The following is a 57377-nucleotide window of genomic DNA, read 5'->3' on the forward strand; positions in this document are numbered from 1 at the left end:
AGATTAAGGGACAAGTTCTTATGAAATGTCCTACATGATCTCCAGACCCCATGAACTGTGCCCGGAATAGTCTCGATGCTAGTTTGCCTGACGTTCCTCGGAGGGCAGGTCTTGACTATAAAAACGGTTGTCCTATTCATCGCATGCTCATTGGCACTCTCCGGCTGCGGCACCGCTGTCACAGTCCTGCAAAATGACGAAGACGCGGCGCGCAGCCTGCGCAAGCAAAAAACCTACTGCCAGTCCATCCCGCGTATCTACAGCGGCCTGGCCTACGATTTCTGCGTCTTGAATGCCCCGCCTGACCCTACGGGCTTTCTCGTCCCGCTGGTCCTGCTGGATCTGGCGTTGTCGGGTGCGCTGGATACCGTTTCCCTGCCCTACACGATTTACCGACAAGGGGTGGATGGCAATATCAGGATCTACTGGCGGGCGAGCCGCGGTTAGCCCAGGGTTTCGGCGTCGTGCAGGCCATCATTGCGCCGCTGATAACCGTAGGGTCATTCCTACTATGTTTACGCTATAATCCCGCCCTTTAGCTGTCTCTCGCCCTCTTGCGAGGGCACATTCATTTTGAGGCGCCTTGCGCCTGCATGCAGACTAAAGAGGCTAGACCCCTGTGGCATTGACGATTCTTGGCCTGTCCGGCGCCCTTAGCCATGATCCTTCCGCAGCGTTGTACATCGACGGCAAGCTGGTCGCGGCGGCTGAAGAAGAGCGCTTTGTGCGCGATAAACATGCAAAGAACCGCATGCCTTACGAATCGGCGAAGTTCTGCCTCGAGCAGGCCGGCATCAAGCCGTCCGACGTTGACGTGGTCGCCATTCCGTTCGCGCCGATCAGCCTGTTCGGCAAGGCACGCTGGCACTACGCCAAGCGTTACTGGTACGCCCCGGACCGCGCACTTGACGCGATCCTGATGGGCAATCGCCGCTACAAGCGCTACCGCAACAAAATCGTCTGGTGCCTGGAGCAACTGGGCTTCGATCCGAAGAAGATCAAGATCGAGCCGGTCGAACACCACCTGGCTCACGCCTCCAGCGCTTACCACTGCTCGGGTTTCAAAGAGAAAACCGCGATCCTCGGGATCGACGGCAAGGGCGAGTACGCCACGACCTTCTTCGGTTACGGCGAAAACGGCAAGATCCACAAGATCAAGGAATTCTTCGATCCGGACTCCCTCGGCGGCCTGTACGGCGCGATCACCGAGTTCCTCGGTTTCGAGATGCTCGACGGCGAGTTCAAGGTCATGGGCATGGCGCCGTATGGCGATGCCAGCAAGTACGATTTCTCGCGCCTGGCCTCGTTCGAAAACGGCGAGCTGGTGATCAACACCGACTACGCCAACGTCATCGGCCTGCGTCGCTATAAAGAGAAGGGCAAGGGGTTCTACTTCTCGCCGAAGCTGATCGAGTGGCTGGGTCCGAAGCGCGAAGGCGACATCGCCGACGAGCCGTACATCCACTACGCCGCGAGCATGCAAGCGCTGTTCGAAAAGATCTCGCTGCAGATGATCGACCACTATCTGGGCGACGTGCTCAAGGAAACCGGCAAACTGGCCTTCGCCGGTGGCTGTGCATTGAACGTGAAGCTGAACCAGAAAATCATCGCCCGCGACGACGTCAAGGAGCTGTTCGTGCAGCCTGCGTCCGGTGACGCCGGCACCGCGGTCGGCGCGGCGGCTTATGTGTCTCACGCCCGTGGCGTGCCGGTCGAGAAGATGGAACACGTCTACCTCGGCCCGTCGTACAGCAACGAAGACGTGCTCGCCGCATGTGCCCGACACCCGAGCAAGCCGGTATGGCGAAAGCTTGAGAACATGCCGGAAAACATCGCCAAAATCATGGTCGATGGCAACCCGGTGGCCTGGTTCCAGGGGCGTATGGAGTTCGGTCCGCGTGCCTTGGGCGGTCGTTCGATCATCGGTTGCCCGAGCGCGACCGGCGTGGCTGACCGCATCAACCACCAGATCAAGTTCCGCGAGCGCTGGAGGCCTTTCTGCCCTTCGATGCTCGACACCGTCGCACCACAGATGATCAAGATCGATCATCCCGCGCCATTCATGACGTTCACTTTCGAAGTGGCGGAAGAGTGGAAGACCCGCGTGCCGGAAGTCGTCCATGAAGACGGGACGTCCCGGGCCCAGGTGCTCAAGCGCGAATACAACCCGCGCTACTACGACATGATGAAGGCGCTGGAAGTACTGACCGGCAACGGTGTGTCGCTGAACACCTCGCTCAACCGTCGTGGCGAACCGATGATCTGCTCGCCGACGGATGCCCTGAACATGTTCTTCGGTTCCGACCTACAGTATCTGATCATGGAAGACATTCTGGTGGTCAAAGAGGGCGCGGACGCATATGACACGCTCGGCTGAACGCCATGTGCTGCAGTTCTGCCACGGTTATGACGGTCCGTTTCTGGACTGCGCCCGGCAGTACGCCAGCCTGTTCGCGGGGACCGGTTATCGAGTGACCACGGTGTTTCTGACCGGGGTTGCCGATGCCCGAGTCGCCGAGGCCTGCGCCTCCGATGAAGTGCTGTTCATGGAATACAGCTCCAAGGCTATTCGTGGCCTGAAGCTGGGTGCCATCGGCGATCTGCGCAAGATCGCCGCTTCGCGCAATTTCAGTTTCTGCATTGCTCACCGTTTCAAACCGATCTACATCGCCTTGCTTGGCACGTCGTTGCCGGTGATCGGCGTGCATCACGCGTTTGACGACTACAAGCGCGGCACCCGCAAACTCTTTGTGAATTTTTTCCGCAAGCGTTTGAGTCTGCTCGGGGTTTCCGATGCGGTACGCGACGACATACGCAGTTGCCTGCCGAATTGGCCGGCTGCACGGATTCAGACGCTCTACAACCGCATCAACGTGCAAGCCTTGCAAGGCAGTCACGTGTCGGTTCGCGAAGCTCGGGAAACCCTGGGTCTGTCCATGGATGCGTGGATTATCGGTAATGTCGGCAGACTGCACCCGGACAAGGACCAGGCCACGTTGCTGCACGGTTTTGCCGCGGCGTTACCGGGTTTGCCGGCTAACAGCCAGTTGGTGATTCTCGGTATCGGTCGGCTGGAACAGGATCTCAAGGCCATGGCCCGTGAACTGGGGATCGGCGACCGCGTGCTGTTCCTCGGTCAGGTGCCCGAAGCCCGTCGTTATTTTCGTGCATTCGATGTGTTTGCCTTGAGCTCCGATCACGAACCGTTCGGCATGGTGCTGCTGGAAGCCATGGCCGCTGGTGTGCCGTTGCTCGCGACGGCATGCGGCGGTGCGAAGGAAGTGGTCGAGGGCGTCGGGATTCTATTCCCGCTGGGCGACGCCGAGCACTTGGCTCAAGGGCTGCAACACCTGGCTGCGATGGATGATCAGCAGCGTCGCCAGTGTGCCGAGTTGATGCTCGACCGTTTACGCGAGCGCTTCTCCGACCGCGCGGTACGCGATGCTTTCTGGCATTTGCCCGCCGTCACCGAACTGGCGGCGAGGGGTTGATGCTCAACCGATTTCAAGGATGGCGCGAACGTGGCTGGGCGGTGGTCGATGCCTCGACATACGCCGAGGCCTGGCACCGTTATGGCGGCAGCGTCGCCACTCATCCGCTGGTGGTCGAGCGCCTGGCGCAGTTGGCCGATATTCCGGTGCGTTACCTGGCCTGGGCGCCCAATGGCGAAGTCCAGGCGGCGATTCCAACCTGGGGTCGCGACCTTGCCTTGTCCAAGGACGTGCTCAAGCGCAACGGTAAAAAGGGCCTGTTCGATCTCGGCAATGCTGAGTTGATCCTGCCGGCCGCCGCTGATACGCAAGCGCCCCTGCGCCATCGCGCGCGTTACTTGTCCGCACTGAATGAAGGCCGCTTCAGCGGCATCAGGCTGCAGGCAGAACAACTGGCCATGGCCCGTACGCCCGAAGAACTGTCGAAAAAATTTCGCTATAACCAGCGCCGCGAATTGCGTCTGCTGGAAGAAGCGGGCGGCGTGGTGCGGCCGGTCAGCGATTTTTCCAGCGGCGAACTGGCGGCGATTTACTGCGACCTGTTCCAGCGTCGCTGGGGCTTTCCGGCGACCGGTGCCGAGCGCATGGCCGAGGTGATCGAGTTGTTGCGTGACTTGCTGATCGGCTCGGTGATTTTCCTGAACGATGCGCCGATCGCGATTCAACTGGTGTACCGCGTCGAAGCGCCGCAATGGATCAGCGTCGAGTACATCAACGGTGGCGTCGATCCCGAGACCCGTGAATTCAGCCCCGGCAGCGTCTTGAGCTTTCTCAATACCCAAAGCGCCTGGGAGCATGCCCGCGCGCTGGACAAGCCGCTGCGTTTTTCCTTCGGTCGCGCCGACCGTGAATACAAGGACCGCTGGTGTAATCCTGTGCCGGTGTTCACCGTATGAGCGAGCCCATGAGTCGAAAACAGCAATTGCTCAAGCGGCACCGGCGCAACAAACGCATCGGCCTGCTGATCGCCTTGATGCTGTTGATCGTCATCGGCGTGCTGGTGGCCTGGTGGCTGCCGCTGGTGCTGGCGGTGCTGGGCTGGATTGCTCATGAAGCCTGGTTTGCCGATCATTTGTTCTATTCGCCCAAGGACGATTACGCGTACAGCTTCCCGCCTTACACCCCGCAACCCAAGATTCACCTTGACGGCGAGCGTTTGCGCCTGGATGACGGCGTCATGCTGGTGGACGACGCTACGCTGGTATTGGCCCTGCGGATCAAGAGCACCTGGCTTGGACGCTTTATCGACCCGGCAGTCGAATTGTCGGGTGGCGATAATCCCGATCGACAAACCTTCGAGCGTGGCGCCAACGGGCTGCGCTACCTCAACCTCAGTGGTCAGGCGCAAGTGCTGTCGCGAGGCGAGTTGCGTCTGCGTGGACGTTTTTGCCGAGTGCTGGGCGAGCCCGTGCTCTGGGCGTTCGAACAACCGGATTACCGCCGTCAGCGGGTAATGGTCATTGCGCCACACGCCGATGACGCCGAGCTGGCGGCTTATGGTTTGTACAGTCAGGCCGACGAAGCCTGGATCGTCACCCTCACCGCCGGCGAAATCGAAGCGGAACACTATCAGCAGATCGGCCTGAACAAGGTCGAAGCAGCGCGCCTCAAGGGGCGGCTGCGGGCCTGGGACAGCATCGCCGTGCCACGCTGGGCCGGAGTGCCCGAAGCCCATTGCGTGCAGTTGGGCTATTTCTGCCTGCAGCTGGCGGCGATGCAGGCAGCACCGTCCCGGCCAGTGGGTTCACGGGAAGCGGAGATGGACGACACCCGCTTGTTTCGCCAGTTGAACCCCTTTGCACTGCCGGGCGATGTCGATGGGGCGCCGACCTGGAACAACCTGTTGGCCGACCTGCGCGAGTTGCTGTTGCGGGCACGACCTGAAGTCATCGTGTTGCCGCACCCCACGCTCGATCCGCACCCGGATCACCTGTGCGCCCAACAAGCGATCCTTGAAGCACTGCGAGGTCTGGAGTGGCAGCCGACCACGTTGCTCGGTTATGCCAACCATTTGCATGACAATGATCGCTGGCCCATGGGGGATGCCGGTCATGGCATCGCGCTGCCGCCGGCCTTTGATTCGTCGGTGCCGATGCAGCCTTATTGCCTTCCGGTTCCCCCGGAACTTCAGCGTGATAAAGCCATGGCGCTGGGAATGATGCACGACCTGCAGCCGCGCATGCCCTTCAAGCGGCGACTGCGGCGGTTGATACAGTGGCTTTTGGCCAGTAGAGTGCCGCCCCCTTATGGCGAAAATGAATTTTTTCGCAAGGCGGTCAGGCGCCAGGAATTGTTCTGGCTTCTGAAGCATGACGAAACACCTGTGAAGCAGAACTGAAGCAGAACTCTGCCTAGCATGGTGGCGTTCCCAGCATTGACAGCGAGTTATCCGTGATTAATCCATGCCCGCGTATTTTGTTTCTGATGCCTTATTTCGGCAGCTGGCCCTTCTGGATGCCGTTTTTTCTGGAGAGCTGCCGTCGCAATCCGGACATCGACTGGCTGTTCTTCACCGACTGCGGGGTTCCCGAGAATCTGCCGCCCAACGTGACCATCGAATGCATGATGTTCAGCGATTACTGTGGATTGGTGTCCCAGCGGCTGGGTATCGATTTTGCGCCGACCCAGGCTTACAAACTGTGCGACATCAGGCCTGCGTTCGGACTGATTCATGCCGACCGCCTGGAGGGCTATGATTTCTGGGCCTTCGGCGACATTGATCTGGTGTACGGCGACTTGCGCAGCTACTTCACCGCAGATCGTCTCGCTTCGTACGACCTGTACTCCACTCACGAGCGGCGAGTGGCCGGGCATCTTTGCCTGATCAGAAACACCCCCCGCAAGCGTGAGTTGTTCAGGCAGATCAAGGACTGGGAAGCGCGTTTCACCGATCAGAAACATCATGCGATCGACGAAGGTGCATTCAGTCGAATCTTTCTCTGGCGCAAGAATTTTCCCCAGCCCTTGTTCAAGTTGGTGGGCAAGTTCAACCCGTGGCGTCGACGCAGTGAATTCACCGAGGCATTCAGTACGCCCGGTGGTTGCATCAAGTGGCATGACGGGACCGATAATTTCCCGCACCAATGGTTTTGGCGCGACGGCCATCTGACCAATGATCGCGATGGCGATCGCCGGTTTCCGTATTTCCATTTCGTTTGCTGGAAACGCAACGAGTGGCCACGGTTGCCTCAACCCGATCCGGCGGAGATCAAGCGCCTCGCCGCTGAACCCGCCTGGGTCATCGACGCGACTGGTTTTCACCGGGGAGAGTTATGAGTCAACGGTCAAAGGTTCTGCAGTTGCAGCCTGACTACAATGTCAAAGCCCATGACTTTGCCGACCTGGCAGAGCAGATCGTCAAGGCTTTGCCGGGCGATCGCTATGAGGTGACCGCGGCGTTTCTGCGCGGCAAGCCCGGGCCGGGCGAGGCCGTGAGCCGTGCCGCGCGTTCCGTTTATTTCGAGTTTTCCGACAAGTCGCTCAAGGGCATGCGCTTGCGCGCCATGTGGCGGCTGTATCAGTTTTGCCGTAAAGAAAAATTCGATGTGGTGATCTGCAACCGCTTCAAGCCGGTCAACATGATGCTGACGCTCAACCGCTGGTTGAAAGTGCCATTGTGCATCGGCATCTCCCATGGCTTTGGTGAGTACGACCGATTCTACCGACGTCGCCAGACCCAGCGTCTGATCGATCGTCACTGGCGATTTGTCGGTGTGTCGCCGGCGGTCAAACAGTACCTGCTGGACTGTGACTGCGGTTTCACCGACCAGAATACCTACGCCATTACCAATGCGATCGACATCGAACAGGCCGAAGGCTTGCAACACAGCCGCGAGCGCGCCCGTGAACTGCTCGGGATTGATCCGTCGGTGCGACTGATCGGCGCATTGGGCCGGTTGGTGCCGGTCAAGGGGCACACTTACCTGTTGCAGGCGTTTGCGGCACTCAAGGACAAATACCCGAATACTCATTTGGCGATCATCGGTGCCGGCCGCGAAGAGTCGCGCCTGGCCGCCGAGATCGAGCGTCTGGGCCTGAGCGGACGTGCGCACCTGCTGGGCTTCAAGGAAAACGCCTTGCAGTACGTTCGCGCCTTTGACATCTGGACCATGCCATCGCTGGCCGAAGGTCTCGGGCTGGCATTGCTCGAAGGCATGAGCGGTCACCTTCCGGTGATCGCCTCCAAGGTACCGGCGATGCTGCCGTTGATTCAGGGCGCGGGCGGTCTGGCGATTACGCCGAAGGATGTGCCGAGTCTGGTCGCGGCACTGGATACTTACCTCGAACTACCGGATGACGCGCTCAAGGCCAAGGGCGAACAAGCCTACCGTTATCTCCAGGAACAACACGATATCGAGGTGTTCCGCCAGGAATACCTGAACCTGATCGACTCCGGCTTGAGCAAGGCCCGCAAGGAACAATCATGAGCGACGCACAACCCATCGTCACGGTCATCATCGCGTCGTATAACCACGGTCGTTATATTGAGGAGAGCATTCTCAGCGTCCTCAACCAGACCTATTCGAACATCGAGCTGCTGGTGGTCGATGATGGCTCCAGCGATGACAGTGTCGAGCGGATCAACGCTTTGCAGGCGCAACACGGTTTTGATTTCCGTGTTCAGCAGAATCAGGGGCTGACCAATACCCTCAACGGTGCGATTGCGCGCGCAAAGGGCAGTCTGATCGTGCCCTTCGGTTCCGATGACATCATGTTGCCCGAGCGCATCGCCACGCAGGTCGCGCACATGGATGGCAAGCCCGAGGTCGGCATCTGCGCCGGCAATATCGAGCTGATGGACGCTGACGGCATTGCGTACCCGGAGTCGCGCCAGCGCCGCGATGTGCCGTTCCGCCGCCTGGACTTCGATGACATGTTCCTCGAGCGCAAGCCCTATCCGCCGGCACCGACCCTGATGATCCGCCGCGAAGCGCTGGACAAGGTCGGCGGGTTCGATCCGAACATTCGCCTGGAAGATTTGCTGATCGAACTGAAGGTGACCCATGCCGGCTACTTCATTGATGGTTTGAACGTGCTTATGGCGCGCTATCGCAAGCACGCCACCAATTCCTACAAGAATCACCGTTTCATGATCGACAACATTCTGCGTACCTATGCCTTGTTCAGCGATCACCCGCTGTACGATCACGTGCGCTACAAGTTTCTCAGTTCGATGTTCCTGAAGACTGCCAATCGAGACCGAATACTGGCGCGTGAGCTGCTGGCGCAGATTCCGTTCAAGGCTTGGAACAAGAAGACCTGGCGTGGTCTGGGGCGCTTGTATTTCTCGCCTCTGGAAAAGGATTGAGCCATTGGCTGAATCCGGGCCGCAGTCCGGTGTGCCAGGACTGGCCAAACAAAAAGAGCAGCCGAGGCTGCTCTTTTTCGTTGCGCGTTGCTAATCAGTGAACCTGGGCGGGTGAGCTCGCAGCCAGCACTTGTTTGTGCAGGGTGTCCACCGCAGATTTCGATGCTGTCACGGCATACCCTTGCAGCAATGCCTGGAAATGATCCTCGAACAACCAGCGTCGATCGACGGTGTATCGCTGCATATGACGCAGGTTGCGCTGACGCAAAGACAGGCTCAGTGACGAAGGGTAGATGCGCAGGTCCGCCACGTCGATCAGACCGAACTCGCCGTCCTCCAGCACCAGCACATTACCCAGATGCAGGGAGCGGAAATACACCCCTTGCTCATGCAACTGCGCCATGAACTTGCCGAAGCGTTCCACCAGCGCCTGTCGCACGTCCGGAGCCGTGATCGCTTGCAGGACCTGGCGCAGGGTATTTCCCGGCAGGGGGGTGTAGTGCACGGCACTGCCGCCATCGTCCAAGCGGTACAGGTCGAGGATCTGCGGCGTCGGGAATCCCATGTTGCGCAGTCGCTCGCTATTGACGGCAAAGCGTTCGGAGTAGGCGTTGAAACTGCCCGAAGTGTACCAGCGACGAGGTCGGAACAACTTGAGGAAGCTGTCATCGGCCAAGCGCAGGACCTTCGGCCCCAGGCCATCTTCTTCAATCACCCGTGCGTGGGTGGTCAACGCTTGCAGGGCCGGTTGCGTCAGTCTCTTGATCGAAACGGCCAGCAGGCGACCAGCGCGCTGGTTGATGCTCAGCGCGGCGATCAGTGCCAGAGGAATCCACAACAGGAACCAGTGTTCCTTGGGGCGTGAAATGATCCCGCCGCCTTCGGTCAGACCCGCGCCGATACCGAACACCAGCCAGGTGGAGGCGATGATGAACAGCGGTTGCACGCGATGGCGCCAGCTGCTCAGCAGGCCCCAGGCCTGGAAGAACAGCCACGGGATAAAGCCGAAAATGCCGACGTAGTAAAGAACCCCCAAAGCGAAGCTGTGGGGTTCTGCCAGCGTGTAGCCCAGGCCGACATCGACATCCAAGCTGGCGTCGTAGCCGTGCCCGATCCACGGGCTTTCGGCGATTTTTTGCAGGACCATCTGCCAGATTTCGAAACGGTAGGAGTCGCCTCGTCCGAAAATCATGTTCGAAAAAAATGCAATCACCGACGCTCCGCCGACGAGCATGATGCCCAGTAGTACGATTGATCGGCGATTCCAGCAGATGAAACTCAGCCACAACGCCGCCAGTGTCAGTGCAACCAGCGGTGTCCGGGAGCCGGTGGCGATCACCGCAATGAACATGATCACCATTGCCGGGACACTCAACCAGAGTATCTGCGGGCGCTTGCAGGTCATGCTCAGGCTCAGCCAATAGGCGCAGAAGAAGCCGAACAAGTGCGAGCTCAACAATGGATTGTCGAATGCGCCGCCACCAATCAGGCGTTGGCCCGGCTCATAGATGTGGGCAAACACGTACAGGTTGTAGACCGACGCAACCAGACCGACCATGGCGGCGCTGAACAGCAGGGGCTGGACGATATCGTTGCGATAGCGCACCAGCAGGTAGCACCCGACGAACAGCATCAGCGTGTGGAGCGGTGGCTTGATCTTGCCGGAAAACCCTTCATCGCCCGGGCTCCAGCACAGACTCAACAGCGCCCACCCGGCGAACAGCAGCATCGCAATGAAAATCGGCTCGCGCAGCAACTCTTTGAGCTCGCGCGGTCGCAGGCAAAGCGCCACCAGCGCTGGAATGCTGAACAAACCATAGTAGAGCTTGTGAAGCAGGCTGCGGTCCGGCAGGAAGAACAGCGAGCACAGAAGTAAAAGATAGCCCAGTGGAAGCACCCACAGGCAAATGAAATCGAAAACTCGATTGGACGTACTGTTGAAACCACTGAGTCGCATGTTGAGAAATTCAATCCTGAAGTTGATCGGCCATTCCGATGGTGGCTATATGATACTGTTTGCGCCGACTAACAATAACAGCCTTTATGGGATTGCCAGAACCCTGGGGAAGCTGTGCTAAAGTCAGCGTCCTTTTTATCGACATTCGCGTGATATGGCCGACTCCAGTCTCTCCGCAAGCCCCTCGAGCTTGAAAATCTACTTCCGTCTGCTCGGTTATGTCCGGCCGTACATCGGCCTGTTCCTGATCAGCATCGTCGGTTTTCTGATTTTCGCTTCGACGCAGCCAATGCTCGGCTACATCCTTAAGTACTTCGTCGATGGCCTGTCCAATCCCGAAGCGGTGCTCTTTCCCAGTGTCCCCTACCTGCGCGACCTGCAACTGCTGCAAGCCGTGCCGTTGCTGATCATTTTGATCGCCGCCTGGCAGGGGTTGGGATCTTATCTGGGCAACTACTTCCTGGCCAAGGTTTCTCTCGGGCTGGTCCACGACCTGCGGGTTGAGTTGTTCAATAACCTGCTGGTCCTGCCCAACCGGTATTTCGACAAGCATAACTCCGGTCATCTGATTTCCCGCATCACCTTCAACGTGACCATGGTCACGGGGGCGGCCACAGATGCGATCAAGGTCGTAATCCGTGAAGGCATGACGGTGATCTTCCTGTTTGCCTCGCTGCTGTTCATGAACTGGCGCCTGACTCTGGTCATGGTCGCGATCCTGCCGCTGATCGCGTTGATGGTCCGTACCGCGAGCAAGAAATTCCGCAAGCAGAGCAAGAAGATCCAGGCGGCCATGGGCGACGTGACGCACGTGGCGTCGGAAACCATCCAGGGTTATCGTGTGGTGCGCAGTTTCGGCGGCGAAGTCTACGAACAGAAGCGTTTCTTCAATGCCAGCCAGGGCAACACCGACAAGCAATTGCGCATGACCCGCACCGGCGCTATCTACACGCCGCTGCTGCAGTTGGTGATCTACAGCGCCATGGCCGTGCTGATGTTCCTGGTCCTTTTCCTGCGTGGCGATGCGTCCGCCGGTGACATGGTGGCCTACATCACCCTGGCGGGCCTGCTGCCCAAGCCGATCCGTCAATTGTCCGAAGTCAGCTCGACCATTCAAAAAGGCGTGGCGGGCGCCGAAAGCATCTTCGAACAATTGGACGTTGAACCGGAAGTCGATGCCGGTACCGTCGAACGCGATGCGGTGACCGGACGCCTGGATGTGCGGCATCTGAGCTTCACCTATCCTGGCACCGAGCGTCAGGTACTCGACGACATCAGTTTCTCGGTCGAGCCCGGGCAAATGGTGGCGCTGGTCGGGCGGTCGGGCAGCGGCAAGTCGACCCTGGCCAACCTGATTCCGCGTTTCTATCACCACGACAAGGGCGAAATCCTGATCGATGGCGTCGAGGTGGAACAGTACAAACTGCTGAACCTGCGCAAGCACATCGCCCAGGTCACCCAGCACGTGACGTTGTTCAGCGATACCGTGGCCAACAACATCGCGTACGGCGATCTGGCCGGTGCGCCCCGTGAAGACATCGTAAAAGCGGCGAAAGACGCTTATGCGATGGACTTCATCGCACAACTGCCCGAAGGCCTGGACACTCAGGTCGGCGAGAACGGTGTATTGCTTTCCGGTGGCCAGCGCCAGCGTCTGGCGATTGCCCGGGCCCTGTTGAAGAACGCGCCTTTGCTGATTCTCGACGAAGCCACCTCGGCACTGGACACCGAATCGGAACGGCATATCCAGGCGGCCCTGGATCAAGTGATGAAAGGCCGCACGACCCTGGTGATTGCTCACCGTCTGTCGACCATCGAAAAGGCCGACCTGATCCTGGTGATGGATCAGGGCCGGATCGTCGAGCGCGGCACGCACGCCGAACTGTTGGCGCAAAATGGTTATTACGCCCGCCTGAATGCCATGGGGCTTGATGCCCCGGCTGAAGATATCGCCTGATTCCTGTCGACGTTCGTTCGTCGTGAACGACTGAAAAGAGTCGCAGTCTGTCGTTTTAGAACGTTTACAGGCTGCGATTTTTTTGCTTTTGGCACCCTCGTTCATGCCATGCGCAAGCCCTGCGCCAACCCTGTGCTAATATCCCGCCCTTGTTCATTTTGTATGTGGGATGCTCCATGAAGTTGTCCATGCCGCGATTCGATCAAGCCCCTGTCTTGGTGGTCGGCGATGTCATGCTCGACCGTTATTGGCATGGTGGTACCTCACGGATTTCCCCTGAGGCGCCGGTACCGGTGGTCAAGGTCGAGCAAATCGAGGACCGCCCGGGCGGTGCCGCTAACGTTGCCCTGAACATTGCCGCGCTTGGCGCACCGGCCTCGCTGGTCGGTGTGACCGGCGACGACGAAGCTGCCGACAGCCTGGCCAACAGCCTCAAGGGTGCTGGTGTGCGCGCATTGTTCCAGCGTATTGCGCACCAGCCGACCATCGTCAAGTTGCGGGTCATGAGTCGACACCAGCAGTTGCTGCGTATCGACTTCGAAGAACCCTTTGCTACCGACGCCCTGGCGCTGGGCGAGCAAGTTGACGAGTTGCTTGAAGGCATCAAGGTGCTGGTGTTGTCCGACTACGGCAAAGGCGCGCTGAAAAATCATCAGGTACTGATCCAGGCCGCCCGTGCCCGTGGCATTCCGGTGCTGGCCGATCCCAAGGGCAAGGATTTCTCGATCTACCGGGGGGCGAGCCTGATTACCCCGAACCTCAGCGAATTCGAAACGATCGTCGGCGGTTGCGCCGATGAGCACGAACTGGTGAGCAAGGGCGCGCAACTGATGCACGACCTGGACCTTGGCGCGTTGCTGGTGACTCGTGGTGAACACGGCATGACCCTGCTGCGTCCGGATCATCCCGCGTTGCACTTGCCCGCGCGCGCGCGGGAAGTGTTCGACGTGACCGGTGCCGGCGACACGGTGATTTCCACCCTGGCGGCCGCGATCGCCGCTGGCGAAGAATTGCCCCACGCAGTGGCGTTGGCCAACCTGGCGGCGGGCATCGTGGTCGGCAAGCTCGGTACGGCGGCCATCAGCGCTCCGGAGCTGCGGCGTGCCATCCAGCGTGAGGAAGGTTCCGAGCGCGGTGTATTGGGCCTGGAGCAGTTACTGCTGGCGGTAGACGATGCGCGTGCGCACAAAGAGAAAATCGTCTTCACTAACGGTTGTTTCGACATCCTGCATGCCGGTCATGTGACCTACCTAGAGCAGGCACGGGCCCAAGGGGATCGCTTGATCGTTGCGGTCAACGACGATGCATCGGTAAGCCGTCTGAAAGGGCCGGGACGTCCGATCAACAGCGTTGACCGTCGCATGGCTGTGCTGGCGGGGCTGGGCGCGGTGGATTGGGTGATCAGCTTCCCTGAAGGCACTCCTGAAAACCTGCTGCGCGAGGTCAAGCCGGACGTGCTGGTGAAGGGGGGCGATTACGGGATCGATCAAGTGGTCGGTGCCGACATCGTGACGGCCTACGGTGGTACTGTGAAGGTGCTGGGATTGGTGGAAAACAGCTCGACGACAGCGATTGTCGAGAAGATTCGAAGTCATTGATGAGTATTAGTGATTCCCGTTTCATACGGCGTATAAACAGGTTTTATTGTGAGGATATCAGCCTCCCCGAGGATTTTAGTGGGTATGGCCCCGTGCGTTTGCCTGCTTTGTCTCGTGGTAAATGATCTATGAAAGTCATGCTCCTGGTGATGGGCGAGCAACGCGTGATTCTGGATCGACTGTATGAAATCGTGCAGCAGAACTGCGACGAGTGTGTCGTTTATCGCCTGAGCAAAAAGCAACAAATGAAGCTCGGTCCGTTCCTGGCCTCTGTCAATTACCAGAATTTCGACCGGGTCGTGATCTTCTCCAGGGTCAAGCGCCTGGTTCCTCAACTACGGGTCCTGAAATGTATTCCGGGCCTGGTCTTCCTCGAGCATGATGCTTATCAGAACTATATGCCCGCGAGTAAATACCTTCGGGTTTACTCGCGTCTTTACAGTCGTCTGCCCAGCTCTCGCGCGCTGGTTTCCGGCGCTGTCGTAGCGCGTCGGTTGCAAGCGGAAAACATTGATGCAGTGTTCGTTTCGAAGGGATATGACGAACAAATGCTGCAAAACACCAACAGTGTCCGGGACATCCCGGTGGCTTTTCTGGGCAGTCTGAAAAGTACTGAATACGCGCAGCGCAGGGCGCTTCTGGAGTCCCTTTCCCGGCGTACCGGCATGTTGGTGGGCCGCACCAAATCGGGCGCTGAGTATCTGGAAATGCTCAATCGCATCAAGATTTTCGTGAGTGCCGATATCGGCATGAATGAATTCATGATCAAGAACTTTGAAGCAATGGCGTGTGGCTGTGTATTGCTGGCCTGGAGTCAGGGCGAAGAAGACCAATTGCTGGGTTTCCAGGACATGCACAACACGGTTTTCTATCGCTCTGAAGATGAGGCCGTGGAAAAACTCCAGCTGCTGCAGAGCGACCCGTTGCTGACGGCTCGTATCGCCAGTAACGGGCAGGCGTTCGCCGAGAGCCAGTATTCCTTTGCTCGGGTGGGGCGCACGCTCGCTGCCGAGATTCAGCGTGAAATGCGTCCTTGGCAGCCACCTTCATTGTTGACTCGCCTGTGGGTAAAGCTGCGTTACGGTATGCAGGTTCCAGAGTAACCATGGAAAATCCTCCGTCCCAAGCCGATGAGCCAATGGCGCTGGACGCATTGCCCGGTGGTCATCAGTCTGTTCCGGGCGGGCTGCCGCAGGAACTGAAGGAGTGTCTGCGCAGGGCGCCGCGGGTTCTGCTGGTTGCCAACAATCCAGCGATTACCCGGGACGATTTCCAGGCGCTGAACATCGGCGCCGACGATGTCGTCGTCAGCTTCAACAAGTGTGTCCTGGCGCCGCTGCTTTCCCCACAAAGCGTTAATCTCTTCGTTCATGGTTTCAATTCGCCGGACGCCTATTTTTTTGGTCTTCCTTACGGGCCTGAAGTGCAGCGGCTTTTCCGGCAGGCCGACGCGCGGTGTTTCACGATGCTAGTCGGTTGCACCGGGGCCATGTGTCCCTTGCCACAGGTGGCGCTCTATTGGGAGCGTATCCCGTTGCCGGCATTGTGGAACTACCCGGTCGATCGCCCGGGCGGTAAACGCTATGTCGGACCCACCACCGGTTTCAATGCGCTGGTGCTGTTCGACTGGCTGCGCGGGCAGGCAGGGTATGACTATCAGCTCATGACGTTAGGTTTTTCCGACGAGGCGGGTAAACGCTGGGGCGGGCATGCCTGGGATTATGAGCGTGACTGGCTGAAAAACTCAGACGTTATCGTGATACCTCTGCGGCGTCGACGTTGGTGGCAGAGGCTGTTTGATCGCGGATGATTTGTCGCCGGTTGCCCACAGGGGCCTGATTATTTTTCAAGGGGTGCTGTAGTGTTGAATATTGCGGTGGCTTTTTTTGGTATCCCGAGAAATTCGCAGATCTGCTTTCCTTCCATTCAAGAAAACGTCCTGGCGCTGCTTCCTTCCGACAGCAACGTAAAATGCTTTTATCACCTGTACAAGATCGACGAAGTGCAGAACTCCCGTTCGGGCGAGCAAGGTGAGCTGAAGGCTGACAACTACGAGCCCTTCGAAACCATGACCGGGCAACTGACCTCGACCGAGGGTGTGCTGGAGCGCTGGAACTTTGAACAAGTGAAAGCGCTGGGCGATACCTGGGCAGATGACTACGCCTCACTCAGAAACCTGATCTATCAACTCAATTCGCTGCACACCGTTACGACCATGATGGAATCTTTCAATCCTGATTTCGTCGTCTACGTGCGGCCGGACATTTTCTTTCATACACAGCTTCCCGCTTATGTGTTCAAGCACGCAGAAGCCCGGCGACGTAATACCTACATTCCCGACTGGCAGTGGTGGGGCGGGCTGAATGATCGTTTTGCCATTTGTGGTCGCGACACCTACGTCGCGTACGGCAAAAGGATCGAGCGCATGTTCGATTTCAGTAAAGTGACGGGAAGGAAGTTGCACTCCGAGCGGCTGCTCAAATTTGCACTGCAACAGGCAGGGGCGAAGATCTGCACCCTGGAGACCCAGGCGTCGCGTGTTCGTATCAACGGCGCCTTTGCCGAAGAATCGTTCTCTCCCAAGCGCGGCATGGGCAAGCGCGAGAATCGCTATTTCCATTTTTTTGCGCGGTTACGCACCTTCATGGACAAACAACGAGCCGGTTAGATCGAACCTGATTTATTTGCGCAAGCTTCCCTGTACCAACCGCACCAGGCGCAAGGCCTTGACGCTCAGTTTCTTCAGTCCCCGTCGCGGGGCTTTGGGTGCTTCCAGCCCTTGTTGTGCAACCCAGTCCTTCCAGCGAATACGCTCCTCGCGCACTGTCCAGCCTTCCTGGATGGCAAAGCTCTCCGCCAGATACAGTCCACGGGTACTGGCGGGTATAAGTTTGTCGCGCTTGAGCGTGTACAACTCGGGGCGCGGGACGCCATCTTCCAGAGGCATCAAGTACAGATCCGGACGTTTACGATCCAGGCGGGCCACCAGTTGGTCGCCTTCCAGTCGTTCGTCGACATGAAACAGGCTCAGGGACTTGGCTTCCCTGGGCACATCCAGGCGCAAGTCATAGATCAGTTGCAGCGACGCTGTCGGCAGGTGCACGTAAGCCCGCGGACGCTCGATCAGTTGCATGTTGGCGCAACGCACCGGCCGCGCCGAGCCGGAAAACGGGGTGAGGCGAAAGGGCAAGGCCTCGCGATAGTGCAACGCAGACGAGTAGGGCGCTGGCAGCCAGGTGTCGTTGAAACGTCCACCGAGCCAGCCTTCCGGAGTTTCCAGCAGGCACTCTTCGGCTATCTCCTGAATCGCCGTGTGCAGGGGCAGGTTCAGCTCGTGGGCCGGTACATAACCTGAGATCAGTTTGAGCACCACGTCGCCACGATCCTGCCGACGCTGGCGTACCAGCACCCAGTAATCGCGATTCTGCCAATGCAGGGTCAGGCGCACCGAGACCCCGAGGTTGGCCAGCTCCAGCGCGAACCGCTCGTTGTCAGCCACCGTCACCGGGCGGCGACGCTGCAGGGTCTGGGAAAAATTGAGCGGCATCCCGACGCTCTGGTAGTTCAAGCCTTCGGGAGTCGCTTCGACGAATAACGGCAGGGTCTTGAAGTTGCTCGGATTCTTTCTAATGAGCGTACGCGGCATGTCGGCTCCTGCTTTAAGGCCGCGAGGGGCGGCATCAGTTGCTACGTAGGACCTGGGCAACGGTCGCGACGTTGTGGGCGAGGTGCAGCGGATTGATGGTCCCGACAATAGCACTGGCGACACCCGGATGTTCAAACAACAACTCGAAGCTGGCGCGCACCGGGTCTACACCCGGGCTCAGGCAGACATGACCGCTGGCCAGGGCTTTCTTGACCAGGATGGCTTTGCCGTGTGCAGCAGCATAGTCAATGACCGGCTTCTCGTTCTGATCGTTCAGATTGTAGGTGACCATCGCGCAATCACCTTGCTCCAGAGCCTTCAAACCGCCTTCGACGGTTTTGCCGGAGAAACCATAGCCGCGAATCTTGCCTTCGGCCTTGAGCGCGGCGAGGGTCGTATAGACTTCGCTGTCGTTGAGGATCGCCAGGTCGTTGCCGTCGGAATGCACCAGCACCAGATCGATAAAATCCGTTTCCAGGCGTTGCAGGCTGCGTTCCACCGACAGGCGAGTATGCGCAGCGCTGAAATCATGACGGGACAGACCGTCGGCAAATTCCTCGCCGACCTTGCTGACGATCACCCAATCCTGGCGCTGCCCCCGCAGCAACGGGCCGAGCCGTTCTTCGCTGCGGCCATAGGCGGGGGCGGTGTCGATCAGGTTGATGCCCAGATCGCGCGCGAGTTTGAGCAACATGCGCGCTTCGTCATCGCCGGGAATCTGAAAGCCATTGGGGTATTTCACGCCTTGATCGCGGCCGAGTTTGACCGTGCCCAGACCCAGCGGCGAAACCATCAGGCCGGTGCTGCCCAGTGGACGATGCACATCGTGCAGGGTGGGTTGGCTCATGGCAGCAGTTGCTCCCAGGCCGGGACGCCCATCGGCGGTTTCGGCAATTCGGGCAGCGGCGCCGGATGGCCTGGCTGGATGCCGTCACGTTGCAAGGCGTTGATCACGCGGTCGGCGAAGTCCGGCGCCAGCGCCAGTTTGGTAGGCCAGCCGACCAGCAAGCGGCCTTCTTCGGCAAGGAAGGCGTTGTCCGGACGGGTCAGGCCCGATTGCAGCGGCTCGGCGCGGTCCACGCGCAAGGTCGCCCAGTGCGCGGTGCTCAAGTCGATCCATGGCAGCAACTGGCCGAGTTCTTTCTGCGCGGTGGCAATCTGCTCGGCAGGTTCGCGTGCAACACCTTCGGCTTCGGCAATGTCGCCACCCAGGTACCAGACCCATTGGCCATCGGCGGCCGGGTGCGTGGTGACGGTGATGCGCGGTTTGGTGCCGCCGCCCAGGCAGTGGGCGTACAGCGGTTTGAGGCTCGGGCCTTTGACGATGATCATGTGCAACGGTCGGCGTTGCATGGCGGGCTGGCTCAGGCCCAGCGCTTCAAGCAGCGCCGCCGTGCCGGCTCCGGCGCTCAAGACGATGCGCTGGGCGCGGATCTCGCGCCCGTCGACCTTCAGGCCCACCAGGACGTCACCGTCCAGCAGCGGTTCGATGTTCTGACCGGCGAGCAAGCCATCGCCCGCCAGATCGGCCAGGCGCTGGACCAGGCTCGGCACGTCGATCACCAACTCCGCCAGGCGGTAGACCTTGCCCTTGAAGCGCTTGTCCTGCAGGGCCGGCGGCAGTTGGTCGCCCTTGACCTGGTCGACGCGGCCACGCACGGCTTTGCTGGCGAAGAAACTGGTGAGGTTGCCGGCGATCGTGCCGGGAGACCACAGGTAGTGGGCTTCGGACAGCAGGCGCACACCGGACAGGTCCAGTTCGCCGTCGCCGGCCAAGGCTTCACGCCAGCGACGGGGCATGTCGGCGATGGCTTCCGAAGCGCCGGTCAGGGCACCATGCAGCGCGTATTTGGCGCCGCCATGGATGATCCCCTGGGACTTCACACTCTGCCCGCCGCCAAGGCTGGCGCTTTCCACCAGCACGGTCGAAAAACCCTGGCGGCGCAAACGCGCATTCAGCCAGAGGCCGGCGACACCAGCGCCGACAATCAAAACGTCGGTGGAAATAACGGATGGCATGCAGCGACCTCAGTGTTCAAGACGAGGGCGCAGTATACAGAGCTAGGACGGGAAAAAAGATCGCAGCCTTCGTCAATGCCCAGCGGTTTTGGAGAAGAGCTGGATCACGACGACACCCAGCACAATCAACGCCATGCCCAACATAGCCGGCACATCCAGCTTCTGCCCGTAAATAAACAGCGCTGCAACGCTGACCATCACGATCCCCATGCCGGCCCACACCGCGTATGCCACACCCACCGGAACGCTGCGCACGACCAGCGTCAGCATCCAGAAGGCGATGCCGTAGCCGACGATCACCAGAATCAGCGGCAGCGGCGTGCTGAAGCCTTTGACCGCTTTCATCGAAACAGTGGCAATCACTTCGGCGCAGATGGCAATGGCCAGGTAGTAGTAAGCGGTCATGGGTGCATTCTCATGTGAAGTGTTGCTTTCTGAGGTCGGCATTTTAGTGATTCTCCAGATGCGGTAAAGTCATTACCTATCTGTTATGGCGATGGGTTGATCATGAACACGCAATGGAATCTGGAGCAGCTACGGCTGTTTGTCAGCGTAGCGGAGCAGCGATCGTTTTCCGCCGTCGCACGGGATCAGCGCAAGGCGCAGTCGGCGGTCAGCAGCTCGATTGCGTTGCTGGAGGAAGACTTGGGTGTGAGCCTGTTCGACCGCAGTAGCGGCCGTCAGCCAAAACTCACCGAAGCCGGCAGTGCCTTGCTGGAGGAGGCGCGGGAAGTGCTGCGCCAGTGCGAGCGACTCAACGGTCGGGCGCTGGCGATGATGCGCGGGCAGGAGGCTCGTCTGCGGGTGGCTCAGGATGAGGCGATGCCCTACCAGCCGATCATCGAAAGCTTCGAAGCACTGGGCGAGCAATTTCCCAGCCTTGAAGTGCAATTGACCAGCGCGGCCCAGGGTGATGTGGCGCGCAAACTGGTGGAGCGTCGGGCCGATCTGGGGTTGCTGTTTTATCACGACCAGATTCCCGAAGCGCTTGAGCGGCGCGTGCTGGGCAGCGTTGAAATGGTTACGGTCTGTGGCGTCGGGCATCCGTTGGCGGCGAACGCTGCCGTGAACTGTCAGGAACTGGCGCAGCATCGACAGCTGCTGATGTCCACGCAGTCCAGTGTCTACCCCGGCAGCGAGCCGGCCAGCCCGCAAGTCTGGCGGGCCGACAGCTTCTACGTGATGGCCGAATGGCTGGTGCGGGGCCTCGGCTGGGCCTGGCTGCCGCGACACGTGGTGCAATACCCGGCGTATCAGGATTTGATGGTCGAACTGGTCAGCGAATGGACACCGCCGGCGCTGGTGGTGGAATTGGTCTGGCGGCGCGACGAACCCCTTGGCCCGGCGGCTCGCTGGCTGGCGGAACGTTTTGCCGTGCACTTGCAGGCGATCGGCGAGAAAAGCCGATAAACTCCGCCGCCATGAATAGAACTCTCTACACCGCGCTGTTTTACCTGGGGCTGCCACTGGTAGCGATTCGGCTATGGTTGCGCTCGCGCAAGGCGCCGGCGTATGCCAAACGCATCGGCGAGCGTTTCTCCCTCGGGTTGCCAGCGATGAAGCCGGGCGGCATCTGGGTACACGCGGTGTCGGTGGGCGAAAGCATTGCCGCAGCGCCGATGATTCGCGCGTTGCTGCAACGCTATCCGGCGCTGCCGATCACCGTGACCTGCATGACCCCGACCGGCTCCGAACGCATCCAGGCGATGTTCGCCAGCGAGCCGCGCATCCAGCACTGTTATTTGCCTTACGACTTGCCGTGCGCAGCGGCGCGATTTCTGGACCGGGTCCGGCCAACACTGGCGGTGATCATGGAAACCGAACTCTGGCCCAACCATATCCATCAATGCGCCAAACGCGGGATTCCCGTCGCTCTGGCCAATGCACGACTATCCGAGCGTTCGGCCAAAGGCTATGGCCGTTTCGGCAAGCTGACCCAGCCGATGCTCGCCGAGATGAGTCTGTTCGCGGTGCAGACCGAAGCCGAAGCCCAGCGCTTCCGTGAGTTGGGCGCCCGTGCAGAAACCGTTGAAGTGACCGGCTCGATCAAGTTCGACCTGACCATTGATCCGCAATTGCTCCTGCGCGCCGCTGAGCTTCGCGGGCAATGGCAGGCTCAGGAGCGTCCGGTGTGGATCGCCGCCAGTACTCACGACGGTGAAGACGAAGTGGTGCTGGCGGCGCATCGGCAGTTGCTGGCTGGTCATCCCGATGCGTTGCTGATTCTGGTGCCGCGTCACCCGGAGCGATTCAACTCGGTGTTCGACCTGTGCAAGCAGCAGGGTTTCGCCACGGTCCGTCGTTCCACCGGCGAACCGGTGACCGCAGGGACTTCGGTGTTGCTCGGCGACACCATGGGCGAGTTGCTGTTTCTTTATGCCTTGGCTGATAGCGCGTTTGTCGGCGGCAGTCTGGTGCCGAACGGTGGCCATAACTTGCTGGAGCCCGCCGCCCTGGCGAAACCGGTGCTCAGTGGGCCACACCTGTTCAACTTCCTCGAGATCGCCGCGCAGTTGCGCAGCGCCGGCGCGTTGCAGGAGGTGGAGGATGCCGAAGGGCTGGCCTTGGCCGTGCAGCGACTGTTCGAATTGCCGCGCGATGCGCAGCGGATGGCGCAGGCGGGGTTGAAGGTGATGCGCACCAATCAGGGCGCGTTGCAGCGGTTGCTGGAGGGGTTGGGGCGGTTGATCGACAAGCCCTGAGTCTGTCACTGAAATAGTGTGGCGAGGGAGCTTGCTCCCGCTCGACTGTGAAGCAGTCGTGAAATCAGCCGTTGCGGTCTATCTGACAGACCGCGTGCTCAGGGTTTGGGGCCACTTCGCAGCCCGGCGGGAGCAAGTTCCCTCGCCACAGGTTAGCCCTGCCACAAAGCTCCTTCAGGGCCGGGCTTTGAGCTGCTCTGCCGCAGCCTTGGCCAGATCCGGTGGCAGGAAGTCCTTGTCCGGGTTGTAGTCGGCCTTGAGATAGCGCTTCAGATCCTGCAAATCCCCCGGGTTCAACGTACCGGCGGCCTGCTTCAGGCGCAGGTTGTCGAGGATGTAGTCGTAGCGGGTGTTGTTGTAATTGCGCACCGAGGTGTACAGCTGACGCTGGGCATCGAGCACATCAACGATGTTTCGCGTGCCCACCTGATAACCGATTTCGGTCGCTTCCACTGCGCTCTGGTTGGAGATGATCGACTGTTTGCGCGCCTGTACCTGTTCCACATCGGTGTTCACCGCGCGGTGCAGGTTGCGGGTGTTTTCCACCACTTGCCGACGCAGGCCTTCACGCTGTTGTTCAGTCTGGTCCAGGCGCGAGTACGACTCGCGCACCTGCGAACTGGTCAGCCCGCCGCTGTAGATCGGGATGTTCAGTTGCAGGGCCAGCGTGCGCTGCTCGACGGGGCCGCCATAAGACTGGCGGAAGGCATTCGGGTTGCTGAAACCGAAGGCGTCGTTGTCGCCTTTCTCATACTTGGCCACCGCATCCACCGTGGGCGCGTGGCCAGCCTTGCGCTGCTTGAGGGTTTCTTCGGCAGCGCTGACCGCGTAGTTGCTGGCCAGCAGATTCAGGTTCTGTTTGGCAGCGGTGTCGACCCAGGCCTTGGCGTCGTTCGGGGCCGGCGGCAGGATCGGCAAGGTGTGGACGATGCCCTGGATCGAGTTGTACTGACGGTTGGTCAGGGTGATCAACGCTTCAAATGCATCATCCACCTGGCGCTGGGCAACGATCCGGTTGGCCCGTGCCGTGTCGTAACTGGCTTGCGATTGCAGCACGTCGGTCTTGTCCGACAGGCCGACATCGAAGCGCTCGTTGGACTGGTCGAGCTGGCGCTTGAATGCCGCTTCTTCAGCCTTGGTCGAGGCCAGGGTGTCCTGGCTGCGCAGCACGTTGAAGTAGTTTTCAGCGGTTTGCAGAATCAGGTTTTGCTCGGTCGCCGAGAGTTGCAGGGCTGCCTGCTCATTGACGTCCTTGGCGGCCTGATACTGGAACCAGCGATCGGCACGAAACAACGGCTGAGCCAATGTCGCCTGATAGGAGTTGGCGCTGCGGTTGGCGATGGCCGCTGGTTGATCGATGTCGGTGCGCACGTTGGCCACCTGGGCGCCGCCGGAGATATTCGGCAGCAGGCCGGCGCGGGCCTGGGGCACGACTTCTTTCTGGGCGCCGTACTGGGCGCGGGCGGCTGCCAGGTCTGCGTTATTGTCCACCGCCTCCTGGTAGACGCTGACCAGATCGGTCTTGGTCGATAAGGGCGCTTCTGCTGCCCAGGCCATTCCATTGGAAGCACAAGACACGGCAAGGGCCAGTGAAAGTTTGCGCAGCATGCGGCCATCCCTAAAAATTACGCTGATAATTTGAGCGCCAAAGGTACGGCGCAGGCCACGTAGCGTCAATGCGCTGCATGGCCGATGCGAGTGTAGTTGCACGCTCGTTCCGCAACAATCCTGTAATTGCGCCATTCATCATGGTGTTTACAGCGGTGTTGGCGTTCTTTGCCACTTGTGTCTAGACTGGCCGGGTTCTTGTCGGGGTGCCTTGCTATGAGGCTGAGATCGAATAATTTCGGATCCCGTTGAACCTGATCAGGTTAGCGCCTGCGTAGGGAACAAGATTTCTCGTCACCCGGCGAGTCCTCTTGTGCTTCGTCCGGGATGTTGTTCGACAATCGAACACCCCTCGAGCACTGAGCACAGCACCAACAGCGATGTCATGGCTGATTGGTCGCGTCCATTCGTTACAGGTTCGCTCCGACAAAATTCCACTGCCTGGAAGCTGTCTGGAGAGCCCGTGATGACGATAAAATTAAAAAACACTACGAACCTGAGTGACTCGGCCCAAGTCGATCAACAATCGGTTCAGCCGTTTACCCGTTCGCAAAAAATCTATGTCCAGGGCTCTCGTCCGGACATCCTCGTGCCGATGCGCGAAATCAGCCTCGACGTGACCCCGACCGATTTCGGCGGCGAGATCAACGCACCGGTGGTGGTGTACGACACCTCGGGCCCGTACACCGATCCCAACGTCATCATCGATGTACGCAAAGGCCTGGCCGATGTGCGTTCGCCGTGGATCGAATCCCGTGGCGACACCGAGCGGCTGCCGGGCTTGAGTTCCAACTTCGGCCAGGAACGCCTCGCCGATGCCGAGCTGACCAAGCTGCGTTTCGCCCACGTCAACAACCCGCGCCGCGCCAAGGCCGGGGCCAACGTCAGCCAGATGCACTACGCGCGCAAAGGCATCATCACTGCCGAGATGGAATACGTCGCCATCCGCGAGAACATGAAGCTCGAAGTGGCCCGTGCCGCCGGGTTGCTGGACCAGCAACACGTCGGTCACAGCTTCGGCGCCAGCGTACCGAAAATCATCACCCCCGAATTCGTCCGTGACGAGATCGCCCGCGGTCGCGCAATCATTCCGGCCAACATCAACCACACCGAACTGGAACCGATGATCATCGGCCGTAACTTCCTGGTGAAGATCAACGGCAACATCGGCAACAGTGCCTTGGGTTCGTCCATCGAAGAAGAAGTGGCGAAACTGACTTGGGGCATTCGCTGGGGTTCGGACACGGTCATGGACCTGTCCACTGGCAAGCACATTCACGAAACCCGCGAGTGGATCATCCGCAACTCGCCGGTGCCGATCGGTACCGTGCCGATCTACCAGGCCCTGGAAAAAGTCGGCGGCGCTGCCGAAGACCTCACCTGGGAGCTGTTCCGCGACACGCTGATCGAACAGGCCGAGCAGGGCGTCGACTACTTCACCATCCACGCCGGCGTGTTGCTGCGCTACGTGCCGCTGACCGCCAAGCGCGTGACCGGCATCGTTTCCCGTGGCGGTTCGATCATGGCCAAGTGGTGCCTGGCGCACCACAAAGAGAACTTCCTCTACACTCATTTCGAAGACATCTGCGAAATCATGAAGGCCTACGACGTCAGCTTCTCGCTGGGCGACGGCCTGCGTCCGGGCTCGATTGCCGACGCCAACGACGCTGCGCAATTCGGTGAGCTGGAAACCCTCGGCGAGCTGACCAAGATCGCCTGGAAGCACGACGTGCAATGCATGATCGAAGGCCCCGGCCACGTGCCGATGCAGTTGATCAAAGAGAACATGGACAAACAGCTCGAGTGCTGCGACGAGGCGCCTTTCTATACCCTCGGTCCTCTGACCACCGACATTGCGCCGGGCTACGACCACATCACCTCGGGTATCGGTGCGGCCATGATCGGCTGGTTCGGTTGCGCCATGCTCTGCTACGTGACGCCGAAGGAGCACTTGGGCCTGCCGAACAAGGATGACGTGAAGACCGGGATCATCACCTACAAGATCGCCGCGCATGCTGCCGATCTGGCGAAGGGACATCCGGGCGCGCAGATTCGCGACAATGCCTTGAGCAAGGCGCGCTTCGAATTCCGTTGGGAAGACCAGTTCAACCTGGGCCTGGATCCGGACACCGCCCGTTCGTATCACGATGAAACCCTGCCGAAGGATTCGGCCAAGGTCGCGCATTTCTGTTCGATGTGCGGGCCAAAATTCTGCTCGATGAAAATCACCCAGGAAGTCCGTGAATACGCGGCCAACCAGCGGATCGAAACCGTCGATGCCGAAGTCGCCCAGGGATTGGCGGAACAGGCCGAGCGGTTCAAGCAGGAAGGCAGTCAGCTGTACAAGAAGGTTTGACCTGACCTGAAAAGGTGGGGCCTGTAAGGGCCCCATCGCCAGCAGGCTGGCTCCCACACTGGATTTGGGGTGTTCACAAGTCCCCTGTGGGAGCCAGCCTGCTGGCGATAGCGATCCACACAACAACAAATGTCCCTCTGAGATAACACCCCTTGAGCATTCAACCCAGCACTTATTCCCCTGACATCGCGGTGCCGACCGACAAGCGTGTCTTCGGCGGACGCGATCTGTTTTCCCTGTGGTTTTCCCTCGGCATCGGCCTGATGGTTTTGCAGACCGGCGCATTGCTCGCGCCAGGTCTTGGCCTGTCCGGTTCGCTGTTGGCGATCTTCCTCGGCACGCTGGTCGGCGTTCTGCTGCTCGCCGCTGTCGGCGTGATCGGCAGTGACACCGGCCTGTCGTCGATGGCCGCGCTCAAACTCAGCCTCGGCAAGCGTGGCGCGAGCCTGCCCGCGGTGCTGAACCTGCTGCAACTGATCGGTTGGGGCTCGTTCGAAATCATCGTGATGCGCGACGCTGCCAGCCTGCTTGGCGCCCGTGCGTTCAGCGAAGGCAGTCTGTTCACCAGTCCGCTGCTCTGGACGTTGTTCTTCGGTGCCTTGGCGACTTTGCTGGCTGTCAGCGGTCCGTTGACCTTCGTGCGGCAGATACTGCGTAAGTGGGGCATCTGGCTGTTGCTGGCGGCGTGTATCTGGCTGACCTGGAACCTGTTCGCCAAGGCCGACCTGGCCGCGTTGTGGGCGCAGGCGGGTGACGGTTCGATGCCGTTCGCGGTGGGCTTCGACATTGCTATCGCGATGCCGCTGTCGTGGCTGCCGCTGATTGCCGACTACTCGCGTTTCGGCAAGCGGGCGAAGAACGTTTTCGGCGGTACGGCGATCGGCTTCTTTATTGGTAATTTCTGGCTGATGAGCCTGGGCGTGGCCTACACCCTGGCGTTCGCGCCGAGCGGTGAAGTGAACGCCTTGCTGTTGGCCCTGGCGGGTGCGGGCCTGGGGATTCCGCTGCTGCTGATTCTGCTCGATGAGTCGGAAAATGCGTTTGCCGACATTCATTCGGCGGCCGTCTCCAGCGGGATTCTGTTGCGCTTGAAAGTCGAGCACCTGGCGTTGGCCATTGGTGTGGTCTGCACCCTGATCGCCTTGCTGGCGCCGTTGGCTCAGTACCAGAACTTCCTGTTGTTGATCGGTTCGGTGTTTGCGCCGCTGTTCGGCGTGGTGCTGGTGGATCACTTCATCTTGCGCAAACGCAGTGCTCGTGTGGCGTCAGCTGCATTGCGCTGGCCGGCGTTGCTCGCCTGGTTGGGCGGGGTGAGCACCTATCACTTGCTGGCCAATCTGTATCCGGACATCGGCGCAACCCTGCCGTCGTTGATTCTGGCAGGGCTGCTGCAGCTGGTGCTGGGCCGGGCCTTCAGTTACGGCCGGGAAACAGCTCGGGCTTGAGAATGCCGTTCAGGCGCGGGTAGGGGATCTTCAGTTCGACGTGGCCCAGCGCGTAAGGCGCGATGGTGCTCACTTCGTACTTGAGGATCACCCCGCCGTAGGTCAGCGCCACGTTCTGGGTTTTCTGGAACGGCCACTGCTTCACGAACTCCGGTTCCTGATCGAGCTTGGTGCTGATCAGCCAGCTGTTGTGCGCCACCTGCGCCGCTTTCCAGAATGCTTCTTCCTGCCCCGGCACCAACATGTCGGACAAGGTCAGCACTTTATGCTGCTGGCGCGAATAGTTGATGAAACTGCGACCCGGCGTGCCATGCGCACCGCCGGTGTCCAGGTAGCTGGAAAATTCAACGATCACCAAGCCGTCATGCTGCTCACGTACTTTCGCTTGCAGGTAACTGCTGTAGCGCGGGCCGGCAGTGCGCAAAAACTCATCGCGATAAGCCGCCAGCGTCGGTGCCGCGGGGGCGTCGGGTGAGGTGCGGGTCATTTGCAGCAGGCGTTTTTCGACGATGCCGTCAAGCTGAGGCTCGGCGGGAAAGTGCAGCGTATCAATGTTTACCAGCGGGCACTCGGGTGTGGTGCAGCCCGGTTTCAGCGTTTCGGTCGCGTCGCGGGTGGTTTCCAGCGGCGCCCGGTAGTTGGGCTGGAACAGACTCTGGCAAGCGCCCAGGGTCAGGGCGATTGCGGCCACGGAGGCGAATTTAAAAAGCGACATGGGCGTCCTTCATAAAACAGGGAAAGGCGAAAAGTTAACCGCTTCGACTCTCAACGAAGCAGTCAGTTCGCCACTAAGCTAATTAGAGTTGGTTTCGCCCTCACCGTCTATCCCGCTGACGGGAAAGGGGCTGCATCAAACGTCACGGGCGCGTTAGGATGGCGCGAAGTCGAGGCAGGAGCCTCGCTGCACATACGAGGATAGTCATGACTGATTTTGCCAACGCCATTCCGACCGCCGTCGATATCGTCCGGCGCGAAAAGTGCTACGAGGGCTTTTACAAGCTTGATCGTGTGCACTTGCGCCACGAGTTGTTCGCCGGTGGCATGAGCCGCGAAATCAATCGTGAAGTGTTTGTTCGCCACGATGCCGTCTGCGTGCTGCCTTACGACCCGCAGCGTGACGAAGTGGTGCTGATCGAGCAGTTTCGCGTCGGTGCCATGGGCAAGACCGATAACCCGTGGCTGATCGAGCTGGTCGCCGGTCTGATCGACAAGGATGAGGTGCCGGAAGAGGTTGCTCACCGCGAAGCGCAGGAGGAAGCTGGGCTTGTATTCGGGGCGCTGTGGCCGATGACCAAATATTTTCCATCGCCGGGCGGCAGCAATGAATTCGTGCATTTGTACCTGGGGCGTTGCGAGACAACCGGGGTCGGCGGCCTGCATGGGCTGGAGGAAGAAGCAGAAGATATCCGCGTTTCGGTCTGGGCGTTCGAAGACGCGCTGCAAGCCGTACGCGACGGACGTATTGCCAACGCGCCAAGCATCATTGCCTTGCAGTGGCTGGCTTTGAATCGCGTTGAAGTGAGGGGGCTATGGTCGTAAACAAGCTGCGCGATCGTTACAGGGTCGACCTCGTGGGGCTGCAAGCCTCTTGCGAGGCCAACTACGCGCGCCTGATGCGACTGTTGCCGGACATGCGCAACGAACCGGCGGCGCGGCGCATTGCCGTGACCCATGGCGAGCAGATGCTCGGCGTGCTGGCGCTGGAAGTGCTGCAGGTCTGTCCGTATACCACCACCCTGCAAGTGCGCCAGGAGCACAGCCTGCCGTGGTTGCCGGTGCCGCAACTGGAAGTGCAGGTCTATCACGACGCCTGCATGGCCGAAGTGGTCAGCGCCGAACATGCGCGACGCTTTCGCGGCATCTATCCTTACCCGAACGCCGCGATGCATCAGCCGGACGAAAAGGCCCAGCTGAACATGTTTCTCGGGGAGTGGCTGAGCCATTGCCTGGCGCTGGGGCACGAGTACGAAGTCGTTCGTTGACGTTGTTGTGAACTGCGTCAGGTTCGCGCGTTTCCTCTTTTGACCATCCCCCAGCATAATTGCGGCACTTCATCATCCCGTGATTCAGCCCTGGGAGATCGCCTTGCCGAGCGTATCCACATTGACCACCGCCGATCCGGCGTTGCTGGTGCAACTGTCCGACAGCCATCTGTTTGCCGAGCCCGACGGTACGTTGCTGGGCATGAATACGCGCGACAGCCTGCAAAAGGTCATCGAGCTGGTCAGGCTGCAACAGCCGCAGATCAATCTGATCATCGCCAGTGGCGACCTTTCCCAGGACGGGACGCTGGAATCGTACCAGCAGTTTCGCGACCTGACCCGACAGCTCGATGCACCGGCGCGCTGGATTCCTGGCAATCACGATGAACCGCAGATCATGGCCGAAGCCGCGACTCACAGCGCTTTACTGGAACCAATGGTGGATATCGGCAATTGGCGCGTCACCTTGCTTGATTCCGCGGTGCCCGGTTCGGTGCCGGGGTATCTGCAGGATGAGCAACTGCAACTGCTGGCCCGCTCGTTGAGCGAGGCGCCCGAGCGGCATCATCTGGTGTGTTTCCATCATCATCCGGTGCCGATCGGGTGTGCGTGGATGGAGCCGATCGGGTTGCGCAATCCAGAGGCGTTGTTCGCGGTGCTGGATCGGTTCCCGCAGGTGCGCGCTGTCTTGTGGGGGCATGTGCACCAGGAAATTGATCAGGATCGTAATGGCGTGCGCTTGTTCGCCTCGCCTTCTACCTGCATTCAGTTCGAGCCGGGGAGCGAGGATTTCAAGGTGGGGGAGCAGGCGCCGGGATATCGATGGTTGCGGCTGTTGCCGGATGGGCAGATTGAAACCGGCGTGGAGCGTGTAACTGGCTTTGATTTCCCGGTCGATTATGGCTCCAACGGCTACTGAATATCTGCGGTGCTGCCATCGCCAGACGGCTGGCTCCCACTCTGCGTCGTGCACAAATCCCTGTGGGAGCCAGCCTGCTGTCGATGGCGTCCGCTCAGACGATATCAATTCCACGGATATCCCCGATTCCCCCGACACCCTGTAAACTCCGCCTTCTTTACCCGACGCACAGGGAGTTCAAATGTCCGGTTCGATCCTTTATATCCACGGTTTCAACAGCGCGCCTTCGTCGAAAAAAGCCACGCAGTTGATCGAAGTGATGGAGCGTCTGGGCTTGAGCGATCACCTGCGCGTTCCAGCCTTGCATCACCATCCGCGCGAAGCCATCGGTCAGCTGGAACAGGCGATTGCCGAACTGGGGCGGCCACTGCTGGTCGGCAGCTCACTCGGCGGCTACTATGCGACTCACTTGGCCGAGCGCCATGGCCTCAAGGCTCTGTTGATCAATCCTGCCGTCAGTCCGCACCGGATGTTCGACGGGCACCTGGGGACACAGAAAAACTTGTATACCGATGAGGCCTGGGAACTGACCCACGACCACGTGAAGGCCCTGGCCGAGCTGGAAGTGCCGGCGCCCCGGGACCCGCAGCGTTATCAGGTGTGGTTGCAGACCGGTGATGAAACACTGGATTATCGCCTCGCCCAGCAGTATTACCGGGCTTGTGCCTTGCGCATCCAGGCCGGCGGCGACCATGGTTTCCAGGGTTTTGCCGAGCGATTGCCGGCAATGCTGAGTTTTGCCGGCATCGGCGCAGATTTGTATCAGGCGATTGATTTCACTGCACTTTGATCCTTGCCTCTTATTCACAGAACATTGACGACGAGACCCCATGGCCACTCCCAGCGCTAGCTCTTATAACGCAGACGCCATCGAAGTCCTCTCGGGCCTCGACCCGGTGCGCAAACGCCCCGGCATGTACACCGACACCAGTCGGCCGAATCACCTCGCCCAGGAAGTCATCGACAACAGCGTCGACGAAGCCTTGGCCGGGCACGCGACTTCGGTGCAGGTCATCCTGCACGCCGATCACTCCCTGGAAGTCAGCGATGACGGTCGTGGCATGCCGGTGGACATTCACCCGGAAGAGGGTGTTTCCGGGGTCGAGCTGATCCTCACCAAGCTTCATGCGGGTGGCAAGTTTTCCAACAAGAACTACCAGTTCTCCGGCGGCCTGCACGGGGTGGGTATTTCGGTGGTCAACGCCTTGTCGACCGAAGTCCGCGTGCGCGTAAAGCGTGACGGCAACGAATACCAGATGACATTCGCCGACGGTTACAAGAAGACCGAGCTGGAAGTGGTCGGCACCGTCGGCAAGCGCAACACCGGCACCAGCGTATTCTTCGCCCCGGACCCGAAATACTTCGACTCCCCGAAATTCTCCATCAGCCGCCTCAAGCACGTACTCAAGGCCAAGGCCGTCCTGTGCCCGGGGCTGCTGGTCAGCTTTGAAGACAAGGCCACCGGCGAGAAAGTCGAATGGCATTACGAAGACGGTCTGCGCTCCTACCTGGTCGACGCAGTCAGCGAATTCGAACGCCTGCCGGACGAACCATTCTGCGGCAGCCTGGCCGGTAACAAGGAAGCGGTCGACTGGGCGCTGCTGTGGTTGCCGGAAGGTGGCGACAGCGTGCAGGAAAGCTACGTCAACCTGATCCCGACGGCCCAGGGCGGTACCCACGTCAACGGTTTGCGCCAGGGCTTGCTCGATGCCATGCGCGAGTTCTGCGAATTTCGCAGCCTGCTGCCGCGCGGCGTGAAGCTGGCGCCGGAAGACGTCTGGGAACGCATCGCCTTCGTCCTGTCGATGAAAATGCAGGAACCGCAATTCTCCGGCCAGACCAAAGAGCGGCTGTCGTCCCGAGAAGCGGCGGCGTTTGTTTCCGGTGTGGTCAAGGACGCGTTCAGCCTGTGGCTCAATGCGAACCCGGAAACCGGCATGCTCCTGGCGGAACTGGCGATCAACAACGCCGGCCGTCGCCTGAAGGCGAGCAAGAAGGTCGAGCGCAAGCGCATCACGGCGGGACCGGCACTGCCAGGCAAGCTCGCCGACTGCGCCGGGCAGGACCCGATGCGTTCCGAGTTGTTCCTGGTGGAAGGTGACTCCGCCGGCGGTTCCGCCAAACAAGCACGGGACAAAGAGTTTCAAGCCATCCTGCCGTTGCGCGGCAAAATCCTGAACACCTGGGAAGTCGACGGCAGTGAAGTGCTGGCCAGCCAGGAAGTGCACAACATTGCCGTGGCGATCGGTGTCGATCCGGGTGCGGCGGACATGAGCCAGCTGCGTTACGGCAAAATCTGCATCCTCGCCGACGCCGACTCCGACGGTTTGCACATTGCTACGCTGTTGTGCGCGTTGTTCGTCCAGCATTTCCGTCCGTTGGTGGATGCCGGTCACGTCTACGTCGCGATGCCGCCGCTTTACCGTATCGACCTCGGCAAAGAGATTTACTACGCCCTCGACGAAGCCGAGCGCGATGGCATTCTCGACCGTCTGGTGGCCGAGAAGAAACGCGGCAAGCCTCAGGTCACCCGATTCAAAGGCCTGGGTGAAATGAACCCGCCGCAACTGCGCGAAACCACCATGGACCCGAACACCCGGCGTCTGGTGCAGCTGACCCTGGACGATTTCGAAGCGACGTCGGAAATGATGGACATGTTGCTGGCGAAGAAGCGCGCCGGTGACCGTAAATCCTGGCTCGAATCCAAAGGCAACCTGGCCGAGGTTCTTGGCTGATGCGGGTTGGCCTTGCCCTGGCATGTGCGTTACTTCTGACCTCTGTTTCGGCGTTCGCCGAACCGGCACCGGAGTTGCGCCTGTTGTCCGAACATCCCGTGGAGGGCATGCGCGGCGGCAACCTGTCGGGGCTGGCGCAGTGCGGCAAGGATTTGTGGACGATTTCCGATCGCGACGACGATCAGATCTACCGACTCGAGACCGGCGATACGGTCTGGCAGGCGGAAACCGTGCGCATCGGTGTGCCGCCTGTGCCGGACAGCGGTTTGCCCTGGGGTTTGCGTTCGCGGACGTGGGCGGCGTCGTTCGTGCGGGGCGGGGATCTGGATTTCGAAGGCATCACCTGCGACAACGCCGGCAATCGCTACATCGTCAGCGAGTCCCACGCAGCGGTACTGCAAGTGCCGCCCGTTGGGCCGACGTCCTGGCTGAAGATCTCGCCGATGCTGGTTCGCGAAGCCCGGGCCAGTGGCATGTTGTTGCACTTCAACGCATTGTTCGAAGGTCTGGCGATCAACCCGGCCGGCGATCAATTGTGGTTGGCCGCCGAACGTGAGCGCCGTGGCCTGTTGTTGATCAAGCGTCAGCAAACGGTCTGGGATTGCGACGGCGGTTGTGTACTGCTGAGCGAAGCCGGCATGGAAATGCAGCCGGCGAAATTTCCCAAGGCCAGGGCAGTGTCACGGGATTTTGCCGACCTGTCGTTGTTCAACGGCAAGCTGTTTACCCTTGAGCGCAATGCGTTCGAAATTTGCCGCCGTGACGCGGTGACCGCCAAGGTCGAGCGTTGCTGGTCGTTTGCCGACGAAGCCTTGCAGGATAACCGTCGTTATCCACAGGGCTATGGCCTGACGGAAGCACTGATCGTCGACGCCGATGGCGCCTGGGTCGGCATCGACAACAACGATGGTGCCCGTGCTGATGGCGAGTACCGCCCGATTGTCTGGCGCTTCGCCGCGCCTGAAGGTGGCTGGAGTGCCAAGCCGTGACGCCGCAAACGCCCGGGAAACGCGCGGGTCGGGTGTTCATGGTGCTGGCCTGGTGCGCAGCGCTGTTTCTGGCGACGCGGTTTTTCGGCCAATGGGAGGAGCGTCAGCAAAATCCCAATGTCGTCGTCAGCTCGGAACAGGGCGAAGGTTTTATCGAAGTGAAACTGGCGAGCAACACCCAGGGGCACTTCGTCGCCAGCGGCCAGATCAACGGCCAGCCGGTGGATTTCATGCTGGATACCGGGGCAACCGATGTGGCGATCCCGGCAGAAATGGCCGAACGGCTGAAACTTGAAAAAGGCTTCGGGGTGACCCTGAGCACCGCCAACGGTCGTACCGAGGGTTATCGAACCCGTGTCGACCGGCTGCAACTGGGCGACATCGTGCTGCGTGATGTGCGCGCCATCGTCGTGCCAGGCCTTGATGGCAAGCAAGTGCTGCTCGGTATGAGTGCACTGAACAAACTTGAATTTACCCAGCGCGGTGGCACCATGCTGCTGCGCCAGACAACGAACCGATGAGGCCCGCATGAGCGACTCCCTTGATCTCAGCCTGGACGGTGTAGAACGCCGGTCACTGGCTGACTTCACCGAAAATGCCTACCTCAACTACTCCATGTACGTGATCATGGACCGTGCCTTGCCGCATATCGGCGATGGCCTGAAGCCGGTACAGCGTCGCATCATTTATGCGATGAGCGAGTTGGGGCTGGACGCCGATTCCAAGCACAAGAAATCGGCGCGTACCGTCGGTGACGTGCTCGGCAAGTTCCACCCGCACGGCGATTCGGCCTGCTACGAAGCCATGGTCCTGATGGCTCAACCGTTCAGCTACCGCTACACGCTGGTCGACGGTCAGGGTAACTGGGGTGCGCCGGATGATCCCAAGTCCTTCGCCGCCATGCGTTACACCGAAGCGCGGCTGTCGCGTTATTCCGAAGTGCTGCTCAGCGAACTGGGCCAGGGCACGGCGGACTGGGGCCCGAACTTCGACGGCACCCTCGACGAACCACTGGTGTTGCCGGCACGTTTGCCGAATATCCTGCTCAACGGCACCACCGGGATTGCCGTGGGCATGGCCACCGACGTACCGCCGCACAACCTGCGGGAAGTCGCGACAGCGTGCGTGCGTTTGCTCGATGAGCCGAAAGCCACGGTCGAACAGCTCTGCGAGCACATCCAGGGCCCGGATTATCCGACCGAAGCGGAAATCATCACCCCGCGCGCCGATCTGCTGAAAATGTATGAAACCGGCAAGGGCTCGGTGCGCATGCGCGCCGTTTACCACATCGAAGACGGCGACATCATCGTCACCGCGCTGCCGCATCAAGTGTCCGGTGCCAAGGTGCTGGAGCAGATTGCGGCCATGATGCAGGCCAAGCCGTCCAAGGCCCCGCAGATCGCGGACCTGCGCGACGAATCCGACCACGAAAACCCGTGCCGGATCGTAATCATTCCGGGCGCGCGCAAGAATTTTGACCACGACGCGCTGATGCAGCACCTGTTCGCCAGCACCGAGCTGGAGTCGAGCTACCGGGTCAACATCAACATCATCGGCCTGGACGGCAAGCCGCAGCTGAAAAACCTGCGTGCGCTGCTGGTGGAATGGCTGGAGTTCCGCGTTCAAACCGTGCGTCGTCGCCTGCAATTCCGCCTCGACAAGGTTGAACGTCGTCTGCACCTGTTGGACGGTTTGTTGATTGCCTACCTCAACCTGGATGAAGTGATCCACATCATCCGCACCGAGGAACACCCGAAAGCCGCCCTGATCGCGCGTTTCGCCCTCAGCGAAATCCAGGCCGAGTACATTCTCGATACCCGTTTGCGTCAGTTGGCGCGCCTGGAAGAAATGAAGCTGCGCTCCGAGCAGGATGAGCTGCTCAAGGAACAAGCCAAGCTGCAAGCCCTGTTGGGCAGCGAAGCCAAGCTGAAAAAACTGGTGCGCACCGAGCTGATCAAGGACGCCGAAACCTATGGCGACGACCGTCGCTCGCCGATCGTCGAGCGCACCGAAGCCAAGGCCCTGACAGAGCACGATCTGCTGCCGAACGAGAAAGTAACCGTCGTGCTGTCGGAAAAAGGTTGGGTTCGTTCCGCCAAGGGGCACGAAATCGACGCCACCGGGCTTTCCTACAAGGCTGGGGACGGTTTCAAGGCCCTGGCACCCGGGCGTTCCAATCAGTTTGCCGTGTTTATCGACTCTACCGGTCGTAGCTATTCGGTGGCCGCTCATACCTTGCCATCAGCCCGTGGTCAGGGCGAGCCGTTGACCGGTCGTCTGACGCCGCCACCCGGCGCGAGTTTCGAATGCGTGCTGATGCCGGATGATGACTCGCTGTACGTGATCGCCTCCGACGCCGGTTACGGTTTCGTGGTCAAGGGTGAGGACTTCCAGGCCAAGAACAAGGCGGGCAAGGCGTTGCTGAGCTTGCCGAACAACTCGAAGGTCATTCTGCCGCGCCCGGTGGCTGATCGTGAGAACAACTGGCTGGCCTCGGTGACCACCGAAGGTCGCCTGCTGATCTTCAAAATCAGCGATCTGCCACAATTAGGTAAGGGCAAAGGCAACAAGATCATCGGGATTTCCGGTGAGCGTGTGGCCAGTCGCGAAGAATATGTCACGGACATCGCTGTTCTGCCGGAAGGCGCCACCTTGGTGCTGCATGCCGGAAAACGTACCTTGTCACTGAAGGCGGACGACCTCGAACACTACAAAGGTGAGCGTGGGCGGCGTGGAAACAAACTTCCACGAGGCTTCCAGAGGGTAGATGCGCTGCTCGTCGAAAACCTCAATTAAGCGTCCTAGAGCGCTCGATCTGCGATTTAACGCGTAGATCGACGCTTTGCCGCTGGAGTCGGAACGCATATTCACGGATGATATGGCCTTTCCAAGCGCCGGCGTGGCCGAGCGTTCTTCATATTTATTGAGTATTTTCACTGTGGTTAGCCTTGTGGCAACCACCTGGATGGGACGATGACTGCTCTGCGCCTTCCTTTTATTTTGATGCTCGCCGGCGTTCTTGGCCTGGCGGGTTGCAGCACTCACCAACCGGTGTCGCTGTATCAGCTGGACAGCGGAAGTCCGGCTCAGCCTGCGCAAAGCGCGGGCATGGCGGTATTGCTCGGCCCGGTAACGGTCGCCGACTATCTGCAACGTGAAACATTGCTGCAGCGTCAGCCGGATGGCAGCTTGCAGGCTTCGACCGATGGTCGTTGGGCGGGAAGCCTGTCTTCCGACATCGATCAGCTGTTGCTGCGTCAGGTGGCAGGTCATCTGGACAGTCAACGCGTGGTGCTGGCGCCGGCAACGCTCGGCTTCACGCCGGACGTTCAGGTGCTGCTGACCATCACGCGCCTGGACTCGGGTGAGTCGCAACCGGCGATCCTTGATGCGCAATGGCGTTTGATCGACCGTCGTGGTCAGGTGCGCGATAACCGCATCATTCATCTGCAGGAACAACACGCCGGCGGCACTGCCGCGCAGGTTCAGGCTCAGGGTGTGTTGTTGCAGAAACTTGCCGAGCAGTTGTCGGTAGCGCTCAAGCCGCTGGCTAACCAGCCACCGATTGCGGAAGCGCCAAAGAAACCGGCTGCCAAGCCTGCGGCACCAGCGACGGAACAGGAAAAGCAGCCGAAGATCCCGATGGCTTCGCCGATCCGCACCGATATGGAAGTGTTCAGGTTCTAAGCCTGGATTGATCCAACACAAAGCCCGCAGAGATGCGGGCTTTGTTGTTTCTGCAGGTTCATCTCCATTGCCTGTCCCGGCCTCATCGCCAGCAGGCTGGCTCCCACAGGGGACATGTGGACGCCATAGATCCAATGTGGGAGCCAGCCTGCTGGCGATGGGGCCAGAACAGACAACAAAAAACCCGCAGACAATCACTCATCTGCGGGCTTCTTCACATCAGGGCCTAAGGTTTACGCCCGGCGCTCATGCATCCGCGCCAGTTGCCGCTCCAGCATCGACGGATAAGGCTCCATCAGCCGCTCTACACAGCATGCACCCTCAGGGCTGGCAATCGGACGGATCCGCGCACGCTGGCGAATCAGCGCGTCGTCACTGATCTTGCGCTCCACCAGCAGCAGATTGCGGCTGTGTTGCGACAGTGCCAGGGCGTCCTGGGCGGTTTCGGTCAGTAGCAGGTCAATCTGGCTCAAGCCAAACAACTCGTCGCCCAGGGTCAGGCCCAACTGCAATTGCAGGGTGATGCCGCTGTCCGCGACTTCGATCTGCAACTGATGGCCCAGCGCCCGCAGCAACTCACCGCAGCAAATGGCGTTGGTCAGGTAGTCGTCACCGCTGTCTTCGGTGTGGAACACCATCAACGTGCTGCCATCGTTCAGGCTATGCAGTTCGCCCTCATAGAGTGACGCGGCCTGGTCGAGGCAGTCGCGATAGCGTTTCAGCAATTCTTCCAGGCGCGCACGTGGCAGGCGGCGCAACTGATCCTGGGCGCCCAGTTGCACGGCCAGCACCGCGCTGTGTTGCGGCACGTTCGATACCTGCGGTTTGACCACTGGCTTCGATGCGCTCGCTACCGACTCGTCACGCAGGTCGGCAAACGCATCGTCGTCATCTTCATCTTCTACGGTGCTGACGATATGCCGTGGCGCAGGCTTGAGGCCAGCGACAGGCTTGGTTTCGTCGAAGCTCGGATCACGCAGATTGCGCACTTCGAAGGCCGGCTCGTCGTCGCCGTCTTCGTAATCGTTTTCGTCGTACTCGGGTTCCGGCTCAGGCTCTGGCTCGGCCGGCTCCGGCGCGAAGTTGGCGTGCAGCTGGCGAGCCAGGTCGCCGATCTCGTCCTGACGCCCGGTTGCCGGGGTGTATTCATCGATGTTGCGCAGCCACACGCGCAATTGCAGCAGCGGTGTGGAGATATGCCGACCCAGGCGCAGGCTCAAGGCCAACGACAAGGCCAACAGGATTGCACTCAAGATGCCCATGCTTTGCAGGCTGATGGTCATCGGCTGCTGGAACTGATCCATGTCCAGGCTGATGCGCAGTTGCCCGGCAGTCACGTCCTGGAAGGTGATCTTGCTCTGGTACATGCCCTCCGCTTCGCCCAGTAGGCTGTGCTTGGGGCGCTGGCCGGCTTCGGCGAGGATGCGGTTGTCCACGCTGTAGATGGCGGCGTGGGCCACCAGCTTGTTCTTGGTCAGGTTGTTGAGCAGCACGTTGAGGCTGAGGATGTCGTTGGACACCAGCAGCTCCGTGGCGGACGTGGCGGTCTGCGTGGTCAGGCTTTCGCCCAGGGCATCCGCCTGCTCGTGCATGGCCTGCTTGAACTGCAAACCCATCACACAGGCGTAGATCACCAGGGCCAGAGCGACCAGGATCACGTTATGGCTGGCAATGCGCAATGCAATCGGTACACGGCGGTGGCGCAGTGCACGGAAGATCAGCAGAAAGAAGTTATCGGTTTTTACTGGCGTGGGCCGGTTCACTTGAGCTCGGCTCTTTTGTCCGTGAAGTTGACGCGCAGTATAGCGACAGGCCCTAGACCGGCAAAGCGCTCACGGTGCCCGATGGTCACTGAAAGTGGGTAGAATGCGGTTTTTTTCCACCTGCGGGGGTGCGCCTTGCGCGAAATCGTCCTGATAAACATCACGGGAGTCGACCGTCCGGGTCTGACTGCGGCCATTACCGGCGTTCTGGCCCAGGGTGGTGTGAACATTCTCGACATCGGTCAGGCGGTGATCCACGACACCCTGTCGTTCGGCATCCTGGTTGAAATTCCTGACACCGAGCAAGGCAACTCGGTGCTCAAGGACATTCTGTTCACGGCTTACAAACTCGATCAGCAGGTGCGTTTCACGCCGGTGTCCGAAGATGATTACCAGCAGTGGGTCGGCAATCAGGGCAAAAAGCGCCACATCGTGACGCTATTGACCCGCAAAGTGACCGCCGGGCAATTGCAGGCCGTGAGCTCGATCACCGCCAAATATGGCCTGAACATCGACCACATCGATCGTCTGTCCGGGCGCATGCCGCTGGACACGCCGGCTGACAAAGGCAAGGGCTGCATCGAGTTTTCCGTGCGTGGCGAAGCGGCTGATCCGCAAGCGCTGCGGGCCGAGTTCCTCAGCGTCGCCCAGGAATTGAATGTCGATATCGCCTTCCAGGAAGATTCGCTGTTCCGCCGCAACCGTCGTCTGGCGGTGTTCGACATGGACTCCACACTGATCGAAGCCGAAGTCATCGACGAATTGGCCAAGGCCGCTGGCGTCGGCGACCAGGTGTCGGAAATCACCGAGCGGGCGATGGCCGGGGAGCTCGACTTCCGCGCCAGCTTCAAAGAGCGTCTGGCTTTGCTCAAAGGTCTGGACGTCAGCGTGCTGGATTCGATCGGCGCCTCCCTGCGCCTGACCGAAGGTGCCGAAACCCTGTTTGCCGAACTCAAGCGCCTGGGCTACAAGACTGCGATCTTGTCGGGTGGCTTCACTTACTTCGCCAAGCAATTGCAGGCCAAGCTGGGCATCGACTACGTGTTCGCCAACGAGCTGGAAGTGGTTGATGGCAAGGTCACCGGCGTGGCGGTCGAGCCGATCGTCGATGCCCAGCGCAAGGCGGATCTGCTGAAGGAGCTGGCGCACAAGGAAGGTTTGCGTCTGGAGCAGACCATCGCGGTCGGCGACGGTGCCAACGATTTGCCGATGCTGGCGATTGCCGGGCTGGGTGTGGCGTTTCGCGCCAAACCGCTGGTCAAGCAGTCGGCGAAGCAGGCGATTTCCACCCTTGGGCTGGATGGCGTGCTGTACTTGCTGGGCTTTCGGGACCGTGACGGGCAGCTCTGAGTTTTCCATAACTCAGAAAGTGCCTTTGTGGCGAGGGAGCTTGCTCCCGCTGGGCTGCGAAGCGGCCCCAAAAAATGGACTGCTAGGCAGTCCAGGCGGGAGCAAGCTCCCTCACCACAGTTATCGGGTTCACCCTCAAAGCGTTTTCCACAGCGAATCAAATTCTTCCTCAATACCGACCACGCCGCTCCCCGCGGCGTTGTCGTTTCTGGTGGCCTCCAGCGAACGATAGGCAAACTGATTGAAGCTGTTGGTGCTCGCCACCCGACGGTCCAGTCCGGCCCGGCGTTCCTCGCCATTGGTGTTGATCACCACCTTGTTGCCTTCCTGAAAGGGCAGGCGCGGGGCGAGCAAGGTGGCCGGCAGGTCTATCGCGCTGATCGCGGGCAGTAGCAAGCCTCGCAGATATTGGCTGTGGTCGTCACGGGTGCGCACCAGTTGCAGGCCGCAAGGCTCGGCGTAGGGCGCGACTTGCTCGATACCCATTTGCGTGCCGCCGCCGCGAACCTGGCGGATCCAGCGCACCACCGCGATGCTCCAGCCCGACCCCGCCGTATCCTCGATGCCCACCATCTCGCCTGCCTGTAACTCGGCCGGCACGTCACCGGGCCAGGCCAGGCAATAACCGCCCGGGCTGTGATTGATCACCGGCAAGGCGTAGGTCGGAAAGTGACGGTTGCGGTCGGAGTCTTTTTGATTGTCGTCGTTCTGAAGTTGCGGGTATTCGATTTCTTCGTAGGGCAGCAACGTGTCGGCGGTGCCTTGCGGCGCTGCGTCGAAGGCGTGGTGCCATTGGTCTTTTTCCCGAAGGGTGGGCGAGGTCGCCGCGAACTGTGCGCGCCCGGCACCGGGATGTTTCAGGATCTCGCTGAACGGACGCTGCCCGCCCAGATAGAAGTGCAGCGCGCTCATGCCCACGCACAAGGTCAAGGTCCCTTGACTGGGCGTGCGCTGGAAACTGCGTTCGACCGCCTGGCCCCAGGCGGCATTCAGGTGTTGCAGCGTATCCAGGCTCAATCCTGCCGGCACGGGCAGTGGCACCGCACTGTCGGTTTTTTGCAAATGGGCATCAATGGCTGTGACCAGCGGCAGCGTATCGAGCCCCAGCAAGCATTCCTGTTGCTCGGGCCGGAATTTCGAACGGTAACGCGGCCCGATGTCGAGCTCCGGTGCGACGCCAAACAGTCCGCCGCTCGCGGATTCTGGTTGCAGCTTGATCAATTTGCTCCACGGCTCCAGCACTTCGGCGAGCCGCGCGATCTGGTTCTGGCGCAGTTGATTGCATCGTGCGGCGCCCAGCAGCAGTGCGACCACGTACGTCTGTTCGATGCTCAGGGTTTGCGTCTGGCTGGCCAGCTCATCGCGCAGGCTCAGGTGCTGGAGCCGATGAGAACAGGCGATCCGATACAGCAGATGCAGTTCCAGCCACACACCTTCCGGCACCGGGCAATAGAGCTCGGTGGCGCGGATCAGAGGACCGTTGAGGCAATGGATCGCCCGTTGCAATGCTTGGGCCAGCAGCGGCGCGCGGTCCTTGCTGAGGCGCGGCGAGAGGCGCACGACGATCTGTTTATAGCCAATCGCCAAATGACTTTGCAGCGCCTGGCAGAGGTTGGCGATCTTGCGCGAACGCTCGTCGAGGACAATCGACTGGTACAGGAAGTGCCGCTCCAGGTGTTTGCAAACGTAATACACCTCGGGCCTGAGTAACTCGAGTAATTGCAGACGATTGTCGCTGGGTGTCAGCAGTTGATTCAGTTCGCTCAAGCCTTGATAGAGCTGGCGAGCGGTTTCGCCGATGTTGGCCTTGGGGAGGTCGGCGATCCAGCGCTTGAGGTCGCGCGGGGTGGCTTCGCAGAACGACAGGCGCAACTGTGCAGGGATCGGCGCGCGTAGCAAAAGGTGAGGACTGGTCTCATTCATGCCGTGAACAAACTCCAACCGGGAAAATGGGCAGTGAATGACCTGACTGTAGCAGTTCTGGTCGGCGACCGTTTGTCTGTCAGCCGAGTGAGGTTCGAGTGTGCTACTAATCTGACAGACGTGCGACTGGATACGCACGGTCGTACGGCCTGCTGCCTGTGCCGGGCAGGTCTCTCGTAACTTCAAGGAGATGAAGTTTATGTCTAGATACGTAGTGGCAAATCAATGGGGCGGTAGTTCTGCACCCTGGCATCCGGGCGGAGACTGGACGTTAGGCGCGCGGGACAACCAGAAGGTTGTCGCGATCGAGATCAAGTCGAGCGATGGCGGCAAGAGCTTCACCGGCACCATGACGTACGCGGGTGAAGGTCCCATTGGCTTCAAGGCTCAGCGCACGGGCCAGAACCAGTACAACGTTGAAAACCAGTGGGGCGGTAACGACGCTCCATGGCATCCGGGTGGCAAGTGGGTCATCGGGGGCCGGGACAATCAGAACGTTGTCGCGTTGAGCGTGACCTCCAGTGATGGAGGGAAAAACCTCAGTGGCACCAATACCTACGCCAACGAAGGACCGATCGGTTTTCGTGGACAGATAGAGTAGGGGCACCACCGAAATGTCCGACCCCACGAAGACGTTCGTGGGGTTCGGATCAGGGGATCAGGCTTTTGGCAGGCCCATGCCCTGGCCCATCTGCACCGGCGAACCGGCCGCCAGTTCTTCAGCCCACTGCACTTGATCAGGGCCGAACAGCACTACAGCCGTCGAACCCAGCTTGAAACGACCCAGTTCCGCACCTTTTTCCAGGTGGATCGGCGCACGAGCCGCTTCGTCGTAGCGGAAGGTTTTCAGCTCGCGCTTCGGTGGCGTCACCAGGCCCGCCCAGACGGTTTCGATCGATGCGACGATCATCGCGCCCACCAGCACCACGGCCATCGGCCCGCGCTCGGTGTCGAAAATGCACGCCACACGCTCGTTGCGGGCAAACAATTCCGGAACGTTTTCAGCGGTGGTCTGATTGACCGAGAAAATCCGGCCTGGAATGTAGACCATCTCGCGCAATGTGCCGGCCAGCGGCATGTGCACGCGGTGGTAGTCCTTCGGTGACAGGTAAATGGTCGCGAAATCACCGCCCATGAACGGCGCTGCGTTGGCAGCGTCACCGCCCAGCAACTCCAGCACGCTGAAGCTGTGGCCCTTGGCCTGGAACACGCGACCGTGTTCGATCGGACCGAGCTGGCTGACCGCGCCGTCGGCCGGGCTGAGGATCGCGCCCGGGGTTTCGTCCAGCGGACGAGCGCCGTCTTTCAACGCGCGGGTGAAGAACGCGTTGAAGTGCTCGTAGGCGGTCAGGTCTTCAACCAGGGCCTTGGACATGTCCACCTGATAGCGCTTGGCGAACCACGCGGTGAACGCATTCTTGAACCAGCGCACGCGGCATTCGGCGATGCAGCCGGCCAGTCGCGAGAGCAAGTGGTGGGGCAGCAGGTATTGGCTGAGGATAAACAAACGCTTATTCATTAACTGTCCTTAAAAACCTTAAATCTCTACAGGCGTATCGGGATGGTTGCCCCATTCGCCCCAGGAGCCGGCGTAGCCTTTGACCCGCGGATAACCGAGGGACTTGGCCACCAGATAGGTGAAACCAGAACGGTGGTGAGTCTGGCAGTGGGTAATCACTTCTTTGTCTTTGCTGATCCCGAGTTGTTCGAGGATCTGCGGCATGTCGGTACGGATGCGCAGGTTCCGCGCCCGGTCCATGCCCGCGGTCCATTCGAAATTGACCGCGCCGGGAATGTGTCCGGCCTTGGCCGCCAGGACTTTCTCGCCGGAGTACTCCAGCGGCCCGCGCGCGTCCCAGATCGCCAGGTCGGGGGCACCGAGACGGCTTTGCAGGTACTCGCGGGTGGCGGTGGGTTCATCGTGCAGGGTCAGGGCAACCGGGCCGCCGACCGCGGGAGGGATCTGGATCGACATGGGCAAGCCTTCTGCCAGCCACGCCGTAAGGCCGCCATCGACATAGTGGTACTTGCTGTGGCCGATGACGTCCAGCAGCCAGATAAAACGCCCGGCCCAACCGCCGCCTTCGTCGTCATACACGACGTAGACCGCGTCGGGGTTGTGGCCCAGCTCACCGAACAACGCTTCGAGTGCCGCGTGCGGCGGCATCAAGCCTGGCGCCGGCGGCTGTCCGAGTTGCGTGCGTTTCGGATCGACAAAACGCGCGCCGGGAATATGCCCTTCGGCATAGCGGGCGCTGCTGGTCAGGTCCACCAGAATCAGTTCGCGGGCGTCGAGACGGGCGAGCAAGTCGCTCGGCTCGATCACCAGCGGCAAGCCAGAGAAGTCAGACATGTGAGGTCTCCAGGGCATAAAGGGGAGGATTGTAGCGGGTCATTGGCCGCGATGGCTAAAGCTGTGCAGGGCTTTCTCGATGCACTGCGCGGTTTTGCCAAAGGCCTGCACGGTGATTTCCGAGAACGGCCCGCCCCCCTGATCCGCCACGACGATCATGATCACGCGGCCGTTGTTGACCAGCGAGCGCAACAGCAGGTGTTCGCCACCGAACTGCGAACGCAGGCCGGCCGGCAGCAGGGCCGAAAATTGCGCGTTGTTGGCCGGAGACAGGCGCACCTGCGCCTGTTGCGAAAGCAGGCGTTGCAGTACGGTGCTTTGGCTGACCACGAAATTCAGGCCCGCGGCTTCTTTCGGCAACCCGGCGATCTGGTGCACGCGCAGATTGGCGTGCGTGCGGTCGGCCATCAGGATCATCACCCGACGCATGCCGCACGCGACCAGCGCGTCACGGGCCGAGTTGGTCAAGTGCATGGCATTGGTGAAACGACTCGGCTCTACCAGCAGTTCGGCGCATTGTGCGCGCCACTTGGACAGGTCTTCGGCGGTCGGTGCCGGGGCTGGCAGCAGTCCGGCGTGAACGCGGTTCATGCCCCACGGCCAGAGCAGCGCAACGGCTGGGTGCCAGAGGTCGGGCATGGCGTGTTGACGCGCACTGTTGGCGGCCTGCTGGTGCAATTGTTGCTGCACTTCGTCCATCGGCATTTGCAGGTAAAGGCTGGTCAGGTACTGCCAGCGTTCGCTGTGCGGACTGTCCCAGGCCTGTTGCGCCGACAGCGCCAGACCGTTGGCCAGCAACACGGTGTTGGCCGGTTGATTGAGCCAGCGGCGAAGGGTCGGATCGTCATCAAGACGGTTCTGCTGGCGCAATGGATGATCGCTGTCGCGGGCGATGCGCAGGACTTTCACCAGTTCCCGCTGCTCGTTGAGCAACAACTTGTAACCCTGCTGCACCCAGATCGGCAGGTGCCAGATATCCACCAGCGCCTGAGCGATTTCCAGCAGGCGAACGCCGAACAATTGTTTCTCGACGTTGCGGGCCGGCTCGCCTTTATGGATGACCCGCAGTTCCCATTCTTCAAGCAGCTGCGGATGGGTCAACGCCATGGGCCACAGCGGCGAAAGAAACAGCAGGCTGCCCCAGTGGATGTCCTGCCACAGCCGCGCCAGGCGAGCGGCGAAAAAACCGTTGGCCTGTTGCGTCGCGTGCTGACTGATCATCTGCAACTGACGCAGGGCCACGGGGATTTGCGACTCAGGTTCCGCGGGCAGCCGGGCGAGCAGTTCTTCGGTGCGCTTCAAACCGAGGCGATTGATCGCCACCTCGAGGTTTTCCGCCGGCTCGGTCATGCTGCCGTGGGTGTGCCGGTTGGCTTCGCGGATCACGCTCAAGGCCAGGGCGGGGCTGTCCTGCATCAACTCGGCGATATCGCGCAGGGAACTGCGATCGTCGCGGATGGCTTTGCAGACACGGTCGTGACTGACCTGCGGAACCGGCAGGCGCACACCGTCAAGAAGCTTGACCCAGCCTTCGAGTGTGGTGGGTTTTGGAGTTGGGACGTTCGTTTCGTTAGCCATGTCTGGACGCGACCATCGTCTGCATTACCTATGCCTGGAGCGGGCCAAATTGGCTTTTCGCCTGAACTGGCTATAGTCTGGCGCAGTTTTGCCGATAAGTAGAAGAAGAGATTTTTTAACTTCCGAATATGACCTTGAACCCGACTCAGTAAGTGCTCTCCTACCTATGGCTAAAATAATCGGCATCATCGTCGTATTCGCGAGCGTGCTCGGCGGATACGTGCTCTCCCACGGCAAGATTGCAGCCCTGATTCAACCCTTCGAGGTGTTGATCATCGGTGGTGCGGCCCTTGGCGCATTCCTCCAGGCCAACCCCGGTTACATGACCCTGCACGTGCTCAAGAAGTCCTTGAGCATGTTCGGGTCGCGGTTCAATCACGGCTACTACCTTGAAGTGTTGGGCCTGATCTACGAGATCCTCAACAAGAGCCGCCGCGAAGGCATGATGGCCATCGAAGGCGACATCGAAGATGCCGCTGCGAGTCCCATCTTCGCCAAGTACCCGTCGGTGCTCAAGGACGAGCGCATGACCGCGTTCATCTGCGATTACCTGCGCATCATGTCCTCCGGCAACATGGCTCCCCATGAGCTGGAAGGCCTGTTCGACATGGAGCTCTACAATCTCAAGGAAGACCTGGAGCACCCCTCCCACGCGGTGAACGGCATCGCCGACGCCATGCCCGGTTTCGGTATCGTTGCGGCGGTATTGGGTATCGTGGTGACCATGGCGTCCCTGGGCGAAGGCGACCAGAAATCCATCGGTCTGCACGTCGGTGCGGCACTGGTCGGTACGTTCTTCGGTATTTTGGCCGCCTACGGTTTCTTCGGTCCGCTGGCCCATTCCCTGGCCCACGATGCCAAGGAAGAACTGAACGTCTACGAAGCCATCAAGGCTTCGCTGGTGGCTTCGGCTTCCGGCATGCCGCCATCGCTGGCGGTAGAGTTCGGGCGCAAGGTTCTGTACCCGGCGCACCGTCCTAGCTTCGCTGAGCTGGAACAAGCGGTTCGCGGTCGCTAAGCCATGGAAAACAATCAGCCGATAATCATCAAGCGCGTCAAGCGCATCGCCGGCGGGCATCACGGGGGCGCCTGGAAAATCGCCTTCGCCGACTTCGCGACGGCGATGATGGCGTTCTTCCTGGTGCTGTGGCTGCTGTCTACCGCAACACCGGAACAGAAGATCGCCATCGCCGGTTACTTCAAGGACCCGGTCGGCTTTTCCGAAAGCGGCACGCCTTACATCATCGACCTGGGCGGCACGCCGACCCTGGCGCCGGAAAACACCCTCAACCCCGAGGTGAAATCCCAGCCGCAGCCGGACAAGGTGACTGTCGACGCCGAACAGGTCGAAGGCATGGCCGAGATGGTGGAGAAGGAACGCCTCGAACTGTTGCTGCAAGAATTGCAGAACAAGGTCGAAGAGAACCCGCAACTGAAGAAATTCAAGGACCAGATTCTGTTCGAAATCACCCCGGACGGCTTGCGCATCCAGATCGTGGACGCTGAAAACCGCCCGATGTTCGACTCGGGTTCAGCGCGTCTCAAGCCTTACTTCGAAGACATCCTGCTGGCCATGGCCGACACCATCAAAGCGGTGCCGAACAAGATCAGCATCAGCGGCCACACCGATGCCAAGCCGTACTCGGGCACTGGTGACTTCGGTAACTGGGAGCTTTCGGCCAACCGGGCCAACGCCGCACGCCGTGCGCTGGTGGCCGGCAGTTATCCGGAACAGCAGATCGCACGAGTGGTCGGTTATGCCTCGTCGGCCTTGTTCGATCGCGAGAACCCGCTCAACCCGGTCAACCGCCGAATCGACATTGTCGTGCTGACCAAGAAAGCCCAGCGTGCCATCGAAGGTTCGCAAGGCGCGGAACCGACGCCAGAGCCGACCCAGGGGCAGGGTGGCCCGGGTGAGGTGCCTGCCACGCCAGCTGATCCGAACGCGTTGCCGGCGGATAAAGAGCCGTTGCCGGCGCATGAGCTTCGTGAGCGGTTGAATCTGTTTGATGATCCCAAGCCAACAGACCCGCCGAAACAGTGACGCACAAAAAAGCCGCGAGATGATCGCGGCTTTTTTGTATCTGCAGGAAGCGGCTTAGTAACTGCTCTCCGGCAAACTCGCAATGATCGAGCGATAACTGTTCATCCGTTGCTGTTGCACGCGACCCTCTTCCAGTGCCTTGAGCAATGCGCAACCCGGCTCGCGGTCGTGCTTGCAGTCGCGGAAGCGGCAGGTGCCGATCAGGTCGTTGAACTCGATGAAGCCGGCTTCGACGTCGGCGCGGCTGACGTGGCCGAGGCCGAACTCACGAATACCCGGGGAGTCGATCAGCTCTCCGCCACCGGGGAAGTGGAACAACCGCGCGGTGGTGGTGGTGTGAGTGCCCTGGCCGGACAGCTCGGACAACGGGCCGACGCGGGTGTCGACTTCCGGCAGCAGGCTGTTGACCAGCGACGACTTGCCGACGCCGGACTGGCCGACGAACACGCTGATGCGCCCGTCCAGCTGTTCCTGAAGTTGTTCCATGCCATTGCCATGGTGCGCCGACACTTCGAGGACCGGATAACCCAGCGTGCGGTAAACCGCGAGCAAGGCATTCAGCGCCGGGGCGTTCTGCTCGTCGATCAGGTCGAATTTGTTGAGCAGCAGCAGCGGCCGAATCCCGGCATGCTCCGCCGCGACCAGATAGCGGTCGATCAGGTTGGCGTGAGGCTCGGGCAGTGGCGCGAAGACGATGACGATCATGTCGACGTTGGCGGCTACGGGCTTGAGCTGGCCACGGCTGTCCGGACGGCAGAGTTCGGTCTTGCGCGGCAGTTGCGCCACGATCACACCGATGCCCTGGTTGCCGGCACGCCAGACCACCTGATCGCCGGTCACCAGCGCCGGCAGGTTGGCACGCAAGTGGCAGCGGAACACCTGTCCGGCCAAATCGCCATCGAGGGCTTCGACTTCGACCTGCACACCGAAGTGCGCGATCACCAGGCCGGTCTGTTCCGGACCCAGGTCGCCACCTTCGAGTGCCTCGACAGCCGAGGACTCGCGTTTGGCGGCGCGTGCAGCGCGTTCGCCCTGAATCTTTTCGATGCGCCAGTTTTGACGACGATTGAGTTGGCGTTTGGCCATGGGTGTTCCGTATCAAGAATGCAGCGATTAGGTAAAACGGCCGCGAGTTTAGCACGCCCGGCCACCGGCCTAGGCTAAACTGCGCAGCATTGCCTAGGAGCCGACACATGCAAAACCCGCAGAATCTGATCTGGATCGACCTGGAAATGACCGGTCTGAACCCTGATACCGACGTCATCATCGAGATGGCCACCATCGTCACCGACAGCGATCTGAACACCTTGGCCGAAGGGCCGGTGATCGCGATCCATCACAGTGATGAAATCCTCGCCGGCATGGACGAGTGGAACACCCGTCAACACGGCGGTTCGGGCCTGACCCAGCGCGTGCGCGACAGCCGCATCAGCATGGCCGAAGCGGAAGCCGAGACCATTGCCTTCCTGGAGAAGTGGGTGCCGAAGGGCAAGTCGCCGATCTGTGGCAACAGCATTTGCCAGGACCGTCGCTTCCTTTATACCCACATGAAATCCCTGGAAAGCTATTTCCACTACCGCAACCTCGACGTCTCGACCCTGAAAGAACTGGCCGCTCGCTGGGCGCCAGACGTGCGCGACAGCTTCAAGAAAGGCAGCACCCACCTGGCGTTGGACGACATCCGCGAATCCATCGCCGAGTTGCAGCATTACCGCAAGCATTTCATCAAGTTCTGATTGGCGGCGGAGGGCTTTTGTGGCGAGGGAGCTTGCTCCCGCTCGGCTGCGAAGCAGTCGCAACCCAGTCGATGCGGTACATCTGAAAGAGCAAGGTGTCTGGTTTTGGGGCCGCGTCGCCGCCCAGCGGGAGCAAGTGTCCTCGCCACAGGTACTCAGTGTCTGTTCTTGCCCTCTTTTGGTGCCGGGACTAAATGGCTAGACTGCGCGCCTTCCTGCAAGGACCGCCACCATGTTGCTGATGCTTTACCTGATCGCCATTACCGCCGAAGCCATGACCGGTGCCCTGTCTGCCGGTCGTCGGGGCATGGACTGGTTCGGCGTGGTGCTGATCGCCTGCATCACGGCGTTGGGCGGTGGTTCGGTGCGTGACGTGCTGCTCGGCCATTACCCGCTGACGTGGGTGAAACACCCGGAATACCTGGTGCTGACATCGATTGCAGCCATGTTCACGGTCTTCGCTGCGCGCTGGATGCGTCACTTGCGCTCACTGTTTCTGGTGCTCGACGCCGTGGGCCTGGTGGCGTTCACCCTGATCGGCTGCATGACTGCCCTGGAAATGGGCCACGGCATGCTGGTGGCCTCGGTCAGCGGCGTGATCACCGGGGTATTCGGCGGTATCCTGCGCGACATCTTCTGTAACGACATCCCGCTGATCTTCCGTCGCGAACTCTACGCCAGCGTGTCGTTCGCGGCGGCGTGGTGCTACATGCTGTGCCTGTATTTGAACGTGCCGGGAGAACAGGCAATTCTGATCACCCTGTTCGGCGGCTTCCTGCTGAGGTTGTTGGCGATTCGTTTCCACTGGGAAATGCCGAAATTCGTTTATAACGACGAAGCCTGACGTTCGGCGTGTTGCTTCAACGCCCATTCCACATGCTCGCGAACCAGTTCCGACGGATACTCGCGCCGCGCCTTCAACGCTTCCAGCACCGGAATGCTCGACGGCGCATTCCCCAGGCCCACCGCCAGATTCCGCAACCAGCGCTCATAACCGGCACGCCGTAACGGCGAGCCTTCAGTGCTGCTGAGGAACTTGTCTTCGTCCCACATAAACAGCTCCGCCAGTTCGGCGTTGTCCAGATTGTGCCGTGGCTTGAAGTCGTTTTCGCCGGACGGGCGAGCGAAGCGGTTCCAGGGGCAGACGATCTGGCAGTCGTCGCAGCCGAAGACCCGATTGCCGATCAATGGCCGCAAGTCTTCGGGGATCGCGCTTTTCAGTTCGATGGTCAGGTAGGAAATGCAGCGACGGGCATCCAGCACATAAGGGCCGACAAAGGCGTTGGTCGGGCAGATGTCGAGGCACGCGGTGCAGCGGCCGCAATGTTCGGTGCTGTGGGGCGGGTCGATGGGCAGCGGCAAGTCGACAAACAGCTCACTGAGGAAGAAATAACTGCCGGCCTTGCGATTCAAGACCAGGGTATTTTTGCCGATCCATCCAAGGCCCGCCTGTTCCGCAATGGCTTTTTCCAGCACCGGCGCACTGTCGACAAACGCGCGGTAGCCGAACGGGCCGATGACCGCCTGAATCTTTTCTGCCAGTTGTTGCACACGTTTACGGATCAATTTGTGGTAATCGCGGCCCAAGGCATAACGCGACACGTAGGCTTTTTCCGGTTGGGCGAGGCGTTTGGCCATTTCAGTATCACCCGGCAGGTAATCCATGCGCAGGGACACCACCCGAAGCGTACCGGGCACGAGCTCTTCCGGGTGTGAGCGTTTAGTGCCGTGGGCACCCATGTAGTCCATTTCGCCGTGGTAGCCGGCCGCAAGCCAGCGCTCCAGGTGCTGCTCATGCTCGGCCAGGTCCAGGCCGCTGATGCCGACTTGCTGAAAGCCCAGCTCGCGGCCCCAGTCCTTGATGGATTGGGCGAGGGCGGGCAGGTCTGTGGTAATAGCAGGCATGAGGCGAGAGAAACCGGAGCTGAGGTGCGTATAATTCTGCCAGACATCGGAGCCCGAAGACGCATGCCGCACACTAAAGATGATTTACCCGACGCGCTGTACAGCGCCGCACAAGTGCGAGCCCTCGATGCGAGCCTGATTGCGGCGGGTACGCCGGGCTTCGAATTGATGCACCGTGCAGCACGGGCGACCTGGCGTGCGCTGGTCCGACAGTGGCCGACGGCCAACGAGCTGACGGTAGTCGCCGGTCAAGGCAATAACGCCGGTGATGGCTATCTGGTGGCGGTGTTGGCCCGGCGTGCCGGTTGGCATGTGCGCGTATTGGCGGCGGGTGATCCTCAGCGTTTGCAGGGCGATGCCGGGTTGGCCCACGCCGAGGCCCTGTCCGAAGGCGTTGCCGTTCAAGCCTGGAGCGCGCAATCCGATTTGCGCGGTGTCGTGTTGGACGCCTTGCTGGGCACCGGTCTGACAGGCGAGGTGCGAGAGCCTTACGCCAGTGTCATCGCCGCGATCAATGCCAGCGATCTGCCGGTTGCTGCCGTGGACATTCCTTCGGGACTGTGTGCCGATACAGGGCGTGTGCTCGGCGTGGCCGTTCGGGCGAATCTGACCGTGACCTTCATCGGTTTGAAGTTGGGACTGTTCACGGGCGAAGCGGCGGACGTGGTGGGTGAGTTGGTTTTCAATGATCTGCAGGCTTCTCCCGAGTCGTACAACGGGATTGGCGTCAGTGCGCGTCGCCTGACGGCCGGCAAATTGCCGCGTTTGGCGGATCGCGCGCCGACTGCCCATAAAGGCAAATTCGGCCATGTTTTGTTGATCGGCGGGGATCGCGGCTTTGGCGGTGCCATTTTGTTGAGCGCGCAAAGTGCCCTGCGCAGTGGGGCCGGCATGGTTTCGGTGGCCACCCGCAGCGAGCATGTGCCCGCAGCACTCGCCCGAATCCCCGAAGCCATGGTAGTGGGCACTTCGTCAGCCAATCAGTTGATGGGATTGCTGCAAAAGGTTTCCGTGCTGGTAGTGGGGCCGGGCCTGGGGCAGGCTTCGTGGGGGCGCAGTCTGTTGTCGGCGGCGGCCAATGCGCCGTTGCCGCAGGTATGGGACGCCGACGCGCTGAACCTGCTGGCCGAACAACATGTGAGCTTGCCCATGGACTGCGTGATCACCCCGCATCCAGGGGAGGCGGCGCGGTTGCTCGGGATAAGTACCGCTGAAGTTCAGGCTGACCGTCCGTCCGCCGCTCACGCATTGAGCAAAAAATACACAGCTGTCGTGATTCTGAAAGGCGCCGGCAGCCTGATCGCCAGTCCCGACGGGCGCCTGGCGTTGTGTCATCAAGGCCACCCGGCCATGGCCACCGCTGGTCTGGGCGATGTGCTGGCTGGATTGGTTGGCGCATTGCTGGCGCAAGGCATGAATGCGTACGACGCCGCTTGCCTGGCGGTCTGGCTGCACGCCAATGCCGGTGCGCAACAAGGTAAATCGGGCCGTGGGCTGGCGGCCAGTGATCTGATTCCAGCCATTCGTCAGTTGTTGGAGGAGCAAGCACCGTGTCTGAAGTAACCCTGTACCTGGCTGATGAAGAGGCGATGACCGCATTTGGCGAGCGCATCGCAAAAACCACTCAAGGGCACGGTTTGATTTTTCTGGAAGGGGATCTGGGGGCGGGCAAGACCACGCTGTCGCGGGGCATCATCCGGGGCCTGGGGCATGTAGGCGCGGTTAAAAGTCCGACCTTCACGCTGGTCGAGCCCTACGAGATCGGTGACATCCGCGCCTTCCATTTCGATCTCTATCGCTTGGTCGACCCTGAAGAACTGGAGTACCTCGGCATCCGCGACTACTTCGAAGACGACGCGTTATGCCTGATCGAATGGCCCCGCAAAGGTGCAGGCTTTTTGCCAAAGCCCGACCTGACCATTACCATTAGCCCGCAAGGCAGCGGGCGTTCGCTGAAAATTTTGTCCCAGGGCTCGCGTGGCGAGTCGTGGTGTGCCGCTTTGGCATTGGAATCCAATTAAATGATGGGGTCAGGTATGCGCTTTCGCGCGATGGTAGCTGCCGTAGGGATGTTGTTTTTGGCGGTGACCGTCGACGCTGTGGCTGAAACAAAGGTCAACAGCGTTCGCCTGTGGCGGGCGCCGGACAACACACGGTTGGTGTTCGACCTGACCGGGCCGGTGCAGCACAGCGTTTTCACCCTGACATCCCCGGATCGACTGGTTATCGACATCAATGGCGCGTCCCTCGGCGCACCACTGAACGTCAATGCTTCGAATACGCCCATCACCGCCATGCGCTCGGCCCAACGCACGCCGACCGACTTGCGTGTGGTCATCGACCTGAAAAAAGCCGTCACGCCCAAAAGCTTCACCCTGGCGCCGAACGCCCAGTACGGCAATCGCCTGGTGGTCGATCTGTTCGATAACGCCGCCGACGCTGCGCCGATCCCGCCGCCGACCAACGTGGCGACCGTGGCACCGGTCCCTGTCACACCGGTAGATCCACCGGTCAAATTGCCGCCCGCTCCGGCTGGCAAGCGCGACATCATCGTGGTCATCGATGCCGGCCATGGCGGTGAAGACCCGGGCGCCTCCGGCTCTCGCGGCCAGCGTGAAAAAGACGTGGTGCTGGCCATCGCCCGCGAATTGCAGCGTCAGGTCAACGGCATGAAGGGCTTCCGCGCCGAACTGACCCGCACCGGTGACTACTTCATCCCGTTGCGTGGCCGTACCGAAATCGCCCGTAAGAAGGGCGCCGACCTCTTTGTCTCCATCCACGCCGACGCCGCGCCTTCGGCGGCTGCGTTCGGTGCGTCGGTGTTCGCCTTGTCTGATCGCGGCGCCACGTCTGAAACAGCCCGCTGGCTGGCCGACAGCGAAAACCGTTCCGACTTGATCGGCGGTGCCGGCAACGTCAGCCTCGACGACAAGGACCGAATGCTCGCAGGCGTTCTGCTCGACCTGTCGATGACCGCGTCCCTGACCTCCAGCCTGAACGTTGGCCAAAAAGTGCTGAGCAACATCGGTCGCGTGACGCCACTGCACAAACAGCGCGTGGAACAAGCCGGTTTCATGGTGCTGAAATCGCCGGACATCCCGTCGATCCTGGTGGAAACCGGATTCATCTCCAACGCCAACGAAGCGTCGAAACTCGCGGCGGCCAGCCACCAGCAAGCGCTGGCGCGCTCGATCAGCAGCGGCGTGCGTCAGTTCTTCCAGCAGAATCCACCGCCGGGCACTTACATTGCCTGGTTGCGTGATTCCGGCAAGATCGCCCAGGGCCCACGGGATCACCGGGTCAACCCGGGCGAAACCCTGGCGATGATTGCCGTGCGTTATCAGGTGTCCCCGGCCACCTTGCGCAGTGCCAACAATCTCAAAAGTGACGAGCTGAAAATCGGTCAGACCCTGACTATTCCCGGCACTGAACTGGCGTCCAAAGAATGAATCAGGCCGTGATCAACAGCGCTCGCATCGAGCTCCTCAGCCCGCGACTGGCGAACCAGATTGCCGCCGGTGAGGTGGTTGAGCGTCCCGCTTCGGTGATCAAGGAGTTGCTGGAAAACAGCCTCGACTCCGGCGCCAGGCGCATCGATGTCGATGTCGAGCAGGGCGGCGTCAAGCTGCTGCGGGTGCGCGACGATGGCAGCGGCATTTCTGCCGATGACCTGCCTCTGGCCCTGGCGCGACACGCCACCAGCAAGATCCGCAACCTGGAAGATCTCGAACAGGTCATGAGCCTCGGGTTTCGCGGTGAAGCACTCGCCTCGATCAGCTCCGTGGCGCGCCTGACCCTGACGTCCCGCACCCGCGATGCCGATCAGGCCTGGCAGGTTGAAACCGAAGGCCGGGACATGGCGCCCCGCGTGCAACCGGCCGCTCACCCGGTGGGTACTTCGGTGGAAGTGCGTGACCTGTTTTTCAACACTCCGGCGCGGCGCAAATTCCTCAAGACCGAAAAAACCGAATTCGATCACCTCCAGGAAGTGATCAAGCGTCTGGCCCTGGCGCGCTTCGACGTGGCGTTCCATTTGCGCCACAACGGCAAAACCATCCTCAGCCTGCACGAAGCCCATGATGACGCGGCCCGTGCGCGGCGAGTGGCGGCGATTTGCGGTTCGGGTTTTCTCGAACAGGCGCTGCCGATCGAGATCGAGCGCAATGGTCTGCATTTATGGGGTTGGGTTGGCTTGCCGACGTTCAACCGCAGCCAGGCGGACTTGCAGTATTTCTTCGTCAACGGCCGTGCCGTACGCGACAAACTGGTGGCTCACGCGGTGCGCCAGGCGTATCGCGACGTGCTGTTCAATGGTCGGCACCCGAC

General features: G+C 60.5%; 50 protein-coding genes and 1 riboswitch (1 of these 51 only partly in view). Of the genes, 36 read left to right on the top strand and 14 right to left on the bottom strand.

The features are described from left to right. Positions 1-111 precede the first annotated feature (111 nt). The 8 genes from ACM6I5_RS26745 to ACM6I5_RS26780 all read left to right on the top strand — a co-directional run bounded on the left by ACM6I5_RS26745 (position 112) and on the right by ACM6I5_RS26780 (position 8799). Positions 112-447 carry a YceK/YidQ family lipoprotein gene (locus ACM6I5_RS26745; protein ID WP_031318309.1) on the top strand — a complete coding sequence of 112 codons (336 nt, stop codon included), beginning with the start codon at positions 112-114 and terminating at the stop codon, positions 445-447. A gap of 172 nt (positions 448-619) precedes the next feature. Beyond that, positions 620-2377, top strand: coding sequence for a carbamoyltransferase (locus ACM6I5_RS26750; protein ID WP_017336206.1), 1758 nt, complete (start codon positions 620-622; stop codon positions 2375-2377). After that, positions 2361-3491 carry a glycosyltransferase gene (locus tag ACM6I5_RS26755; RefSeq protein ID WP_017336207.1) on the top strand — a complete coding sequence of 377 codons (1131 nt, stop codon included), beginning with the start codon at positions 2361-2363 and terminating at the stop codon, positions 3489-3491. Before ACM6I5_RS26750 ends, ACM6I5_RS26755 begins: the two co-directional genes overlap by 17 nt. Continuing rightward, positions 3491-4387: an antimicrobial resistance protein Mig-14 gene (locus tag ACM6I5_RS26760; RefSeq protein ID WP_017336208.1), complete on the top strand. Its 897-nt coding sequence runs from the start codon at positions 3491-3493 to the stop codon at positions 4385-4387. The genes ACM6I5_RS26755 and ACM6I5_RS26760 overlap by 1 nt, the downstream gene beginning before the upstream one ends. An 8-nt stretch (positions 4388-4395) precedes the next feature. Then, complete coding sequence (locus ACM6I5_RS26765) at positions 4396-5829, top strand: PIG-L family deacetylase (protein ID WP_017336209.1); 1434 nt, start codon at positions 4396-4398, stop codon at positions 5827-5829. A 53-nt stretch (positions 5830-5882) separates the two neighbouring features. Further along, on the top strand, positions 5883-6767 hold the full coding sequence (locus ACM6I5_RS26770) for a DUF6625 family protein (RefSeq protein ID WP_017336210.1): 885 nt from the start codon (positions 5883-5885) through the stop codon (positions 6765-6767). Further along, positions 6764-7918 carry a glycosyltransferase family 4 protein gene (locus ACM6I5_RS26775; protein WP_414885008.1) on the top strand — a complete coding sequence of 385 codons (1155 nt, stop codon included), beginning with the start codon at positions 6764-6766 and terminating at the stop codon, positions 7916-7918. Before ACM6I5_RS26770 ends, ACM6I5_RS26775 begins: the two co-directional genes overlap by 4 nt. After that, entirely contained in the window at positions 7915-8799 is an 885-nt protein-coding gene (locus ACM6I5_RS26780; RefSeq protein ID WP_414885009.1) for a glycosyltransferase, read from the top strand. Before ACM6I5_RS26775 ends, ACM6I5_RS26780 begins: the two co-directional genes overlap by 4 nt. A 94-nt stretch (positions 8800-8893) precedes the next feature. Here the strand turns inward: ACM6I5_RS26780 and ACM6I5_RS26785 are convergent, their stop codons facing one another. Beyond that, on the bottom strand, positions 8894-10756 hold the full coding sequence (locus ACM6I5_RS26785) for an O-antigen ligase family protein (protein WP_414885010.1): 1863 nt from the start codon (positions 10754-10756) through the stop codon (positions 8894-8896). Between the two features lie 154 nt (positions 10757-10910). On the opposite strand from ACM6I5_RS26785, the gene msbA reads away from it, so the two are divergent. The 5 genes from msbA (at position 10911) to ACM6I5_RS26810 (ending at position 16979) form a co-directional block, all read left to right on the top strand. Then, complete coding sequence (gene msbA / locus ACM6I5_RS26790) at positions 10911-12713, top strand: lipid A export permease/ATP-binding protein MsbA (protein ID WP_414885011.1); 1803 nt, start codon at positions 10911-10913, stop codon at positions 12711-12713. Between the two features lie 176 nt (positions 12714-12889). After that, entirely contained in the window at positions 12890-14311 is a 1422-nt protein-coding gene (gene hldE, locus ACM6I5_RS26795; RefSeq protein WP_017336215.1) for a bifunctional D-glycero-beta-D-manno-heptose-7-phosphate kinase/D-glycero-beta-D-manno-heptose 1-phosphate adenylyltransferase HldE, read from the top strand. Positions 14312-14439: 128 nt separating this feature from the next. Continuing rightward, positions 14440-15414 (top strand): glycosyltransferase, encoded by a 975-nt coding sequence (locus ACM6I5_RS26800; RefSeq protein ID WP_414885012.1) that lies wholly within the window; start codon positions 14440-14442, stop codon positions 15412-15414. Between the two features lie 2 nt (positions 15415-15416). Next, positions 15417-16121: a hypothetical protein gene (locus tag ACM6I5_RS26805; RefSeq protein ID WP_414885013.1), complete on the top strand. Its 705-nt coding sequence runs from the start codon at positions 15417-15419 to the stop codon at positions 16119-16121. A gap of 51 nt (positions 16122-16172) precedes the next feature. Further along, on the top strand, positions 16173-16979 hold the full coding sequence (locus ACM6I5_RS26810; protein WP_414885014.1) for a hypothetical protein: 807 nt from the start codon (positions 16173-16175) through the stop codon (positions 16977-16979). Between the two features lie 12 nt (positions 16980-16991). Here the strand turns inward: ACM6I5_RS26810 and ACM6I5_RS26815 are convergent, their stop codons facing one another. The 4 genes from ACM6I5_RS26815 to ACM6I5_RS26830 form a co-directional block, all read right to left on the bottom strand. Next, entirely contained in the window at positions 16992-17957 is a 966-nt protein-coding gene (locus ACM6I5_RS26815; protein WP_017336219.1) for a hypothetical protein, read from the bottom strand. Between the two features lie 34 nt (positions 17958-17991). Then, positions 17992-18804, bottom strand: coding sequence for an aldo/keto reductase (locus ACM6I5_RS26820; protein WP_017336220.1), 813 nt, complete (start codon positions 18802-18804; stop codon positions 17992-17994). Then, positions 18801-19976 (bottom strand): NAD(P)/FAD-dependent oxidoreductase, encoded by a 1176-nt coding sequence (locus ACM6I5_RS26825; protein ID WP_414879983.1) that lies wholly within the window; start codon positions 19974-19976, stop codon positions 18801-18803. Before ACM6I5_RS26825 ends, ACM6I5_RS26820 begins: the two co-directional genes overlap by 4 nt. Before the next feature lie 72 nt (positions 19977-20048). Next, on the bottom strand, positions 20049-20381 hold the full coding sequence (locus ACM6I5_RS26830) for a DMT family transporter (RefSeq protein WP_008027887.1): 333 nt from the start codon (positions 20379-20381) through the stop codon (positions 20049-20051). 102 nt (positions 20382-20483) lie between these two features. On the opposite strand from ACM6I5_RS26830, the gene ACM6I5_RS26835 reads away from it, so the two are divergent. After that, complete coding sequence (locus ACM6I5_RS26835; protein ID WP_414885015.1) at positions 20484-21386, top strand: LysR family transcriptional regulator; 903 nt, start codon at positions 20484-20486, stop codon at positions 21384-21386. A gap of 11 nt (positions 21387-21397) precedes the next feature. Continuing rightward, positions 21398-22678, top strand: a complete 1281-nt coding sequence (gene waaA / locus ACM6I5_RS26840; RefSeq protein WP_017336223.1) for a lipid IV(A) 3-deoxy-D-manno-octulosonic acid transferase — start codon at positions 21398-21400, stop codon at positions 22676-22678. A gap of 174 nt (positions 22679-22852) precedes the next feature. On the opposite strand, the gene ACM6I5_RS26845 is transcribed toward waaA, so the two are convergent. Next, a complete protein-coding gene (locus ACM6I5_RS26845; protein ID WP_414885016.1) occupies positions 22853-24286 on the bottom strand; it encodes a TolC family outer membrane protein in 1434 nt (477 codons plus the stop codon). 192 nt (positions 24287-24478) lie between these two features. Next, a riboswitch (TPP riboswitch) is annotated at positions 24479-24584 on the top strand. A 168-nt stretch (positions 24585-24752) separates the two neighbouring features. Between ACM6I5_RS26845 and thiC the strand changes: the two genes are divergently transcribed. Further along, entirely contained in the window at positions 24753-26642 is a 1890-nt protein-coding gene (gene thiC / locus ACM6I5_RS26850; RefSeq protein WP_414885017.1) for a phosphomethylpyrimidine synthase ThiC, read from the top strand. Positions 26643-26794: 152 nt separating this feature from the next. Continuing rightward, the gene (gene cytX, locus ACM6I5_RS26855; RefSeq protein ID WP_017336226.1) at positions 26795-28087 is read left to right on the top strand and encodes a putative hydroxymethylpyrimidine transporter CytX; all 1293 of its coding nucleotides are present in this window, start codon (positions 26795-26797) and stop codon (positions 28085-28087) included. Here the strand turns inward: cytX and ACM6I5_RS26860 are convergent. After that, entirely contained in the window at positions 28056-28802 is a 747-nt protein-coding gene (locus ACM6I5_RS26860; RefSeq protein WP_414885018.1) for an RsiV family protein, read from the bottom strand. The two genes, cytX and ACM6I5_RS26860, sit on opposite strands and share 32 nt — an antisense overlap. A gap of 206 nt (positions 28803-29008) precedes the next feature. Here ACM6I5_RS26860 and ACM6I5_RS26865 point away from each other — a divergent pair, with 206 nt between their 5' ends. The 9 genes from ACM6I5_RS26865 to ACM6I5_RS26905 all read left to right on the top strand — a co-directional run bounded on the left by ACM6I5_RS26865 (position 29009) and on the right by ACM6I5_RS26905 (position 38399). Next, positions 29009-29626 carry an NUDIX domain-containing protein gene (locus ACM6I5_RS26865; RefSeq protein ID WP_017336228.1) on the top strand — a complete coding sequence of 206 codons (618 nt, stop codon included), beginning with the start codon at positions 29009-29011 and terminating at the stop codon, positions 29624-29626. Then, positions 29617-30069: a DUF1249 domain-containing protein gene (locus ACM6I5_RS26870; protein ID WP_017336229.1), complete on the top strand. Its 453-nt coding sequence runs from the start codon at positions 29617-29619 to the stop codon at positions 30067-30069. Before ACM6I5_RS26865 ends, ACM6I5_RS26870 begins: the two co-directional genes overlap by 10 nt. Positions 30070-30172: 103 nt before the next feature. Beyond that, on the top strand, positions 30173-30988 hold the full coding sequence (gene cpdA, locus ACM6I5_RS26875; RefSeq protein ID WP_414885019.1) for a 3',5'-cyclic-AMP phosphodiesterase: 816 nt from the start codon (positions 30173-30175) through the stop codon (positions 30986-30988). A gap of 181 nt (positions 30989-31169) precedes the next feature. Further along, positions 31170-31778 carry a YqiA/YcfP family alpha/beta fold hydrolase gene (locus ACM6I5_RS26880; RefSeq protein WP_414885020.1) on the top strand — a complete coding sequence of 203 codons (609 nt, stop codon included), beginning with the start codon at positions 31170-31172 and terminating at the stop codon, positions 31776-31778. A 40-nt stretch (positions 31779-31818) separates the two neighbouring features. Beyond that, the gene (gene parE / locus ACM6I5_RS26885; protein ID WP_017336232.1) at positions 31819-33723 is read left to right on the top strand and encodes a DNA topoisomerase IV subunit B; all 1905 of its coding nucleotides are present in this window, start codon (positions 31819-31821) and stop codon (positions 33721-33723) included. Further along, complete coding sequence (locus ACM6I5_RS26890) at positions 33723-34712, top strand: esterase-like activity of phytase family protein (RefSeq protein WP_017336233.1); 990 nt, start codon at positions 33723-33725, stop codon at positions 34710-34712. The genes parE and ACM6I5_RS26890 overlap by 1 nt, the downstream gene beginning before the upstream one ends. Further along, positions 34709-35233: a TIGR02281 family clan AA aspartic protease gene (locus tag ACM6I5_RS26895; RefSeq protein ID WP_017336234.1), complete on the top strand. Its 525-nt coding sequence runs from the start codon at positions 34709-34711 to the stop codon at positions 35231-35233. Before ACM6I5_RS26890 ends, ACM6I5_RS26895 begins: the two co-directional genes overlap by 4 nt. A gap of 7 nt (positions 35234-35240) precedes the next feature. Continuing rightward, positions 35241-37508: a DNA topoisomerase IV subunit A gene (gene parC / locus ACM6I5_RS26900; RefSeq protein ID WP_414885021.1), complete on the top strand. Its 2268-nt coding sequence runs from the start codon at positions 35241-35243 to the stop codon at positions 37506-37508. Positions 37509-37685: 177 nt separating this feature from the next. Beyond that, positions 37686-38399, top strand: a complete 714-nt coding sequence (locus ACM6I5_RS26905) for a membrane integrity-associated transporter subunit PqiC (RefSeq protein ID WP_017336236.1) — start codon at positions 37686-37688, stop codon at positions 38397-38399. Between the two features lie 233 nt (positions 38400-38632). Here the strand turns inward: ACM6I5_RS26905 and ACM6I5_RS26910 are convergent, their stop codons facing one another. Further along, positions 38633-40162: an AhpA/YtjB family protein gene (locus tag ACM6I5_RS26910; protein ID WP_017336237.1), complete on the bottom strand. Its 1530-nt coding sequence runs from the start codon at positions 40160-40162 to the stop codon at positions 38633-38635. A gap of 135 nt (positions 40163-40297) precedes the next feature. Here ACM6I5_RS26910 and serB point away from each other — a divergent pair, with 135 nt between their 5' ends. Further along, complete coding sequence (serB, locus tag ACM6I5_RS26915; protein WP_017336238.1) at positions 40298-41512, top strand: phosphoserine phosphatase SerB; 1215 nt, start codon at positions 40298-40300, stop codon at positions 41510-41512. A gap of 135 nt (positions 41513-41647) precedes the next feature. Here serB and ACM6I5_RS26920 read toward each other — a convergent pair whose 3' ends face one another. Continuing rightward, positions 41648-43435 carry a molecular chaperone gene (locus ACM6I5_RS26920; RefSeq protein WP_414885022.1) on the bottom strand — a complete coding sequence of 596 codons (1788 nt, stop codon included), beginning with the start codon at positions 43433-43435 and terminating at the stop codon, positions 41648-41650. Positions 43436-43634: 199 nt separating this feature from the next. On the opposite strand from ACM6I5_RS26920, the gene ACM6I5_RS26925 reads away from it, so the two are divergent. Continuing rightward, positions 43635-44036, top strand: a complete 402-nt coding sequence (locus tag ACM6I5_RS26925) for a hypothetical protein (RefSeq protein ID WP_031318316.1) — start codon at positions 43635-43637, stop codon at positions 44034-44036. Between the two features lie 57 nt (positions 44037-44093). Here the strand turns inward: ACM6I5_RS26925 and asd are convergent, their stop codons facing one another. The 3 genes from asd to ACM6I5_RS26940 are packed head-to-tail and all read right to left on the bottom strand — an operon-like array spanning position 44094 to position 47366. Next, positions 44094-44954, bottom strand: coding sequence for an archaetidylserine decarboxylase (asd, locus tag ACM6I5_RS26930; RefSeq protein WP_414885023.1), 861 nt, complete (start codon positions 44952-44954; stop codon positions 44094-44096). An 18-nt stretch (positions 44955-44972) separates the two neighbouring features. Beyond that, a complete protein-coding gene (locus tag ACM6I5_RS26935) occupies positions 44973-45788 on the bottom strand; it encodes a rhodanese-like domain-containing protein (protein ID WP_017336241.1) in 816 nt (271 codons plus the stop codon). 39 nt (positions 45789-45827) lie between these two features. Next, positions 45828-47366 (bottom strand): HDOD domain-containing protein, encoded by a 1539-nt coding sequence (locus ACM6I5_RS26940; protein ID WP_414885024.1) that lies wholly within the window; start codon positions 47364-47366, stop codon positions 45828-45830. A 166-nt stretch (positions 47367-47532) separates the two neighbouring features. Between ACM6I5_RS26940 and motA the strand changes: the two genes are divergently transcribed. Both motA and motB read left to right on the top strand, forming a co-directional pair. After that, positions 47533-48384, top strand: a complete 852-nt coding sequence (gene motA / locus ACM6I5_RS26945; RefSeq protein WP_017336243.1) for a flagellar motor stator protein MotA — start codon at positions 47533-47535, stop codon at positions 48382-48384. A 3-nt stretch (positions 48385-48387) separates the two neighbouring features. After that, positions 48388-49410, top strand: a complete 1023-nt coding sequence (gene motB / locus ACM6I5_RS26950) for a flagellar motor protein MotB (protein WP_017336244.1) — start codon at positions 48388-48390, stop codon at positions 49408-49410. A gap of 54 nt (positions 49411-49464) precedes the next feature. On the opposite strand, the gene rsgA is transcribed toward motB, so the two are convergent. Further along, positions 49465-50496 (bottom strand): small ribosomal subunit biogenesis GTPase RsgA, encoded by a 1032-nt coding sequence (gene rsgA, locus ACM6I5_RS26955; RefSeq protein ID WP_017336245.1) that lies wholly within the window; start codon positions 50494-50496, stop codon positions 49465-49467. A gap of 107 nt (positions 50497-50603) precedes the next feature. Between rsgA and orn the strand changes: the two genes are divergently transcribed. Next, positions 50604-51146 (top strand): oligoribonuclease, encoded by a 543-nt coding sequence (orn, locus tag ACM6I5_RS26960; RefSeq protein WP_007995036.1) that lies wholly within the window; start codon positions 50604-50606, stop codon positions 51144-51146. A gap of 232 nt (positions 51147-51378) precedes the next feature. After that, positions 51379-51990: a trimeric intracellular cation channel family protein gene (locus ACM6I5_RS26965; RefSeq protein WP_017336246.1), complete on the top strand. Its 612-nt coding sequence runs from the start codon at positions 51379-51381 to the stop codon at positions 51988-51990. Here ACM6I5_RS26965 and queG read toward each other — a convergent pair. After that, complete coding sequence (gene queG, locus ACM6I5_RS26970) at positions 51972-53051, bottom strand: tRNA epoxyqueuosine(34) reductase QueG (protein ID WP_414885025.1); 1080 nt, start codon at positions 53049-53051, stop codon at positions 51972-51974. The two genes, ACM6I5_RS26965 and queG, sit on opposite strands and share 19 nt — an antisense overlap. Positions 53052-53114: 63 nt before the next feature. Here queG and ACM6I5_RS26975 point away from each other — a divergent pair, with 63 nt between their 5' ends. The 4 genes in view from ACM6I5_RS26975 to mutL are tightly spaced (at most 48 nt apart) and all read left to right on the top strand, a layout consistent with a single transcriptional unit that may run on beyond the window. After that, complete coding sequence (locus ACM6I5_RS26975) at positions 53115-54614, top strand: bifunctional ADP-dependent NAD(P)H-hydrate dehydratase/NAD(P)H-hydrate epimerase (RefSeq protein ID WP_017336248.1); 1500 nt, start codon at positions 53115-53117, stop codon at positions 54612-54614. Then, positions 54602-55072 carry a tRNA (adenosine(37)-N6)-threonylcarbamoyltransferase complex ATPase subunit type 1 TsaE gene (gene tsaE / locus ACM6I5_RS26980; RefSeq protein WP_017336249.1) on the top strand — a complete coding sequence of 157 codons (471 nt, stop codon included), beginning with the start codon at positions 54602-54604 and terminating at the stop codon, positions 55070-55072. The genes ACM6I5_RS26975 and tsaE overlap by 13 nt, the downstream gene beginning before the upstream one ends. Positions 55073-55120: 48 nt before the next feature. After that, entirely contained in the window at positions 55121-56500 is a 1380-nt protein-coding gene (locus ACM6I5_RS26985; RefSeq protein ID WP_414878231.1) for an N-acetylmuramoyl-L-alanine amidase, read from the top strand. Next, positions 56497-57377, top strand: partial view of a DNA mismatch repair endonuclease MutL gene (gene mutL / locus ACM6I5_RS26990; protein WP_017336251.1) — the beginning only. 1030 nt of this gene lie beyond the right edge of the window; the window shows 881 of its 1911 coding nt (coding positions 1-881); it begins with the start codon at positions 56497-56499; its stop codon lies beyond the right edge, outside the window. Before ACM6I5_RS26985 ends, mutL begins: the two co-directional genes overlap by 4 nt.

The sequence above is a fragment of the Pseudomonas sp. IT-P171 genome (assembly GCF_949767765.1).
GTDB lineage: Bacteria > Pseudomonadota > Gammaproteobacteria > Pseudomonadales > Pseudomonadaceae > Aquipseudomonas > Aquipseudomonas fluorescens_B.

Excerpts from the sequence above, each read along its gene's own strand:
- ACM6I5_RS26755 (WP_017336207.1), top strand. The coding sequence starts at position 2,361 with ATGACACGCTCGGCTGAACGCCATGTGCTGCAGTTCTGCCACGGTTAT.
- ACM6I5_RS26760 (WP_017336208.1), top strand. The coding sequence starts at position 3,491 with ATGCTCAACCGATTTCAAGGATGGCGCGAACGTGGCTGGGCGGTGGTC.
- ACM6I5_RS26765 (WP_017336209.1), top strand. The coding sequence starts at position 4,396 with ATGAGTCGAAAACAGCAATTGCTCAAGCGGCACCGGCGCAACAAACGC.
- ACM6I5_RS26775 (WP_414885008.1), top strand. The coding sequence starts at position 6,764 with ATGAGTCAACGGTCAAAGGTTCTGCAGTTGCAGCCTGACTACAATGTC.
- ACM6I5_RS26780 (WP_414885009.1), top strand. The coding sequence starts at position 7,915 with ATGAGCGACGCACAACCCATCGTCACGGTCATCATCGCGTCGTATAAC.
- ACM6I5_RS26785 (WP_414885010.1), bottom strand. The coding sequence starts at position 10,756 with ATGCGACTCAGTGGTTTCAACAGTACGTCCAATCGAGTTTTCGATTTC.
- msbA (WP_414885011.1), top strand. The coding sequence starts at position 10,911 with ATGGCCGACTCCAGTCTCTCCGCAAGCCCCTCGAGCTTGAAAATCTAC.
- hldE (WP_017336215.1), top strand. The coding sequence starts at position 12,890 with ATGAAGTTGTCCATGCCGCGATTCGATCAAGCCCCTGTCTTGGTGGTC.
- ACM6I5_RS26800 (WP_414885012.1), top strand. The coding sequence starts at position 14,440 with ATGAAAGTCATGCTCCTGGTGATGGGCGAGCAACGCGTGATTCTGGAT.
- ACM6I5_RS26805 (WP_414885013.1), top strand. The coding sequence starts at position 15,417 with ATGGAAAATCCTCCGTCCCAAGCCGATGAGCCAATGGCGCTGGACGCA.
- ACM6I5_RS26815 (WP_017336219.1), bottom strand. The coding sequence starts at position 17,957 with ATGCCGCGTACGCTCATTAGAAAGAATCCGAGCAACTTCAAGACCCTG.
- ACM6I5_RS26820 (WP_017336220.1), bottom strand. The coding sequence starts at position 18,804 with ATGAGCCAACCCACCCTGCACGATGTGCATCGTCCACTGGGCAGCACC.
- ACM6I5_RS26825 (WP_414879983.1), bottom strand. The coding sequence starts at position 19,976 with ATGCCATCCGTTATTTCCACCGACGTTTTGATTGTCGGCGCTGGTGTC.
- ACM6I5_RS26830 (WP_008027887.1), bottom strand. The coding sequence starts at position 20,381 with ATGACCGCTTACTACTACCTGGCCATTGCCATCTGCGCCGAAGTGATT.
- ACM6I5_RS26835 (WP_414885015.1), top strand. The coding sequence starts at position 20,484 with ATGAACACGCAATGGAATCTGGAGCAGCTACGGCTGTTTGTCAGCGTA.
- waaA (WP_017336223.1), top strand. The coding sequence starts at position 21,398 with ATGAATAGAACTCTCTACACCGCGCTGTTTTACCTGGGGCTGCCACTG.
- ACM6I5_RS26845 (WP_414885016.1), bottom strand. The coding sequence starts at position 24,286 with ATGCTGCGCAAACTTTCACTGGCCCTTGCCGTGTCTTGTGCTTCCAAT.
- thiC (WP_414885017.1), top strand. The coding sequence starts at position 24,753 with ATGACGATAAAATTAAAAAACACTACGAACCTGAGTGACTCGGCCCAA.
- ACM6I5_RS26860 (WP_414885018.1), bottom strand. The coding sequence starts at position 28,802 with ATGTCGCTTTTTAAATTCGCCTCCGTGGCCGCAATCGCCCTGACCCTG.
- ACM6I5_RS26865 (WP_017336228.1), top strand. The coding sequence starts at position 29,009 with ATGACTGATTTTGCCAACGCCATTCCGACCGCCGTCGATATCGTCCGG.
- ACM6I5_RS26870 (WP_017336229.1), top strand. The coding sequence starts at position 29,617 with ATGGTCGTAAACAAGCTGCGCGATCGTTACAGGGTCGACCTCGTGGGG.
- ACM6I5_RS26880 (WP_414885020.1), top strand. The coding sequence starts at position 31,170 with ATGTCCGGTTCGATCCTTTATATCCACGGTTTCAACAGCGCGCCTTCG.
- parE (WP_017336232.1), top strand. The coding sequence starts at position 31,819 with ATGGCCACTCCCAGCGCTAGCTCTTATAACGCAGACGCCATCGAAGTC.
- ACM6I5_RS26890 (WP_017336233.1), top strand. The coding sequence starts at position 33,723 with ATGCGGGTTGGCCTTGCCCTGGCATGTGCGTTACTTCTGACCTCTGTT.
- parC (WP_414885021.1), top strand. The coding sequence starts at position 35,241 with ATGAGCGACTCCCTTGATCTCAGCCTGGACGGTGTAGAACGCCGGTCA.
- ACM6I5_RS26905 (WP_017336236.1), top strand. The coding sequence starts at position 37,686 with ATGACTGCTCTGCGCCTTCCTTTTATTTTGATGCTCGCCGGCGTTCTT.
- ACM6I5_RS26920 (WP_414885022.1), bottom strand. The coding sequence starts at position 43,435 with ATGAATGAGACCAGTCCTCACCTTTTGCTACGCGCGCCGATCCCTGCA.
- ACM6I5_RS26925 (WP_031318316.1), top strand. The coding sequence starts at position 43,635 with ATGTCTAGATACGTAGTGGCAAATCAATGGGGCGGTAGTTCTGCACCC.
- asd (WP_414885023.1), bottom strand. The coding sequence starts at position 44,954 with ATGAATAAGCGTTTGTTTATCCTCAGCCAATACCTGCTGCCCCACCAC.
- ACM6I5_RS26935 (WP_017336241.1), bottom strand. The coding sequence starts at position 45,788 with ATGTCTGACTTCTCTGGCTTGCCGCTGGTGATCGAGCCGAGCGACTTG.
- ACM6I5_RS26940 (WP_414885024.1), bottom strand. The coding sequence starts at position 47,366 with ATGGCTAACGAAACGAACGTCCCAACTCCAAAACCCACCACACTCGAA.
- motA (WP_017336243.1), top strand. The coding sequence starts at position 47,533 with ATGGCTAAAATAATCGGCATCATCGTCGTATTCGCGAGCGTGCTCGGC.
- motB (WP_017336244.1), top strand. The coding sequence starts at position 48,388 with ATGGAAAACAATCAGCCGATAATCATCAAGCGCGTCAAGCGCATCGCC.
- rsgA (WP_017336245.1), bottom strand. The coding sequence starts at position 50,496 with ATGGCCAAACGCCAACTCAATCGTCGTCAAAACTGGCGCATCGAAAAG.
- orn (WP_007995036.1), top strand. The coding sequence starts at position 50,604 with ATGCAAAACCCGCAGAATCTGATCTGGATCGACCTGGAAATGACCGGT.
- ACM6I5_RS26965 (WP_017336246.1), top strand. The coding sequence starts at position 51,379 with ATGTTGCTGATGCTTTACCTGATCGCCATTACCGCCGAAGCCATGACC.
- queG (WP_414885025.1), bottom strand. The coding sequence starts at position 53,051 with ATGCCTGCTATTACCACAGACCTGCCCGCCCTCGCCCAATCCATCAAG.
- ACM6I5_RS26975 (WP_017336248.1), top strand. The coding sequence starts at position 53,115 with ATGCCGCACACTAAAGATGATTTACCCGACGCGCTGTACAGCGCCGCA.
- ACM6I5_RS26985 (WP_414878231.1), top strand. The coding sequence starts at position 55,121 with ATGTTGTTTTTGGCGGTGACCGTCGACGCTGTGGCTGAAACAAAGGTC.